Below are 56013 nucleotides of genomic sequence, written 5' to 3'. Positions count from 1 at the left end.
CGACGAGCTCATGGCGGTGGCGGCGTGGTTGAAAACTCAATCGTTCGTCGACAAGAGCCGCATCACTGCTATGGGCTGGTCATATGGTGGCAGCGCGGTGTTGCAAACATTAGCGTCGCACACCGACCAGCAACTGGATTTTTCGCGCGCCGTGGTATTTTTCCCAGGCTGTAATCCGCAGCAACCGTGGAAATCGGCAATGCCGACGCTGATGTTGCTCGCCGGCGATGATGACGTCACACCGGCGTCGTTGTGCCAAGAGGCGGCGAAGCACAGCGCGGCGCCGGCGGCGGTAAAGGTGGTCGTATATCGCGGAGCGTTGCATGCGTTCGATACCGAAGGGATGGAGGAAATGCGCATGGGCACGCACAGCATGGGTTATCACCCGCAGGCGGCTGCGGCTGCCTGGGAAGAAGTGCGGCAATTCTTGAAGGCCAGCCGCGAGCAATTGCTACAAGACGATTCGCCGGCGGTCCCCACTAAGGCTGAGCAGTTGGCGTTAGTGAAGCAATCGACGCACAATTTTGTTGTGTCGATGACCAAGAAAGACATGGCACACTTTCGCGCTACGGTCTCGACGCTTTGGCAAAACCAATTTACCACCGAGCAATTTAATCAAGGTTATAAAGCCGCCTTCGAGTCAGGCGGAGATTGGTCGGTGCTGGATAAGATCGAGCCGGTTTTATCGACCGCAACCAAGATTGGTGACGACGGCGTGTTGTCGCTAGCCGGCCACTATCCGGCAAAGCCCAAGCCGCTGCACTTCGAGCAAAAGTACATTTACGAAGAAAGCGCTTGGAAGCTAGTCGGTCTCGATTTTCAAACAAAGTAGAGTCGCTAATGAAAACTAAAACTACAGCAATCGTCGATATACGTTTGTTCACCGCTGACGACCACGACATCTGGTTGCCGCTATGGCGCGGTTATCAAGAGTTCTACAAGGTGGAGCTATCCGCCCAAGTAACGCGCACCACTTGGAACCGATTCCTCGATCGCTCCGAGCCGATGTTCGGCGCGCTCGCGCTCGTCGATGGAAGGGCAGTAGGTATGGTGCACTGGATTCTGCATCGCTCCTGTTGGACCGTCGGCAATTATTGTTACTTGCAGGATCTCTATGTCGCGACCGATCGACGTGGATGCGGTATTGGCCGCAAGCTCATTGAGCACGTTTATACGGCGGCCCGCGAGGCGGGAGCGGCGCGTGTTTATTGGCTGACGCATGAAACGAATACCGATGCGATGCAGCTGTACGACCGCATCGCCGATCGCTCAGGTTTCCTGCAGTATCGAAAAATATTATAGGAGGTAACCATGGCAGCGGTAGCAACGTCACGTCAGCAAATCGATAACGATCGGATCATCGTCACTGAATGGTGCTTCGCTCCCGGTGCCGATACTGGACACCATGTGCATGCGCACGACTATGTGGTCGTGCCGTTGACGACCGGCAAGTTGCGATTGGAGGAGCCGACCGGTACACGCGAGGTTCAGCTGCAGGCCGGCGTTTCCTACACGCGACCGGCCGGCGTCGCTCACAACGTCATCAACGCGAACAATTACGAATTTCGGTTTCTGGAGATCGAGCTCAAGTGAATAGGACTCCCAATCAATCGTCGCAGGCCGATAAGGCGCGCGCGTTTAAGGCGCTGCACGAACGTCAAGGCTGCTTCGTTATTCCCAATCCGTGGGATGCGGGCACAACCCGATTGCTGACACAGCTCGGTTTTCAAGCGATCGCGACTACCAGTGCCGGTCTCGCCTTTGCGCTCGGACGCAGCGACGGCGAAGGTGCCATTACCCGCGATGAACTGCTCGACAATGCGCGCGCCATCGTCGACGCGACTCACCTTCCCGTTAGCGCCGACTTTGAAAACTGTTTCGGTGACGATCCTGAGATCGTTGCCGAAACGATTCAGCGTGCCGCTGCCGTCGGTCTCGTCGGCGGTTCCATCGAAGATGCGACCGGCAATACCGATCGACCGATCTACGGTTTCGAATTGGCGGTGGAGCGTGTACGCGCCGGTGTCGAATCGGCGCGGCGCTTGGATTTTCCTTTTATCGTTACCGCGCGCGCTGAGAATTTTCTCCATGGTCGCGCCGATTTGCACGACACCATAAAGCGGCTACAGGCCTATCAGGAAGCGGGTGCCGACGTGCTTTACGCGCCGGGGCTGAAATCTCGTGAGGATATCGCTAGCGTCATGCGCGCGATCGATCGGCCGTTGAACGTCGTCATGGGGTTAAAAGGCGTGACGCTCAGCGTCCCGGAATTGGCGCAATTGGGCGTGCGGCGCGTGAGTCTCGGTTCAACGCTCAGTCGCGTGGCCCTGGGTGCGTTTCTACGTGCCGCAACCGAGGTGAAGGAGCAGGGGACATTCTCCTTTGCTGAAACGGCAGTGCCGTTCGACACGTTGAATGGAATGTTCAGTGCTTCGTAGAAGCGCGAGCGTTACCTGAACAAGCAGGCGGGATCGAGTCGTCGGTCCCGCCTTATTGGTTACATCGTTATCGCGCCGTTGAGCGGCTCGTCGTGCAACCGGCTCATCGCTGCGCTCGTCATTTGTTGCATGGCGCCCTCGACCGCGCGGCCGATGTCTTCCGTTGTCGCGGTCCCGCCAAATTCATAAGGTCGCGGTCCCTTGCGCAGTGTGTTTTTGATCGCCTGCAAAACCGCGTCGGCAGCGTCAGTCTCGCCGATATGTTCGAGCATCATCGCGCCGGCCCAGATGTGGCTGATGGGATTGGCAATGCCTTTACCGGCGATGTCGGCGGTCGGTCCCTGTCCCGACTCGAACAGGGACGGATACCGATGTTCGGGGTTGAGGTGGGCCGACGGTGCAAGGGTAACGAGTCCGGCGCAGGCGGGCGCGAGGTCGGAAATGAAATGACCGTAGCGATCGGCAGTTACGACCACATCGAACCAGTGTGGATTGCGCACAAATTGTGTGGCGAGCGTGTGGGCATGATGTTTCGCGGTGCGCACGCTCGTGTACTGCGCCGCCATCGCCGCGAAGCGTTCGTCCCATTGCGGTAGTGTCGGCGTCAGCCCATTGGCGTTCGTCACCGCTGTTACGTGACTGCGTCGCACTTGCGCGAGTTCAAACGCGTAACGTAGCACGCGATCGGTATCAAGGCGGGTCGCGTCGTTGGTGTTGCTGTTGGTCGCCATCAGCTCGGCGTCGATGTTTTTGCGGACGATGACTAAATCAACCTCGTCGGGCCGACGTTTCGCCAGCGGTGATGGTGCGCCCGGCATCCAGCGAACCGGACGCACATGGACGTAATGGTCGAATTCACGCTGCAGCGGGAGCAGCAACCCACGCAGTGGCACATGATTCGGTACGCCCGAGTAGCCGATGGCTCCAAAATAAATTGCATCGCATTCGCGCAACCGTTCGATGCCGTCGGCCGGTACGAATTGCCCCTCCTTGGCGTATTGTTCGCACGACCAATCCTTATGATCCCACTGCAGCCGAAAACCAAAGCGCGCGGCCGCGGCGTCGAGCACGCGTATGCCCTCCGGCATCATTTCCCGACCGATGCCGTCCCCAGCAATAACAGCGATACGATAGCTTGCAACCATGCTTGCCTCTGGATTGTGCCAATGGGTTTGAACGTGCGAGAGACTATCTATATAGATTCTATTTGGATCGATTTGTAGGCCCAATATTTCTTATTTTGTAGATCCAATTAGACGAACTGACGTGTCTAAATGCGCCTACAATCGATCGCCGCGATCCATGATGGACGCGTATTACCAGCAAAAGGAGGGCTTATGCCGATGTCACTTGCGACACCCGAAGTACAGCGCATTTTCAATCAAGCGGCGATGCCGAGCACCAAGTCGGTAACGGTCGACGGTCGCTTGATAGAAGTTCCAACGCCGTTTCTATCGCCGGCTGACTGGCGCGATCACTGGATTTATTTCCTGTTGGTCGATCGCTTCAACAATCCCCAAGTGCCGCCGCGATTGCTGCCGTTCGATGGCTCCCATGGCGTGTTTCAGGGCGGCACGTTCGATGGCGTGCGTCGCCAGCTCGATTATCTGAAACAGCTCGGTGTCGGCGCCATTTGGTTGTCACCGGTGCTGAAGAACTGTCAGTACAACCCGTTCAGCTATCACGGTTACGGCATCCAAGATTTCCTGCAAGTCGATCCGCGCTTTGCGACCGATCCGCAAAGCGCCGACGTCGAGCTGCAGACGTTGATCGACGAAGCGCACGCGCGTGGGCTCTATGTCATCTTCGATATCGTGCTCAACCACACTGGCGACGTTTTCGAATACGTGTTCGACAACGGCGATCACGGCGCCGAAGCCGATTGGCGCAACACACCGTATTCAGTCGCATGGCGCGACGAGAGCGGCCGCGGGCGCTCGGAGTGGAGCGCACCCCCCGACGACGTTGCGCTCGACGCCACCGTTTGGCCGAGCGAGCTACGTCGCAACGAATTTTTTCGCCGAGAGGGACGCGGTGGTGAGGCCGGCGGCGACTTCGCGTCGCTGAAGGAATTGGTAACTGACTACCAGCGTGTCGATGCCTCGCAAGGCCGGCATTATCCGGTGCGCAATGTGTTGATTCGCGCTTATCAATACCTGATCGCAAAATTCGATATCGATGGCTTTCGTATCGACACGCTGAAATACATCGAGCCCGATTTCGCGCGTGCCTTCGGCAATGCCATGCGCGAGTACGCGCTTGGTATCGGCAAGAAAAATTTCTTCACCTTCGGCGAGGTGTACGACAACGACGAGCAGATCGCCCGTTTCATCGGCCGCAACGCCAGCGATACTAGCGAGCCGATCGGCGTCGACGCGGCGCTCGATTTTCCATTGTTCTTCAAGTTGCCGGCGATGGCGAAGGGATTGTTGCCGCCGTCGGAGTTGGTGGCGTTGTTCGAGCATCGCAAACAAATCGAACGCGGCATCTTGAGCTCGCACGGCGAGGCTAGCCGTTACTTCGTCACATTTCTCGACAACCACGATCAACGCAACCGTTTTTATTTTTCGCCGGCGGATGCGCCGCGTCGCTACGACGATCAGCTGACATTAGCGCTCGCTTGCCTGTTTACGCTGCAAGGCATTCCTTGTTTGTACTATGGCACCGAACAGGGACTGCACGGCACCGGCGACAGCGACTTGGCAGTACGCGAAGCGTTTTGGGGAAAACCGGACGCGTTCAATCGACAACAGCCGTTCTATCGAACGATCAAACAATTATCCGATCTGCGCCAGCGCCTGCCGGCGTTGCGTTACGGCCGGCAGTATTTTCGGTCGCTATCGGGCGATCAAACGCACTTTGGCCTATCGTCGTTCGCGGCCGGGGTATTGGCGTTTTCACGCATTTTGAACGACCAAGAGGTGCTAGTGGTCGCGAACTTGAACACAACGTCGGCATGGGACGGTGAAGTCGTCGTCGATTTTGCACTGAATGTCGGCGACACCTTCTTTGAGGTGCAGTTCAGTAACAAACCCGACGCCGGGCAAAGCCATTTACCCCCCCAAGTCATCCGTCGAGAGGAGAATAGGGTCGAGGTCCGCGAGGTAAACGATACCGTTACCCGTGGGCCGATACGTGTATTGCCGGTTGTGCTGGCGCCGATGGAGCTGCAGATCCTGAGCCGGCAAGCATAATGCCTTAGTCGGGCGACGGGATCGTTTCACCTAATAAGAAAGGCTCGGCAACGACGGCCTGCGGAGGGGTTCAATTTTCGAAGTATAGATCCAACGCCGCCGCCGTTACTTCGTCGATAGCGACGTCGGCGACGAATGAAGCGCGATGATTACACGGATCGGTTAACGTGTTTTGCTGGCACGATGGGCATAATAGTTGCCACGAGATAGAAGGGCGGTGGCGCCGACGAGTCAACGGCCCACCATTAAAAGGAATATTGCAATCGAGCGGTTCGGCGTCGGCCGTACGCAGGCCGACGGTCCAGCGCGCCTGCAGCCGGCGGGTAAACGGATTCGAATAGCGTCCGCCACCGTGTAGTTGAATCGCAATATCGAACCGTTCCGTCCGCAACGTCGTCGCGAAACGAAAGCCCCGACGGAAACGCACCGATAAAGCCGCAATGTTCTCGCGCCAGCAGTGTCAGCAACGTGCCGAGCACCCATGGCTCCATCAGCACGTCGTCGTCGAGAAACAAAACCGCATCGGCATTGCTGCGGTTGAGTAGAAAATCGCGTTGCTCGGCAATGCCATGCCGTTGTTGCCGGTGATGCCATTCGACCGTGGTCGCACTACGCGCTTCGATCACGCGTATAAGCGCCGCGATCGATGGCTGTGTCGATTGCACGGTCGCGCTTTGGTCGGCGACGATCAAACGCAAGTCGGTGAATTCCTGTAGAGCAACGCTCGCGAGCGTCAACGTCAGCGCCAGCGGTCGATTACAAGTCGGCAACAATACATCCACGGACGTCATCAATGGACACCTAGAACGTTCGGCGCATCGATGCGCCGGTCGACTCTTGCGAGAGAGGCCATATCAGTCGGCCGGGTTGTTCAAACAACGCCACGAATACGGGCGATGATCCCCGTGGTAGATCGCTCCTCCAGATACGGCAGGATGCAGACAGCGCCGCCGAGACTTTCAATCAGCGGCGCTTCCGGCAAAGTCTCGCGTGTGTAGTCGCCGCCTTTGACGTAGATATCCGGCTGCACGGCGCGGATCAGCTCGCGCGGCGAATCGGCGTCGACGGCAACGACGTAATCGACGTAACTCAAGGCGGCGAGCACCTTCAGGCGATCGTCGAGTGCATTGATCGATCGATTCCTGCCTTTGAAACGGTGCACGCTATCGTCGGAATTGACGCCGACGATCAGCACATCGCCCAGGGCTTTAGCGCGATTGAGCAGCGTCACATGGCCGCGATGCAGGATATCGAAGCAACCGTTAGTGAAAACTAGACGTTGTCCGCGGGCGCGGGTGGAACTTACACGCTCACGCAGCTCGTTCACATCGGCGATGCGTTTCTCGCTGTCGGCGATCGCTTCGTGCAATTCGTGCGCCGTACAGGCGGCGGTTCGGTCTTTGGTAGCGACCACTGCAGCTGCGGCCGCTGCCAACTCGGCAGCCTCGGGCGTATCGGTGCCGGCGGCGAGCGCCAGCGTAAACGCGGCGACGAAGGTGTCGCCGCCGCCGGTACGTTCTAGATCACGGCCATCGGCCATCAGCGGGATGGTTCGCTTCGGCGCACTCGCTGCCAGCATGGCGATGACGCCGGTGGTGATCGAACCGCAACCGTAGTCGGAGACGATGAGCGCATCCGATTCTGTCAGTACGTCACGCAGACGCTCGAGCAACAACGTCTCGGCGGTCGAGGCGGCGGCGTTACGCGTACCTTGATCGAAGCGCGCGAACCACCGGACTGGAAATGCGCAAAAGCAATCGCTCGAAGAAACCCTGAAGCGGTTACCGTTATGTCGCATGGAGTGAGTGCGGTGCTCAGTAGTATTGCTGATTGCGAGCGATGGTAGGGTCCGCGGCACAATGGCGCCTTCGCGCTGTGTAACCTCCAGTGCCACGTCGTACAACAACGAGGAATTTATTTTTATGGTCGCACGGATTGCGATACTCAGTGAGCATGCCTCGCCGCTCGCTACGCTCGGCGATGTCGACAGCGGCGGTCAGAACGTTTATGTCGCGCAGATTGCCAACCAACTAGCGAATCGCGGCTATTAAGGTGGACGTGTTTACGCGCCGCGACGAAGAGACGCTGCCCGAGGTAGTGGAGTTCATCAATCGCGTTCGTGTGATTCATATCGACGCCGGCCCGGCGCGCGCCTTGCCGAAGGAAGCATTGCTACCGTTCATGGGTGAGTTCGCCGATAACGTCGTCGCCTTTTGTAAACGCGAGCGTTGCCGGTATCAATTGGCACATGCCAATTTCTGGACCTCTGGTGTAGTGGCGATGTGGTTGAAGACCACGCTCGATTTGCCGTTCGTCATTACCTTTCATGCCCTCGGCCGCGTGCGGCGATTGCATCAAGGCGAGGCCGATCATTTTCCGCGGGAACGCGCCGTGTTCGAGGAGCAGATCATTGCCAACGCTCACTAATCTGCAAGATCCGCGGCACGTCGCCGACGTCGTTCGCTTCGTGCTGACGTGCCCGCGGGAAACGGTAATCCCCGAAATCATGGCGATGCCGATGACGGAGACATCATGGCCATAAAGGCAGCGTTTCTCGACAAGGACGGTACGTTGCTCGAGAACGTGCCATACAACGTGCGACCGGAACAGATGCGCCTGGCGCCGCGCGCCGGCGCCGGTTTGCGACGGTTGCACGCACTTGGTTACGCATTGATTGTCGTCTCCAATCAGCCGGGCATTGCTCTGGGTTACTTCGGTGCCGACGCGTTGCGTCGGGTGCAACAGCAATTGCAAGCGTTGTTCGAGGCTAACGGTGTGCCGCTCGAGGGCTTTTATTATTGCCCGCATCATCCGGACGGTCGCATCGCCCGTTACGCGACGGTTTGTCGTTGTCGCAAGCCGGCGCCGGGGCTATTGCTGGCGGCAGCGACGATACACGGCGTTGATCTTACGTGCTCGTGGATGATCGGCGACATTCTCGACGATGTCGAAGCGGGAAATCGCGCCGGTTGTCGCAGCGTGATGCTCGACGTCGGTAACGAGACCAAGTGGTATCACAATCCGTATCGTCACGCCGCCGGTATGGCGACCGACTTGCGCGCCGCCGCCGACGTTATTGCGCTCGCCGATATGTCGCATTCGCCGCCGCGAGCATTGCACCGTGGGATGGAATTATGAGTACTACCCCGTGGTGCCAGGCGGAAAATTTATTATGCATCCGGCTCGACGCCATCGGCGATTTGCTGATGACCGGGCCGGCGATTCGTGCGCTCAAGTGCGGCCGTCCGGGCCGACGTGTGACTGTGCTGACGTCGCCGGCTACGCTCGCGCCGTTTTTGCCGGGCGTCGATCAAGTGTTGACGTACGAGGCGCCGTGGATGAAGGCGGCGCGGTCGCGTACCGACGCCCATGACGATCGGGTGCTGCTGCGTCTGTTGCGCCGACAACGGTTCGATGCCGCCGTGATCTTCAAGGTCTATAGCCAGAATCCGTTGCCGGCGGCGCATCTGTGTTATCTCGCCGATATTCCGTTGCGGTTGGCGCACTGCCGCGAGAATCCTTATCACTTGTTGACCGACGCTTGTCTGGTTGCCGACGGCCGCGTTATCGCCGTCGCCGAGGAAGAACGCTTTACGCGCATTAAGCACGCCAAGCGCCCGATCCCGTTCAGCGCCTACGAGCTGCCGTATCACGCCATCGATTTCTGTTTACGGCAGGCCGGTATCGCGCTGGTCGATCTCCAGCACATCGCCTACGCCTACGATCCGCAACAACTGTTGCGCGAACGCGATTTGCACGGCATCACCTTGTCGTTCGAGCCGAGCGCCGAACCGGCGCCTGGCTGGGACTCGCCGTGGGACCCGCTGTTCTTCTCTTATATCTTGAATGCGCCGCGACATTTACTCGATGGTGTGCCGCATCATTAGCGCGCGCGTTTCCGTCGGCGCGATCCCATGCCGTATCGCTGGCATTTTATCGATCATCATTTGGCACACGAGGCCAGTGCATTTTTACCGGCGCCGTTTACCGAAGCGGCGGTACTTACCATGGACGGCCGGGGTGAACGCGTTACCACGAGTTACGCGATCGGTCGCGATAATCAGTTGCAGCGCCTCGGCGAAGTCGAATTGCCGCACTCGCTCGGCTTGTTATACGAAGCGATCACACGGCATCTCGGCTTTTTGCATTCGTCGGACGAATACAAAGTGATGGCATTGGCGTCGTTCGGGACGCCTAGGTACGCCGCCGAGTTCGCGCGCATTCTGACGATCGGCGATAACGGTCAGTACCGCGTCGACTTGCCACCGTTAATGGAAGTGTTTGGTCGTGCGCGCGCGCCGGGTGAGCCACTGACGCCGCATCACTACGATGTCGCTAGCTCATTGCAAAAATCGTTGGAAGAAACGGTATTGACGTTGGCGCATTGGCCGCAGCGCGAAATCGGCCTAAAGAATTTATGCATGGCTGGCGGCGTGGCGCTCAATTGCGTCATGAAACGAGAGCTGACTGTGGCGAAGCGGGCGATGTTTAGTTTCCCTCTCCCGGAGGGAGAGGGGGAGTTGGTGCGCTGATGCGACTCGATATCATCGTGCGCGTATCGATCGTCGTGCCGACGTACAAGCGACCGCACTTGCTTGATCGCTGTCTTGGCGCGTTACTGAGCCAGGAATATCCGGCGGGTACTTTCGAAATCGTCGTTGCCGACGACGGTGACGATGCTGCTACGCGCGACTTGGTGCAGTGGCGCCGCCAGCAACCGAGCGAGCGGCCGCTGTTGCGTTACGTGCGAGTGCAGGGCCGGCATGGCCCGGCGGCGGCGCGTAATGCCGGTTGGCGTGCTGCGAATGGTTCGATCATCGCCTTTACCGACGACGATTGCGTGCCGTTGCCCGATTGGTTGCGTGAAGGCGTCGCCGCGCTCGGTGGACGTTACGCCGCCGTTTGGGGACGCGTCGTCGTGCCGATTTCGGACGAGCCGACCGACTACGAGCGCGACGCGGCGCGGTTAGCCGGCGCCGGTTTTGCTACCGCCAATTGTTTTTGTCGGCGACAGGTGCTGACCGCCGTCGACGGATTCGACGAGGGTTTCACGGCGGCGTGGCGCGAGGACAGCGATTTTTATTTTTCGTTGATCGAACATTCGCTTGACGTCGCGCCGGCACCGCGGGCTACCGTTGTCCATCCGATACGGCCGGCGGGGTGGGGCGTCAGCTTGCAGCAGCAACGTAAGATCCAGTTCGATGCGCTGCTCTATAAGAAACATCCCACGCTATATCGCATGCGCGTACGTCGTGCGCCGCGCTGGGATTATTACTGCACATCGGCGTTGTTAGTTGGCGGCTTAATCGGGTGGGGTGTGGACTACGCGCCGCTCGCCTGGAGCGCCAGCGCGGCTTGGCTAACGATAACTGCGCGTTTGTGCAGCAGACGATTGCAGCGCACATCGCATCGGCTCTCGCATGTAATGGAGATGTTGCTGACGTCGGCATTAATTCCGCCGGTAGCGATATTTTGGCGAATGGTGGGCGCTGTTAAGTATCGCGTCATGTTCTTTTGAAATGTGGGAGCAGGAATGTCGGACATCAGCTTCGCCCAGATTGAGCCGGTCGGCCAATGTAACCTTCGCTGTCGCATGTGTCCGATTCAATTCCGCCAAGACGGGCCGCCGTATGGGCCGCTGGCGTTCATGGCGTTCGCAACTTATACGCGTCTCATCGACGAGTTGCCCGGACTGAAGACGTTGCACTTGCAAGGCATGGGCGAGCCGCTTATGCATCCGCAGTTTTTCGACATGGTGCGTTACGCCACTGATCGCGGCATACACGCGAGTACTAATACCAATCTGACGTTGCTGTCGACTCGGCGCGCGGGATTGTGTATCGACAGCGGCTTGGCAGAGTTGCATGCGTCGCTCGACGGCGCCACCGCCGAGACGTATGAACGTATTCGCCTGAAAGCGAGCTTCAGCCGTGTGCAGCGACACCTCCAACAGTTGCTGCAAGTACGCGCTGCGCGCGATGCACAGCAACCACGTGTGCGCATGGTAGTCGTGGTGATGCGCGAGAATTTGCACGAGCTGCCGGCGAATTACGGCATCGATAGCGTATTTGTGCAGCACTTGTGTCACGACTACGGCGAAGACAGCCTGCCGGAACATTATCGGCCGATGCGCGACTTCGTCGATGCGCAAACGTTGCTCAACGACGTACCGGCACGGATCGAAGAATACTTCGGCGCCGCCCGCGAGCGCGCGCATTAGGACTCGATTTGCGGTTGCCGCGACTGACGTCGGTGAAGCATTCGGCGCCGCGTTGCGATTGGCCGACGCGCGGACCGTATATCAGCTATCAAGGCCAGGCGATGCGGTGCTGTATGGCCGGCACCCCCGATCGCATCAGTCTTGGCAATATGGCCGAGCGTGGTGTCGATGCCGTGTGGAGTGATGCACCGTACAACGAGTTTCGGGCGGCGTTGGCGTCGGACACGCCGCCGGCGGTTTGTCGTTCGTGTGCGGTGTATCACGGGGTGTTCTAGATCGGCACGGAGAACTCCTTGTCGTTCCGAGCAGAACTTTGTCTGGCATACGATCTGTCAGTCGGCACTTGTTGAATTCGTCGCTGAAAAATAACACCGCGGTCCCTCTCCCCTTGCGGGAAGGGGTAGATAACAAGAAGGAAATCTATGATCACCCCTCTCCCGCAAGGGGAGAGGGGCTTAGTGCTTCGACGTAGCGGAAGCTAAGTGTATCGATGTTAATTTTGTTATCGAAAAATTGTTGGGGAATCTTCTGGACGGAGTGCTCATGGCGGAGTATGCAGCGATGCGATACGAACAGCGTTGGCGCGGTGGCGAGCCAAAACGTATCGCTGTCTTTCGCGCACTTCAGCTCGGTGACATGTTATGCGCGGTGCCGGCGTTGCGTGCATTGCGCGCGGCATGGCCGGGCGCCGAGATCGTGCTCATCGGCCTGCCGTGGGCCGCTCGAATTTCCCATTACCGACGACGAGCGGCGGCAAGCTTGCAAAGCGCGCAGGCATTGACGCCCGGTGGCTACGCCTGCGTGCATGTCGGCGCACAGAACGCTTTGCTGTGGTCGCCGACGCCTTGAGCGAGCGCGGCCTGCGCGTCGTGCTCACCGGTACTGAAACGGAGCGCGCGCTGACGGCGACGGTCGCGGCAGCGATGCACACCCCCTGTGTCGATCTCACCGGGCAAACGTCGGTCGGCGTTATGGCGGCGTTGGTCGCCGACGCGCGGTTGCTGGTCGGTAACGATACGGGGGTATCCCACATTGTTGCTGCGCTAAAAGTTCCGAGCATAGTGATTTACACTGGGTCATCGCCCGCGCGCTGGGCCCCGCCAAACGCCGACCGACATCGACGCGTGTTTCATTCGATAAATTGCCGGCCGTGCGATCATTGGAGCTGTCCAATAGGCCATCCGTGCGCGATTAGAGTAACGACAGCGGCAGTGATGCGGGAAATCGACGCGTTACTTATATAGAGGGAGAACAGGGAGCCGATGAATCGTCTTATTTTTAGAGAGGGAACGCCTCCATGCGACCGCTACGCGTCCTCACGTGGCATATCCACGGGAGTTATCTTTATTATTTAAGCCAAGCGCCCATCGAACTTTATGTGCTGTCGAAGCCCGACCGCGGACCGGGTTACGGTGGTAAGTCCGGGCATTTTCCGTGGGGATCGAACGTGCACGATATGCCGGTGGCCGAATTGCCCGGCCGGATGTTCGATTGCGTACTGTTCCAATCGCCCGAGCATTATCTCAAAAACCAGTACGAGATTTTGTCGAAGGCGCAGCGCGATATTCCGCAGGTTTACCTAGAGCACGATCCGCCGCGCGAATCGCCGACCGACACGCCGCATGTGGTCGACGATCCGAACGTGCTGTTAGTCCACGTCACCCATTTCAACCGGTTGATGTGGAACAGTGGTCGTACGCCGACGCGGGTCATTCCGCACGGTGTGAAGGTGCCGCCGAATGTTTCCTACACCGGCGAGCTCGACCGTGGCATTGTCGTCGTCAATCATCTGAATCGCCGCGGGCGTCGTCTTGGTAATGATGTGTACTGCAGCGCCCGGCGCTCAGTGCCGCTCGACTTAGTTGGCATGGGTGCCGACGAGAGTCCCGGGGGATTAGGCGAGGTGCGGCACGATCAGTTGCCCGAACTCCAAGCGCGCTATCGATTCTTTTTTAATCCGATCCGCTATACCAGTCTTGGCCTGGCGGTATGTGAAGCGATGATGCTCGGGTTACCGATCGTTGGGCTGGCGACCACCGAAATGACAAATACCGTCCAGAACGGCATCTCCGGTTATCTACATAATGATGTCGATCAGTTGGTCGATGTCATGCGCGCCTTGCTCGACGATAGTGCCGAAGCGGAACGCTTGGGCCAGGGTGCGCGCAAAGTGGCGCAAGACTATTTTCACATCCATCGCTTTAGCCGCGATTGGGAGCGGACTTTCGCCGATGTCGCCGGGCAACGAACGCAAACACGCTCGGCGTATGCGCCACCGTCGGTCGAACGGGTATCGCAGCCGCAACAAAGCCCGCCCTGAGGTTAACGACTAAATCCAACAATAAAGCTAGCGTTGCCCGGTAACGGGCAACGCTCGTACGATTTCCACAAATAACGATGTGGCAGGATGCCCATGCTTCGTTTCATGAGTCTCAATCTGAATTATCGCGTACCCAAGCACGGAAAATGGAAAGCCCGGCGGACATTAATCGCCGATGCCGTGCGTCAAGCCGATGTCGATGTCGTCGCATTGCAAGCGGTCGAGCGTGTCGACGGTTGTGGTCAAGCGGCTGAATTGGCGGCGTTGTTAGGTTATGAACACGTTACTTTCGTCGCCGCCATGAAGGGTAAGACCGCGACCCGCGGCTCGGCATTTATCGCGCGCCGACAGCTTGCCGATTTGGCGGTACATCGACTCAATCACCTCGGTAACCACGAGGACGGCGATCGCCGCATTGTTCTAAAGACCGGCATCGAAACCGCGGTCGGCCATGTTGACCTCTACAACGCACATTTTTCCTGGGTGCAGACGCAAGCGCTGAACAACGCCCGCGAGACAGTTGCCTTCCGCACGCCCGGACCGTCGCTGCTGTGTGGTGATTTAAATAGTGCGCCGGACAGCGCCGCGGTGGAAACGCTGCGTCGTGCCGGTTGGACCGATGTGTGGGCGAGCCTGCGTCCGAACGATCCCGGTTGGACGTTCGAGTCCGATCGGCCGACGCAACGCATCGACTACGTGCTCGCCAGTCCCGAGTTGTATCCGCGTATTCAGTCGATTGAACGCGTTGCTGCCGCTGGCGACGGCATACGGTTGTCCGATCACTTAGGATTGGTGGTAACGCTGAACGACCGCCCACCATGAACCATCCGATCGCCATCGATAAAGAGGCGCGCGCCATCTCGATGATGCTTGTGTCGGTTCGATCAGCGAAATCTTTGATGCGGAAGCGCCGTTCACTCCCCGCGGTTACGTGCCGCAAGCGTGGAGCGTGGCGGCGGTGGTGCGGTGTTGGCTGAAGACCGCGTAGCGTCGCCGGCACCGGCGCGCGCGCAGGCGCAGGTCACGGTCGCCTCGTATAACATTCATCGTTGCCGTGGCTTCGATGGCCGCAACGATCCGGAGCGCGTAGCGCGCGTAATCGAAGAAATCGAGCCGGACCTCATCGGCTTACAGGAAGTGGAATCGCATTTCGGTAACGGTCCCGATATTCATCAGTTGAACTACTTGGCCGAAGAGACCGGTTATCAAGCCGTAGCCGGTAGCACCATTCTGCGCGCCGATAGTCACTACGGTAATGCGCTGCTGACGCGCCATTTGGTGCTCGAGGTGCGCACGTATGACGTCAGCGTCGGCAATCACGAACCGCGCGGTATTCTCGACGTCGATCTTGAGGTGCATGGCCAACGATTGCGTGTGCTGGTAACGCACTTAGGATTGTTTTCACGCGAACGCCGCCGGCAAACGCGAATATTGCTCGATGCGGTACTCGCACATCCCGACGAGCCGGTCGTCATCTTGAGCGATTTTAACGAGTGGTTGCCGTGGCGCCGGCCGTTACGGTGGATGCATGCGCGTCTCGGCAAGCAACCAGCGTTGAATACGTTCCCATCAGTGTGGCCGGTGATCGCACTCGATCGCATCTGGGTGGCGCCAACCGTCAACCTGCTCAATATTCAGGTTCACGACTCGCCGCTGGCGCGCGCCGCTTCCGATCACTTGCCATTGCGTGCCGTGGTAAATCTGAATCTGTAAGTCGACGCTTTTCTGTTCGCATTAATAGCTCATCACCTGTAGCCCGGATGGAGCGAAGCGTAATCTGGGGTTACGTTGAAGGGGTTGCGCAACGATACGCGACGGTTTGCGGCGGGTTTGCACGCCGCCGCCGCACCGTTTTGGCAATCCTGGTTGAAGACGATCGGGCTTGCCGCTTGACGCAAGATCGCTACTGGGCGGACACCGCTGCCGTTATGTCGACGGCAGACGGTGCACTGGTAGTCAGTAAGTCTTCGAAATATCTAATGCTGTCGACCAATCCTTCTTCCAGCGCAATCCGGGGTGTCCAGTCGAGCAGCGCTTGAGCGCGCGTAATATCGGGCCGCCGGCGTCTGGGATCGTCGTGCGGCAGTGGCTTGAACACGATTCGTGAGCGCGATCCGGTCAGGTGCTTGATCATGCGCGCTAGTTCGCGCATAGAGTATTCCTGTGGATTGCCGAACAGCTCGAAGTTTGGGTTATCGAGCAATTCGAAAACGTTACGCCGACGACCGGTATAGAAATTGTCGACACACAGAACCTCGTGGCCCTGTGCTAACAACCGTGCGCATAAGTGCCGACCGATGAAGCCAGCACCGCCAGTGACTAAAACCCCTTTAGCCGTTGTTCCTTCCATGCGTGTTCCTCTGGTTTTTTGACTGCAATCAGACGGGGGTCAGCGCTTCGGGTCAATGCGGGGCAAGCAGTAGCGAATTCTCCCGTCTTTTTGATAATTACGCTGACCTTTTCCACTAGGGGTTAAGGGGTTTAGGATAGGTCTTTGAGAAAGCATCAATATAAAGTTGTAGCGCGGGGGTGATATGAGGGCCGTTTGCTGCAACCATGATTGCGCGACCTGAGATTGACCGACTCGCGCCGATAGCGGGCCTCTTAATAAGTCGCCGCTCGTACCGGCAACGGTTTTCTATTGTTCCTCGTTATTGTTTTCTGAAGAGTTGTGCCGCTTACCGACGCACCGATATTTCCTTGCGCGCGTCTTCTGTTCTTAGACTGAACAGCCCCGGGAGTTTGCCATGAACCGTGCTTGTCGCTGTTTGCTTGGGCTAGGGTTCTTGCTGGTCGGGAATGTGGCCGCCGCCGATATGACGGTCATCTATCCACGCTCCGTTTCCGCCAGTGACAGCCAGTATGTGTACGACTACGAATTGCTGCGGCTCGCGCTGAAAAAAACCCGATCGACTTACGGCGACTACGAGCTGCAGCGGTCGATGGTGCCGATGAATCAAGCGCGGGCGGCGGAAGAGATCATCGGCGGCAGTAAAGCGATCAATATCTTTGCGCGTTCGACGTCGATCGAGCACGAGCAGCGCATGTTGCCGATCCGCATACCGATCGATAAAGGCTTGATCAGCTATCGCGTGTTCCTGATTCGGGCCGAAGACCAACCGAAGTTCGCGGCGGTGCGTACGCTCGATGATCTGCGTCGATTCAGTGTCGGCTCGTTTACGACCTGGGCCGATACCAAAATCTTACGCGACGGCGGATTCGACGTCGTCGTCGGCGACAGCTACGAAGGTTTGTTTCAGATGTTGGCGGCCAAACGGTTCGATTTTTTTTCGCGCAGCGTCGATGAAGCTTACCGAGAGCACGACGAGCGCAAAGAACAGCTGCCGACGCTGGCGGTCGAACAAACCATTCTGCTGTATTTTCCGACAACGCGTTATTTTTTCGCCCAGCGCAGCCCGGAGGGTGAAAAACTCGCGCACCGGATCGAGGATGGTTTGAACCAAATGATTAAAGACGGAAGTTTCGATGCGTACTTCCGCAAGCACAAGGGCCCGCTGATCCAGCGGGCCAATCTGACAAAACGCAAAGTGTTTCGCATTCCCAACAATTATTTGTCGCCGGAGACACCGTTACAGCGCCGAGAACTTTGGTACGAAGCGCTGACCGATCGCTAACGCGAGTTATCGTCGCCGCACGCCACGGACGGCGTTGCGATTAAGCAACCTGGACCGATGCTTCACTTTTTAAGGCGGGCGTTGATGCAACTAAAGCTACGCGCTTCCATCATACTGGCTGTGATTGTGGGGCTTATGATCCCGGCGACGGTCAGCAGTATGTTGACCCTCGGCCAACGCGAGCGTGAGCTCGACCAGCGGTTGGCGTCGGACCATCAGCGTCTGACGGAAATCATGGCGCTCGGTATGCAAGAGCCGCTGTGGACTTTTAATGCGCAAACGGCGCGGCCGCTATTGGACTCCGTGCTCAGCGACCCCCGCGTGGTTGGGGCGGTTGTGCGCGATATGAGACTCGGTATCTTTCTGGCGCAGGAACATCCGGAGCGGCGCAGCGGTCGACAATTTACGCTCGAGCGGCAAGTGGTTTACGGTGGCAACAATGTCATCGGTTCGGTGGCGGTGGAAATGGACACCGGCTTGCTCGATGTCGCGGTCACGGCCGATCGCTGGAGCTTCGGGCTAACGGTCGTCGGCCAATTGTTGTTGAGCCTGTTGTTGATCGTCGCGTTGTTGCAGCTGCGATTGCTGGCGCCGATTCGACGATTGTTACAGGAATCCGATCGGCTCGCGCGGCGCGAGCTGGCGGCGCCGTTCGTTTGGCGGCGCAACGACGAAATCGGCAGCCTCGGCAGCAGTCTCGAGCGCACGCGCCAATCGTTGCGAACGCTGTTTGGCCAGCTGGAATCCAAAAACCGCGAGCTGCAAGACGACATCGAGCGGCGCGCATTGATCGAGCAAGAGTTACAGCGTCATCGCGATCATCTGGAAGAGCTAATTAAGGAGCGTACCGCCGAGCTGCAGGTAGCGAAGGAGCGGGCTGAGCTGGCAAGTAGCGCCAAGAGCCAGTTCCTCGCCAATATGAGCCACGAATTGCGCACGCCGTTGAACGCGATATTGGGCTACGCACAAATACTTAAACGTGAGCCGCGGCTGACGGAGCAACAAGCGGCCGGTATCAACACCATTCACCAAAGCGGCGATCACTTGTTGATGCTGATCAACGATGTTCTGGATCTGGCGCGGATCGAAGCCGGTAAATTCGAGCTCTGTCCGGCGCCATTGAATATCGCCACATTCCTGCGATTGCTGGTCGAAATCGTATATGTAAGGGCCGAGCAGAAGAGTTTGCTATTTCAATGCGATGCCGCGCCGGAGCTACCGGAGGCCGTGCTGGTCGACGAAAAGAGGTTGCGCCAAGTATTGCTAAACCTGCTGGCCAACGCGGTCAAATTTACCGATCGTGGTGAAGTGATGTTGCGCGTCAGAGCGTTGGCGAACGGCAATGCCCACGCCTACTTGCGCTTCGAGATTGAAGATACCGGCATCGGCGTCGCACCGGAAAAAGCGGATGCGATTTTCGAGCCGTTCGAGCAAGCCGGCGATGTGCACCATCGGCTCGGTGGCACCGGTCTAGGCTTAGCCATCAGTCGGCAGCTGGTGCGGTTGATGGGTAGCGAGATTTATCTGGAAAGTCGGCCGGGGAGCGGCAGTCGTTTTTGGTTCGATTTGCGTTTGCCGATTGCGTCGACCAAGTCGGTTGTTGTGCCGCTGACCGGCATGATCACCGGCTACCACGGCGTGCGTAAGCGTGTGCTCGTGGTCGATGATGTCGCTGAAAACCGTGCGGTGGCGGTCGACATGTTTGCAACGTTGGGTTTCTTGACGACTGAAGCTAAAAACGGACTGGAAGCACTGCCGCAAGTCGAAACATTCAATCCCGATTTGATTTTGATGGACGTTGTCATGCCGGAGTTGGACGGCCTGGAAACGACGCGGCGCTTGCGCCAACGTTATGACTGCGACCAGTTACCGATCGTTGCCGTCTCGGCACGGGCCTCGCGTGGCGATGAGACGCAAGCGCTCGCCGCCGGTGCCGATGCCTTCGTGCCGAAGCCGATCGATTTCGACAAGCTGTTATTGATGATCGGCGAGCTGTTGCAGTTAACATGGATTCGGCAACCGAACGTCGAGCCGGTACCGGAGGTTGAGCCGCGCGGGCCGTTAGTTCCGCCACCGCCGGCAGAATTGGACGTCCTGTATCAATTGGCCAAAGCCGGCAGTATGCGCGATGTTCGCCGGCGCGCTGCGCACGTCGCCGGGTTGGGCGATCAATACCGTCCATTCGCCGATAGGCTGCGCACGTTAGCGCAGCATTATCAATCCAGAGCTATCCTCGCATTCGTGGAGGAGTATCGAGATGTCAGCCAGTCACAGGAGTGACGCTCCGGAAATGCCACACGTCGACACGATTCTGATCATCGACGACACGCCAGCCAATTTGGCGGTGTTAGTGGAGCATTTGGAGGAACGCGGTCTTCGTGTCGTCATTGCGCAAGATGGCAGCGAAGGATTGGAACGCGCCGAGTATGTGCGGCCCGATTTGATTTTGCTCGACGTTATGATGCCAGGCATCGACGGCTTCGAGACCTGCCGTCAGCTGAAGGCGGCAGCGACGACACGCGACGTGCCGGTAATCTTTATGACGGCGCTCGAAGACGCCAGTCACAAAATCTTGGGCTTCGGCGCCGGCGCTGTCGATTATGTCACTAAGCCGCTGCATATCGCCGAAGTGTCGGCACGCGTCGGTGCGCATCTGGCGCTACGTGTTATGCAACGTCTATTGGCCGATCAGAATTCCTTACTACAACATGAAATTGTTGTGCGTGAGCAAACCGAGCGTTCGCTGCAAGCGGCGCGCGAGGAGCTCGAACAGCGGGTGGCGCACCGTACCGCCGATCTGGCGAAGGCGAATCTGGCGTTGATGGCGGAAGTCTCGGAGCGCGCATGCGCGGAAGAGGCGATACGCGAGCGCGAAGCGCGCATTCGCCGATTGGTCGAGTCCAATATCATCGGCGTATTTTTTTGGGACTTAAGCGGCGTCATCACTTACGCCAATGATGCTTTTTTACGCATCGTGGGTTACACGCGCGACGAGTTGCAGTCGGGCCAGATGGATTGGTCAAAATTGACGCCAGCGGAATATCGCGCGGCCGATACCCATGCTAGTGACGAGCTTGCCCGAACCGCGCGCTGCACACCGTATGAAAAGGAATACTTTCATAAGAATGGGCACCGCATACCGGCGCTGATCGGCAGAACGTTTTTTGAAGGCTCCAAGAATCAGGGGGTCGCCTTCGTCGTTGATTTGAGCGAGCGCAAGCGTGCGGAAAAGCGCATCCGTCACATGGCGCATCACGATGCACTCACCGGGTTGCCGAATCGGGTGCTATTCCGCGATCGGCTGAATCAGTCGATCGCGTTGGCACGACGCAATGATCAGCGGGTAGCGGTGTTGTTCGCCGATCTCGATCACTTCAAACATATTAACGACTCGCTCGGACATCACATCGGCGATCGTTTGTTGCGTGTCGCCGGTCGCCGACTGAAGCGTTGCCTGCGTGCCGGCGATACCGTCGCTCGGCTCGGCGGCGATGAATTCGTCATCGGCTTACCGGCGCTTACCGACAACGACGACGCCATGGTGATCGCGGATAAGGTGTTGCAGGCGTTGCGCGAGCCGTTTCGCATTGATGGACAGGAGCTGCATGTGACCGGCAGTATCGGCATTAGCTTGTATCCCGGCGATGCGCTCGATACCGAGGGTCTGATGCGAGCCGCCGATACGGCGATGTATCACGCTAAGGATCGCGGGCGCGACAACTATCAGTTCTTTTTGCCGAGACTGAACGAGGCGGTGCAACGACGGCTGACGATCGCCAATTTATTGCACCATGCGTTGCAACGCGGCGAGTTGCAGTTGCATTACCAACCGCAGGTACGGTTGCCGGACGGCAAGATATTCGCCGCCGAGGCGTTAGTACGTTGGCAACCACCGGAGCTCGGGCCGATTCCTGCAGCCGAGTTCATTAAGGTGGCGGAAGACACGGCGTTGGTGGTGCCGTTGGGCGAATGGGTGATACGCACCGCGTGTGCGCAATTGAGCCGCTGGCGTGCCGCCGGCTATCCGGATCTCTGTATCGCCGTCAATTTATCACCGTACCAATTTCGCCGGCCGGGAATGGCGGAGTTGATCGCGACAGTCCTTAAGGAAACCGGTTTGCCGCCGAGCGCATTGGAAATGGAGATTACCGAGGGTGTGTTGGTGATGCAGAATTTCGACAACATCAGCTTACTGAAACAACTCGCCGGCATGGGCGTGCGACTCGCGGTCGACGATTTCGGTACCGGTTATTCGAGTTTGGCGTATTTACAGCGTTTGCCGTTGCACGCACTCAAGGTCGATCAGTCGTTCGTCAGCGGCATCGGTGAGGATCCGAACGACACTGCGATCGTGACCGCCATCATTGCTATGGCGCAGAATCTACACTTACAAGTAATTGCTGAAGGCGTCGAGAATCGGGAGCAGATTGCGTTCCTGCAGAAGCACGGGTGTTTCGCCGCCCAGGGTTTTTACTACAGCAAGGCGGTAACGGCCGAGGCGTTTACGGCGTTATTACGCGGGGAGGTGCCCATTCCGCAAACCCGCGAAGGAGTGGCGTGAGGTACGCCTCCGTGGTGGATTTAGTGCACGACTCCGGTTAACGTTGGCCTTTTTCGGGTGGGGGTATTATGGCTATTTCAGAAAAATCGACCAAGGTCGAACAGTTCGATGCTGTGGAATTATTTGCATTTGCACGTCTCGCTGTCGATCGCGGCGATTTGGAAGATGCGTTGTTCAAGCTCAAGCAGGTACTGGCAACAGTCGATCCGCCGGCCGACGCAATCGCCTTAGCGGCAATGGTTTATGCGCGGTTGCGGTTGTTCGATCGCGCCGAAAAACTGTATGAGCGTTATTTGGAAAAACATCCGAATGCGGTATTAGAGCGGTTTCAACTAGGCATGACGTATTATGACGGCGGCAAGCCGGTGCCGGCGCTCGAGGCGTGGGAGAAGGTACTCAAGGATCAGCCGCGTCATCCGCCGGCGTTGTTTTATAAAGCGTTGTTGCTAGCGCAGACGGGAAAGACCGGCGACGCCAAGCAGATGTTGGATGTTTTGCTGAAGTCGGCACCCGCCGACAACCTCTATTTCGGCCGCGCCAAGGAGTTATTGCAAGCGCTGGAAGCCGGCAAGGCGCCGGAGTCGGCAACCGCTAACATCGGCGCTATGCTGCCGACCGATGCTTATCGTACGGATCACTAATGACCGACTTCGCACAAATTCGTAATCGTCTCGACCGTTACAAGCAATTTTTAGCGGCCGATCCGCGTAATACCAGCTTGCTGGCCGAAGTGGCGGAGTTGCGTATGCAGCTCGGCGATTTTGACGGCGCCCGGGCGGCGCTCGATACGGCGCTGGGATTATCGCCGACCCACCCGGGCTTGCGATCGCAGCGAGCGGTGTTGGCCATCGCCAGTAGCCGTCCCGAAGAGGCGGTCGAGTTATTGCAGGGTTTGATCGCCGATGGCGTCGATGCGCCGGCGGTTCGTTATAACTTCGGCTACGCGTTGATGTTTACCGGAAAACACCGGGAAGCGGCCGATCAATTCCTGGCCGTTAGCACTGTCGCCGATGCGCCGTCGGACACGTCGTTGATGTTAGCGCGCGCATTGCATCACCTCGGTGACCTCGACGGGGCGATGCAGCATGCCAAGACTCATCTTGAGAAGCACCCGAACGACGCGGCCGGTTTAGGTTATATGGCGTTGCTGTCGTTGGATTCGACCGAGATGACCGCTGCTAAAGAATATGCCGAGAAGGCGCTGGCGAGCGACGGCGACAATTCCGAGGCGCTCGTTGTTCTGGGCTCGTTCGCGCTGGAGCATCAAGACGAAGCGGTTGCTAAAGAGAATTTCGAGCAGGTGTTGGCACGGCGACCGAACAACGGTCGCGCCTGGAGTGGGTTGGCGTTGAGCGAAATGTTGGCGCTCAATATCGATCGTGCCAAGGAGTGCTTGGGACAGGCGTTGCAATACATGCCGGAACATATCGGCACGTGGCATGTATTGGGTTGGTGCCAAATCGTGACGGAAGATCTCGCCGGCGCGCAGGCGACTTTTGCCAAGGCGTTGGCGATGGATCGGAATTTCGGCGAGACCCACGGTGGTGTAGCGGTGGTGGCGGTCTTGCAGGGGCGGGTGAAAGAGGCCGAAGAGGCGATGCGCCGCGCCCTCAAGTTAGATCCGAAATCCTTTGCCGGACGGTTTGCGCAGAGCTTATTGCTGGCGCATGCCGGTAATCCGCAAGCGGCCCAAGCCCTGGTCCAGCGTATTTTGCGTTCGCGTGTTACGCCTGAGGGACAGCCGCTCGAAGAGACGCTGGCGAAATTTTTGCGAACCCGAAAAGTCTTGCCAATACCGCCGGCAAAAAAATAATAATAAGCTCAGAAGCTTACTGGGAAAAATTGACTCAAATTCTCAGCGCTTTTAGCTTTTAGTCAGCCTTGTGGTAACGGCGCGCGCTCCAGCGTGCGGCGATTCCCGAGCTCCGTGTTATTTCAGCGATTTGCCGTTTTTGGAAGGAAGAGACCAGCAGCGGATCTTCCTTAAGAGCTTGCAGTAACTCGTTGGTGCTCATGACATTCATCGACACTATCCCAAAGGGCAGTGTCGGAAAATTGACACCCCTACTTAGCTCATGGTGTAGTGCGCGTCGCTCAGGATCGGACAACCAGCGGAACAAAGAGATTATCCGCCACAATGGAATTTTGTTTAGGGAGGGAAGGCCGTTAACAGATAAAACTTAAAAAGTTGTCGTAGTAGCGAGTGCCTTCGTCATGGGGGATTTAAGTAGTGAATTAGCGCTCGCGCTGTCCGCAGAAATGCTGCGAACCGCGTTGTACGTCGCTGCACCCATCTTGGGTTTTAGCATGTTGATCGGGCTCCTCGTCAGCATGCTGCAAGTCGTCACCCAGATCCAAGAAGTCTCATTAACCTTCATTCCGAAAATCCTGACGGTCGGCCTGGTGCTGTTTTTGTTCGGCGCCTGGATGCTGAGCACTATCGTTCAGTTCGCCTCGACGGTTATCGGCAACATCCCGTCGTATTTCTAGCTATCGATGACGATCGCAATCGAAACGGCGTGGATTTTTGTCATTGCGCTGGTCGCTTTGCGCTTCGGCGCGGTGTTGGTGATGACGCCGCTTTTTAGTTTCGGCGGTGTGCCGGCCAATGTGCGCGTGCTATTGGTGCTGGCGTTGTCGGTGCTGATGGTGAGTGCGACCGGCATTGACGGTGCCGTGGTACCGACGTCGGTCGGTCAGATGGTCGCCGCCGGGCTGTCGGAACTGGCGCTTGGCGCCATGCTTGCCTTCGGCTTGTTCACCTCGTTCGCCGTGTTTCAACTCGCCGGACGCATCATCGACATTCAGCTCGGCTTCGGTATCGCCAGTATTATCGACCCGGCGACGCGTACGCAGTCGCCGCTCTTGGGTACGTTTCTCAATCTGCTCGCGATCGTCATGTTCTTCGCCATCGACGGCCATCATTTGCTGATTCGTGGCTTGGCGTTCTCGCTCGAGCAAATACCGCCGGGTACATTGTTGACCGATATCGATATCGGCGCCGTCGTTGCCCAGTTCGGCGGTATGTTCAGCTACGCGTTGGCGCTGGCGGCGCCGGTGCTGTTCGTTATTCTGCTGATCGATGTGGCGCTGTCGGTGATGGCGCGCAGCATGCCGCAAGTGAACATCCTCGTCGTCAGCTTGCCGCTGAAGATTTTTGTCGGCTTGATCATCCTGGCGATTTCGTTGCGATACATCGGACCGCTGATGACGCGCGTGTTCGAAAATCTGTTCGATTACTGGCACAACTTGATGACGAGCGTCGCCCATGGCTGAGCAAGATCATGACCGCTCGGAACAGGCAACGCCGTTTAAGCTGGAAGAGGCGAAGCGGCGCGGTCAAGTCAGCCGCAGCATGGACATCAACGCCTTCGTCGCTGTCGCTGGCGCGCTGGTGGTGATGTGGTTGTGGGGCTGGAAAATGATGACCAGCGGCTTGCGGCTGGAGCGGGCGATTTTCGATCGCGCTCACAATTTCGATTTTCACATTCCGGGGCTGATCGATTGGGCAACCGATATCGCCTTGGCGCTCGGTCAACTGTTGGCGCCGTTCGTCGTATTGATCATGGTCCTCGGCATTCTTTCGAACATGGCGCAGACCGGGCCGATCTTCAGTTTCTTCCCGCTCAAGCCCGATCCCAAGCGGCTCAATCCGGTCGAGGGCTTCAAGCGGGTGTTCTCGCTAAAAATGTTGTTCGAAGGTGTGAAAACGCTGATCAAGCTCAGTCTGTTCGCGACCGTCGCCTACTTCGTGATCAGGGCGCTGTTGCCACAAGTGCTGGGTCTGATCGCCGTCGACCCGCGTGCCTATCCGCTGGCGCTGTTCGATCAAATCTCATCGTTGCTGTTCAAGCTGGTACTGGTGTTGCTGGCGGTGGCGCTGGTCGATGTGCTGTACACCCGCTGGGACTACGGCAAGAAGATGCGCATGAGCCGGCGCGAGCTGAAGGAAGAAGTGAAGCGACGCGAAGGCGACCCGCAGGTGCGCGCCAAGATCAAAGAACTGCAACGCGAGGCCGCCAAGCGCAGCAAGTCGGTGAGCCGCGTGCCGGAAGCGGACGTGCTAATCACCAACCCGACGCATTATGCGGTGGCGCTCAAGTACGAACGCGGCACCGCCGGCGCGCCGCGCGTTATCGCCAAAGGCGTGAACGATATGGCGCTGACCATGCGTAAGGTTGCCGCTCGCAATGGTGTGCCGATGATGGAGCGGCGCAGTTTGGCGCAACAGTTGTTCCGCGAAGTCGACATCGATCAACCGATTCCGTCGGAGCTGTACGAGCCGATCGCACGCGTGTATGCCGATCTTTACGCTAATAAGGACGCGGTTGTGCGCGGCGGGATAGCGTCATGATGCAAGTCCTGCGCAAGGTACTCGGTAAGCAGGGCGACTTGGTGTTGGTGGTATTGATCACCTTCATCCTGATGCTGCTGTTCGTGCCAATCCCGTCGTGGATGCTCGACTTCCTGCTGATTACCAACTTCAGCTTCGCATTGTTGATCCTGTTGCTCACGTTCTACATGGGCAAGCCGCTGGAGTTCTCGACGTTCCCGTCGTTGTTGCTGATTGCGACCTTGTTCCGGCTTGGCCTCAACGTATCGGCGACGCGCTTGATCCTCGGCGCCGCCGACGCCGGTCACGTTATCGGCGCCATCGGTGAATTCGTCGTCTCCGGCAATTACGTCATCGGCTTGATCGTGTTTTTGGTGCTGATCGTCGTGCAATACGTGGTCGTGACCAACGGCGCGCAACGTGTCGCCGAGGTGGCGGCGCGATTCACGCTCGACAGCATGCCCGGCAAACAGATGGCGATCGACGCCGATCTGAACATGGGGCTGATCGATCAGAACGAAGCGCGCGAGCGCCGCAAGAACGTCGAGCGCGAAGCTAACTTCTACGGCGCGATGGACGGCGCCAGCCGTTTCGTTAAAGGCGACGCCATCGCCGGCATTCTCATTGTCCTGATCAACATCGTCGGCGGTCTCGCCATCGGTGTTTCGCAGATGGGCATGAGCTGGGGCGATGCGCTGCAGACCTATACGCTGCTAACCATTGGCGACGGTATCGTCACGCAGGTACCGGCACTGATCATCGCCACCGCCACCGGCATCATCGTCACCCGCGCTGCGACCGACGCGCAGTTGAGCGACGAGGTGGCAAAGCAAGTCACGGCCTATCCGAAAACTATCTTGCTGGTCGGCGCTGGCCTGGTGGCGTTGCTGTTCCTGCCGGGTATTCCGCTGTTGCCGGTGCTGGTATTGCTGACGATCACGTCGTTGCTGTTCTGGTTTGCATTCCGCGCTTGGGGTAAACGCGAGCTCGAGACTGCCGATGCCGGTAAGGCTGCCAGCGGCGACGCCGAGGATCTTTATGGCTTGCTGACGGTCGAGCCGATCGAAGTTTCGATTGGACAGAACCTGATCCCGCTGGTCGGCGGCGACAATAGTTTATTCATGGAGCGTATCGTTGCGTTCCGCAAGCAGTGCGCGCTCGACGCCGGCTTCGTCTTTCCGAAAGTGCGGGTCAAGGACAATAAGAAGCACGGGCCCAATCATTATCAAGTCGCGGTGTACGGCACTAAGGTGGCGGAAGGCGAGATCGTCGCCGATCGTTTGCTCGCCATCAGCCCGAACGGCGAACGCGGGGCGTTGGACGGCGTGCCGGCACGCGATCCGACGTATGGCTTGCCGGCGGTTTGGATTGTCGAAGATCAACGCAAGCGCGCCCGCGATGCCGGTTACACCGTGGTCGATCCGGCGACCGTCATGCTTACGCACTTGACCGAAGTCATCAAACAACAATCGCCGAATCTGCTCACGCGCGCCGAGACCGAACGCATTATCGGTCGCGTGCGTGAGCAACAGGCGAGCTTGATCGAAGAATTGATTCCGAAGGTGCTAGCGGTCGGCGAAGTGCAGAAGGTGTTGCAAAACCTGCTGCGCGAAAAAGTTTCGATTCGCAATATCGAAGCGATTCTCGAAGTGTTGTCCGATTTCGGCGGCCGCAGCCGCGATCCGGAACTGCTGACCGAGCACGTCCGTGAACGCTTGGGTGCTTCCATTTGCCAAAGTCTGACTAACACCGAAGGTGAGTTGTACGTGTTGACGCTCGATCCGTCGATCGAGCAGGCGATCAATGGATCGATTCGCGCGGTCGATGAGAAAGCGACGTTAGTGCTGGAACCGAAGTTAGCCGAGCAACTGTTACGTCGTATCGCCGGCGAAGTCGAGAAGATGATGTCGAACAACATGATGCCGGTGGTTCTGTGCTCGCCGGTTTTGCGGCGCCATTTGCGTCGTTTCACTGAGCGCGTTATGCCGCAGTTGTCGGTGCTATCGCTGTCGGAAATTCCGAATAACGTCAATCTGAAGGCCTATGGAATGGTGTCGGTATGACGATTCAAACCATCGGCGTTCCCTTACCGAATACATCGCGCGCCGACGCCGGCCGTTTCTTCTTGCCGGGCGCGAAGGAGTTCGCCAGCGAGTTGCGTCTGGGCGAAGTCATCAAAGGCAAGGTGCTGCGGCAGTACGACGGTAACCGTTACCTCGTTAATTTCGGCGGCCAAGAGCGCGTGGTCGACAGCGGTATTCCGCTGCAGACCGGCGATTTGATTCATGGCCGCGTCATCGGCCTGGGTGACCGCGTCGAATTACAGCGGTTGTATCCGAACGACGGCGAGGCGCCGGCGGCCGATGCGCGCGCCAATACCGTGCTCGATCCGCAAGCGCGCGGCTCGAACCGGTTGGACGATTTGCTGGCGCGGTACAACGTGCGCTTGAGCGCCGACGATCAAAACGCATTGGCGGCGGCGGTGCGCCGTGCCGCCGACGGCGGTGCGATGGCGTTGAGCGGTGCGCTGCTGGCGAAATTGGGATTGAAGCAGGCGTCGGAATTGTTGTGGCCGGTCTATAACGCGTTGCTGCGTAAGACCGACGGCGTTGGACTACCGGTCGCCGCTGATGCGGCGGTAAAGATCGAAACCGGCAATGGCGAAGCGCCGACGTTATCGCCGGCGGCATTGCGCCGGTTAGCCGATGCGATCGACAAGGCCATCAGTGACTCGCCGGAAGAAAGTGCCGACCAAAGCGCCGACAGCGTTATCGATCCGCAAGCCGTGCCGGTCGGTCTACCGCCGTTGAAGGCGATAACCGACAACGAGTCGAACGGCCAGCGCGATCAACAACAGCTTGCGTATTGGTTGCTCAACGCACAGGCGGACGGTGCGGTTGCGCATCGATTGGGGACTTTGCCGTTGCTGGTCGGCGGCCAGCTGGTCGAAGTGGAGATGTCGTTCTTCGAGCAGCGCCGCGACGCCGAACAGAAGCCCGACGCCAAGCACCGCAAGCTGATGTTCTCGCTCAAAACGCAAAACCTAGGTCGCGTCGAAGTCGTGGCGCACTTGTCCGGTGCGCATGCGCGCGTGCAGATTGCCACGCAAGATCCGGAGAAGACGGCGCTGGTATCTGGCTATGCCGAGCAGTTGAAAACGGCGCTTGCCGGCAGCGGTTGGGCGATCGACGAGATCGCCTACCAAACGCAGCAGGACGACGGCAAGAGCCGGGTCGTGCGCTCGGTCGTCGAGCACGTGGTTAGCCAGGATTCGTTGAGTCGATGGGTATGACGACCTCGGAGCATTCATCGCCGAAAAAAGTCGTCGGCCTGAAATATGAAATGGGGGAGGGCTTGCCGACCGTCGTGGTCAAGGCGAGCGGTAACGCCGTTGACGAGGTCTTGCGTGCGCGCAGCCTCGTCAACGGTCCGCCGGTGGTGCAGGACGCGCAGTTGGCGGATCAGTTGTATCGCTTACCGATGGACGGACATATCGGCCCGGAATTATTTCAACTGGTGGCGGCGCTGTTGGCGCATGTGTTCGCCATCGAAGAAGCAGAAAAGAGGAAGGGCAATGCGTGACGCACTTGCAGTAACCGAGTTGGGCATGTTGAACGACGTTCAGCGCCTGAATTCTATCAGCCATAACGTCGCTAACGCCGGCACCGTCGGCTTCAAGCGCGAGGTGGTGACGATCCAGCCGTTCGTCGAGCACTTGGCGCAAGCCAACGATGCCAACGACTCGACCATGCCGACGCAAACCTCGCCGTCGACCAGTATTCACATCGACCATAAGGCCGGCACGTTGAAGTACACCGGCAATCCGTTGGACGTGGCGCTGGAAGGCGATGGGCTGTTCGCGGTGTCGACGCCGATGGGTGAAGCGTACACGCGCCAAGGCAATTTCCATGTCGACGCCAACGGCCGGTTAGTGACCGCCGCCGGCTATGTCGTTATGGGTGAGGGCGGCGACATCAGCGTTACCGTGCCGGATCCGCGCATCGATGCGCAGGGTCGGGTGTGGGAAGGCGCAACGCAGGTCGGACAGCTGAAGATCGTCAGCACGAACGATATGACGACATTGACGCGTGCCGGCGAAGGTCTGTTTCTCGCCGGTGAAGGCACCAATATGAGCGACGCCAGCGGTGTCAATGCGCGCCAGGGTTTCGCCGAGATGTCGAACGTCGTGGCGATGAACGAAATGATCAAAATGATCGAAACGGTACGGCATTTCGAGGCGAGCCAGCGGTTGCTGCGCGGATACGACGCCATGATGGATCGTGCGATTAATGCCGGCGGTGAAGTTTAAATTTATATAAAAGTCGCACAGGGGAGTCACAACAATGATTGATTCGTTATACATCGGCGCCACCGGTATGCAGGCGCAGCAAATGAACATCGACACCGTTGCTAACAATCTGGCGAATGTGAACACCGCCGGCTTCAAGCGCAATCGGGTCGAATTCGAAGACTTGCTGTATCGGACCATGGACGCGTCCAAGTCGGACAACGCTAATGCCGCGCGTTCCGGTATGGGCACGGCGATCGCTTCGTCCGGCAAAGTCTTCACCGTCGGCGAACTGAAGAAGACCGAGCAACCGCTCGACCTCGCCATCCGCGGCCAAGGTTTCTTCGAAGTCACGTTGCCGGACGGTACGCTCGGTTACACCCGCTACGGCGCGTTGCAGTTGAACGCCGACGGCGCGTTGGTTACGCACGATGGTCATCCGTTGAGCAACTCGATCCAAGTGCCGAGCGATGCGACCGCTATCGTCGTCGAGGCCGATGGTCGCGTGCTCGCTAATGTACCCGGTCAAACCCAACCGATCGACATCGGCCAGATCGAATTGGCCAACTTCGTCAGCGCCAACAATCTGAAGCCGGTCGGCGACAACCTCTATCTCGCGACCGAAGGTTCGGGTGAAGCGTTGCGCAGTCAGCCGGGACAAAACGGCGTCGGTAACCTCGCCCAAGGTTTCATCGAATCGTCCAACGTCAAGTTGATCGACGAGATGATCAATCTGATCGTTGCCCAACGTGCTTACGAAATTAATTCGAAAGTGGTGCAGGCGTCGGACGAGTTACTGAGCATCAGCAACAACCTGTTTCGATGAAATCGTTCGTTAAATTCGCCGCCGCTGTCGGCCTGATCGCGTCGATGTCGGCACTCGCCGGCGGTGACATGCCGATTGTGATCGGGTTACGGTCGCAAGCGACCGTAACCGGCGCGCAAATTCGCTTGGCCGACATTGCCGATATCCAAGCGGATGCGGCCGTGCGGCAGCGGTTGGCGGTGGTGCAGATCGCATCGGCGCCGCCGATCGGTGGCCGGCGTGTGCTCGAGCGCGAGCAGGTCGCACGGGCGATGCGTCAATCCGGCGGCGAGTTGTCGTTCTCGATCGAAGGCAGCGACACGATCGCGATCGAACGGCCGGCGGCGGAATACGACGGCGCGCAATTGCTGGCGGCGGCGCAGGCGCATCTCGCCGAACATTTGCGCGGCCAAGTACCGACCAATGCACGTGTGCAAATCACGCCCGTTACCAACGTTCCGTCGTTCCGCGGACCGGCCGGGCAGTGGCGCGCGGCACCGCGGCCGCTGCGTGGAATCGGCGTCGCCAAGCGCATGTGCGTTTGGCTCGACATCGAAGTGAACGGCGCGATTTATCGCAGCTTGCCGGTATGGTTTGCGGTCAGTGTTTATCGGCCGGCGTTGGTAACGCGGCGCGCCTATGGATCGAAAGAGCCGATCACGACAAACGATATCGCCATCGAGGAGCGTGACGTTGCCGCGTTAGCGAGCCCGCCGATCGCGGCGGATACGGCATTGACTGGTTTGCGGACACGCCGCTTCGTCGCCGCCGGTAACGTGCTGCAGGCAAGCGATATCGAGTCGCTGCCATCGATCCTGGCCGACCAAGAGGTCGACGTACATGTCATCACCGGACCGATCGCGATCGACACCAAAGCGGTCGCACAAGAAGAAGGCAGCATCGGCAAGATCATTCGTGTGCGTAACCCGGCGAGCACGCTGACGTACACGGCGAAAGTCGTCGGCGATAGAAAAGTTTTAGTGACGGAATAAGAGGAATCGTATGCGCATATCGACACTAACGATGGCATTGATCGGCGCGCTGCTGACGGCGCCGGCGGGTGCTGACAGTTTGTTCGACGCGACTCAGTTTCGGCCGTTGTCCGGCGATCAGCGGGCGCTGCGGGTCGGCGACAACTTGACCGTTATCGTCACCGAGTTCGCGAGCCTGACTACCAGCGCGCGCACCGCGACCGACAAACAAGCGGATTTGGGCGTGAACATCACCGGCTCGACGTCGGGTACTAAGTTCGGCACCGGCAATGTGTCGGAAGATTTCAGCGGCGGCGGCAAGATCGAACGCTCCGGCAAGTTGGTGGCACAGCTGACCGTGGTCGTGCAATCGGTCGAGGCCAACGGCGATCTGCGGGTGAAAGGCGAGCAGGAAATCGAATTCAACGAAGAGAAGCAGATGCTGTACGTCGAAGGCCGGGTCCGGCCGCAAGACATTCAGTCGAACAACTCGGTGCTATCGACCCGGTTGAGCGACGCCAAGATTCGTTACACCGGCGACGGCTTGCTGGCCGAGAAGCAAAGCCCGGGCATTCTCACGCGGTTTCTGGGCTGGTTACACATTCTATGAGTCGGCAAAAGACGTTCATTGCATTTGTTTTCGGATTGGCTTGTGCGTTAGCCACGCACGGCGCGCTTGCGGGCGTCCGCATCAAGGACCTTGGCCGCATCGACGGTGTGCGCGACAACATGGTTGTCGGTTACGGCATCGTCACCGGTTTGGCCGGCACCGGCGATTCGGCGCGCAGCCAAGTGACGTTACAAACCATCAGTAACGCGCTGCGTGAATTCGGTGTGGTCGTCAATCTGTCGCAGCTAAACAGTCGCAACGTTGCCGGCGTCATGGTAACGGCGACGTTGCCGTCGTATGCCCGTGCCGGCGACAAAATCGATGTGAACGTATCGTCGATGGGCGACGCACGCAGTTTGTCCGGCGGTACGTTATTGATGATGCCGCTGTACGGCCCCGATCGAAAAATTTACGCGTTGGCGCAAGGTCCGTTGTCGATCGGCGGTTTCAAGTACGACCAGAACGGTAATGTCGTCCAGCGCAATCACCCGACCGCGGGCGTGATCTCCGAAGGCGCCACGATCGAAGTTGGCGTCGACACGCACATCGTCAAAGACGACGGTCAGATCGGCTTGCTGCTGTTCGATCCGGATCACACCACCGCCAGCCGTATCGCCGGCGCCATCAACGAGAACTACGGCAAGAACATCGCCAATGCGCTCGACGCCGGTCGTGTGGCCATACGCCTGCCGGATGAAGAATCGACCCACTTGGTAAATTTCGTCTCGCGGATCGAAAACATCAGTATCGAGCCGGATCAACGTGCGCGCGTGGTGGTGAACGAACGCACTGGCACGGTCGTATCCGGCGGCGATGTGCGGATCTCGGCGGTCACCGTCACCCACGGCAACCTGCGGGTGGCGATCGTCACCGACTATCAGGTATCGCAACCAGGCGGTGTGCTGGTCGAGCCGAGCGGCAATGTACGCACCGAGACGGTGCCGCAGACGCGCATCGATGTGCAAGAAGATTCACTGAGCAGCGTATCGCTGCCGGCCGGCACGCGGGTATCCGAACTGATCGGCGCACTCAATCGCATCAAGACCAATACGCGCGACGTGATCAATATTTTGCAGAGCATCAAGCGTGCCGGTGCGCTGCATGCGGAGCTGATTGTTCAATAACGTTTCCCTCTCCCCGAAGGGGGAGAGGGGGTAATGAATAGAGAATTCCCTCCGTGGCGACGGCGGTAGGGCGATAACGAACAACTAGGGAGGACCGTCGCACTTTTTTGAGGTGGTCAGAATGATGATTAATGAAATTAACGTAATGTCGACCACGCCGCCGAGCGCTAGCGCGGCACCGACGCAACCGACACAAGTCGTCGCCGAGTTTGATGCGATGGTGTGGGAGTTGTTGTTGCGCGAGAGCGGTTTGATGCAGGCGTTCGAGTCCGAGGAATCGGAATCGATGCCGCTCGGCGATTTTTTCTTACAAGACTTCGCGCATGAGCTGGCGACGCAAGTCGATTTGGGCTTTGGCCGCATGGCGCTAGCGCAAGCGACGGAAACTTCGGCAACAGAGGTGCAAAAGTGACAGAGATCAATTCGGTATCGAGCCAGGCGACGGCGCAGCTGGTGACATTTGCCCTCAACGCGTCGATGGCCAAGCACGCGGCGTTCGCGACCAACATTGCCAACGCCAATAGCGTCGGTTACCGGCCGCTGTACGTGAGCTTCGACGACCATCTCGCCATGGTGCAGGGTCGCTTACTCGATCGCCGCCAAGATGCGTCGATGGCGCAAACGCTTGAATCGCTACAGCCGTCGCTGCAACCGATCGCCGATCCGACCGCCGACAAAGTTCAGGTCGATTCTGAAGTGGCGCGTATGGTGCAGAACACGGTGCACTACCAAGCGCTGCTGCAGGCCTACAACAAGATGGCGTCCATCAATCGGTTAGCCGTCACCGGAGGGAGATAATCCATGAATACCTTTTCCGCCTTTGAGATTAGCGCCGCCGGCATGAACGTCGAGCGCACCCGGCTCGATGTATCGGCGCTGAATTTGGCCAATGCCAACAGCACGCGCGGTCCGGATGGCACGTTGTACAAGCCGATGCGCGTGACCGCCACGGTTTCGCCGCAATCGTTCGATGCGATGTTGAACGGCATGATGCCGAACCAGGGCGTCGTCAGCCAAGTGCAAGTGACGCCGATCGACACCGCGCCGCGCATGGTGTTCGACCCGGGTCATCCGGATGCCGACGAACGCGGCTTTGTCGCTTATCCGGCGGTAAATTCGGTGACCGAGATGGTGCAGTTGATCTCGACCACGCGCGCTTATGAAGCCAACGTGCGCGCGCTCAACGCCGCCAAGTCCATGGCCATGAAGGCGCTTGAAATCGGCAGCGATCGCTAATGATTGACGCTATCAATGCCGTCACCGCCGCCGACGAACTCAGCCTGCAACCGACGGCGGTCGTTGCGCCGGAGTCGGTACCGACCGATTTCTCCACGTTTCTTTCCCGCGAGCTGGGCTCGGTCAACGACAAATTGATCAACGCCGACACGCAGGTGCGCCGTCTCGCCGTCGGCGAAACGCAGAACCTGCACGAGACCATGATCGCCCTTGAACAGGCCAAGCTGTCGTTCGAGCTGGTCGTGCAAGTTCGTAACCGTATCCTGGAGGCGTACCAGGACATCATGCGCATGCAGGTATAGGCCGTCGTCATGAATGAGATTTGGAAAAATGTAGTAACGGCTTGGGAGAACGCGGGACGTAGCGCGCGTTTGACCCTGGTCACGTTGATCGGCGGCATCATCGTCGTCGCGTTGCTGTTGGCATGGTGGTCGATGCGGACGAATTATCAGGTGCTATTCGCCGAGCTCGAGCCGCGTGACGCTGCTGCCATTGTCGATGAGCTGCACCGCATGAAGGTGCCGTACAAGCTCGCCGACGGCGGTAACAAGATTTTGGTCGCCGAAGATCGCGTGTACGACACGCGCCTGAGTCTGATGGGTAAGGGTGTGCCACTGGCCGGCGGCATCGGTTTCGAGATCTTCGACAAGAACGATGTCGGCATGACCGAGTACACGCAGAAGATCAACTATCAGCGCGCCATGCAGGGCGAGCTGGCGCGCACGATCATGGCGATCGATCAGGTGAAGCAGGCGCGGGTGCATCTGGTAGTCGCCGAGAGCAGCATCTTCAAGCGGCAGAAGGTCAAACCGAAGGCGTCGGTAAGCTTGGTGTTGAAGCCGGGTGCGTCGTTGAGCAACGAGCAGATCGTCGGCATTCAACGATTAGTTGCAGCGGCGGTGCCGAGCCTCGAACCGGCGGCGGTAACGGTGCTGGATCAGCGCGGAGTGACGTTGTCGGCGGCGATCGATGGCGACGAAGGTTTCGCCGCCGCCAGCGGTCAGCTGAAGCTGAAAAAGAACGCCGAAGAGTATTTCGTCCGCAAGATTTCCGAGGTGCTCGATCGCACCTTTGGTCCGGGACAAGCGATCGTCAGCGTCGACGTCACGCTCAACTTCGATGAGATCAAGCGTACCCAGCAGAGCATCGTTCCGCTGCGTAGCGGCAGTGCCGAAGTCGGCGCGGTCGTACGTAAGCGCGAGTCGAACTATCGCCAAGGTTACAAAGCCGGCGGCGGCGACGGTGCCCAAGGGTTGACGTCGACCAGTGAAGTCGAATACGAAGTCGGCAAGAGCGTCGAGCAAGTGGTGACGGCACCGGGCGGCATTCGCCGCGTCAGTGTCGGCATCATCGTACCGAAGCTCAACCCGCAGCAGATCGACCGTATCCATTCCGTCGTCAGCATGATCGTCGGCTATAGCGATGCGCGCGGCGACGCGATCGCGATTCAGCCGATCGACCAGCTGTTGAGCCCGGTCGAGGAAGAAGTGGCGGCTCCGACGACACCAGTGGACGCGGCTAATACGAATGCCGGTAACGGTTGGAGTTTGTTGACGAGGTCGAGCGTCATCGGTGCTGTAGTAGCAGCGTTGATCGGTATCGCTTTGCTTATCGGCTGGCGGTTGTCGCAGTCGCGGGCGCAGGTGCTGGTTGGCAATGGCGGATTGAGCGACAGCGAGCGCGACGCGCGATTGGTCGATATCAAAGCGTGGCTGGCGGCGGAAAAAGCAAAAGAATCGAGGTAAGCGGGCGATGGATGGTTTTCAACAAGCGGCGCTCAGCCTTTACGAGCTGAGTGATGCAGAGCAGCAGTGGTTATTGGCGCAACTGCCGGCAGACGACCGCCAACGGTTACAGGCGGCGCTCGAGGCGTTGCGCCTGCAGATGGCGTCGACCCATGTCGCTGCCGCCGCCGTCGCGCGCACCATCGAGGATGACCTTAATAAGGTGAAGCGCTGGGATGCGGCGACATTGGTCGAGGTGCTCAACGACGAGCCGGATTGGGTCGTCGTCGCCGTGTTATCGGTGCTCGACACGTCAATGGTCGAGCCGTTTCTCGAACAGCTCGGACTTCCGCGCGCTGCAAAGATCCGCTCGGCGTTGCCGAGCACACGCGCTGCACTGAAGCCGCGGTTGCAGGAAGTGCTGTTGGAGACGCTGTTGCGCAAGGCCAAGCAACGTGACTTGCCGGCATCGGCGGTCGCCGATTTCGAGTCAGTGCTCAAGCGGGCCGCGAATGCTGCTTAGGAACGCCATATGACTCTCATTCGTTCTGCGGCGATCGCTGAACAATCGGTCGTGCTGACGCAAAAGCGGTCGGCATCGGAGGCGCCGACGCATTCGGCTTTTGCCGATGCGATGGAGATATCGGCGCCGGTAATAACGGCGGCGCCGGAACTGCGGTTCACTTATGAGGAATTCCTGGAGCGCTATCAAGAAGAGTTGGCGGCGCTGCGTCAACAAGCGGTCGACGACGGGTTCGCCCAAGGTAAGAACGAAGGGCGCGAGCAGGGCGAAGCCGAGTTCGAAGCGCAATTGGAAAAGCTGGCGGCGTTGCTGGCCTCGGCGCGGGCATCGTTGGATGCCGGCATCGACGGTGTCACCGATATCGCCGTCGAGATCGTCTACGAAGCCGTGGTGAAGATCATCGGCGAGCGTATGACGCAGCGCGATGCGGTGGTCGCGACCGTGCGCGAAGTCATTCGGCATGCGAAAGAACGCAATCGGTTGGTGGCGCGCGTTGCCCCGTATGACCTCGCCTGGATTGAGATGGAGCGGTTGCGATTGATCGATGGTTTAAATACTGGCGACGTCGAGTTGGTCGCCGACGAACGCGTACAAATGGGCGGCTGCCTGCTGGAAACCCCGGCGGGCAATTTGGACGGCCGCTTGGAAATCCAACTGGAACAATTACGCGATGCGTTGCTGAACGCACGGCAGCGATAAATAACCATGCATAACAAACTTATTGCCGATGTGAAGTGTCCGCGCGCGCAACGCGAGGGTTGGAGCAAGGGTGTCGTCGAACTCCCGGCGCGTTTCTCCACGGGCGAAAAAGCGCAGCGGCGTACGCGTTTGCGACGCGGCCGTTCAACGCAGGTGCGGTGCGCCCAGCGTGCCGGTTTTAAAGGTGTGACGCGCACGGCGCGTCCGACGGCGAGATAGCGACGGTGGAACGACTCCTCACAGCGGTCAAGACGACCGACTTTGTCCGACGTACCGGCAAGGTCTCGCAATTCGTCGGCTCCGTGATCGAGTCGGTCGGGCCGGACGTGTTCGTCGGCGAGCTGTGCGAGATCCACTCGCGCGCCGTCGGCCGGCCGGTGTATGCCGAGGTTATGGGCTTGCGTGAAGGTCGAGTACTGATGACGCCGTACGAAGAGCCGCGCGGTATCAGTCTCGGCGCCGAAGTCGTCGCCACCGGCCGCTCCGTTTATATGCCGGTCGGCGGGCAGCTGCTCGGTCGCGTAATCGACGCGTTCGGTACGCCGCTCGATGGTCAACCGGCGCCGCTGTTCACCGAACGTTATCCGATTTATCCCGAGCCGATTAATCCGTTGCGGCGCACGCGCATCTCGCAAGTGCTCGAGACCGGCGTGCGCACGATCGATTCGTTGCTCACGGTCGGCCGCGGCCAGCGCGTCGGTATTTTCTCCGGTAGCGGCGTCGGCAAGAGCACCTTGCTCGGCATGATCGCCCGCAGCATGAACGCCGACGTCAACGTCATTGCCTTGGTCGGTGAACGCGGTCGCGAAGTGCGAGATTTTATCGAAGACATCCTCGGCCCGGAAGGTTTGGCGCGCTCGGTAGTAATCGTTGCCACCTCCGACCAGCCGGCGTTGGTGCGTATGCGTGCAGCGCTGGCGGCGACTACCATCGCCGAATATTTTCGCAACCGCGGCAAGGACGTGGTGCTGACGATGGATTCGATCACGCGCTTCGCCATGGCCAGCCGCGAGATCGGTCTGTCGATCGGCGAGCCGCCGACCGCGCGCGGTTATACGCCGTCGGTGTTCGCGGCGTTACCGCGGCTGCTCGAACGCGGCGGCGCTTGCGACGGCGGCGGTTCGATAACCGCGTTCTATACGATTTTGGTCGAAGGCGACGACATGAACGACCCGATCGCCGACGCCGTGCGGTCGATTCTCGACGGCCACATCGTGTTATCGCGTGCGCTCGCTAACCGCGGTCACTATCCGGCGATCGAAGTGCTCACCAGCATCAGCCGGTTGTTTCCGGATTTGGCGAACGCTGACGAGAAAGCGCTGGCGAAGCAAACGATCAAGCTGCTCAGTGTTTACTACAACTCGAAAGATTTGATCGACGTCGGTGCTTATCGCTCCGGGCTCAATCCGGAAGTCGATAAGGCGATCCGGCTGATGCCGGCATTGGAAAAGTTTTTGACGCAGGAGCCGTCGGCGCCGGTGGCACGGGCACAGGCGTACAACGATTTACGCGGTCTATTGACGGGGGAACAGTGAGATGACTAAACGTTTTCGTTACTCGCTCGATCCATTGTTGAAAAAGCGGCAAATGGATTGGTCCATCGTCAAAGTCGAAGAGGCGAACGCCAAGTCGGTCGTCGCCAAGAAAGAAAACGAGCTCAAAGGCATCGAGGGCGTTATCGACGAGACCGAAACGTTGCTGCGGCAGTCGGGCGAGCAGGGCGCGACTATCGATCGCGAACGGCAGCAGAGCATTTTGAACTACCTTGCGTTTCGGCATCAGGACCTGAACGAGAAGCGCAAGCAGCTCGAGCAGGCGAATAAGGTGCATCAGCAGATCAGCCGTAACCTCGGCACGATCCGGCAGGGCATCAAGGCGTTGGAGAAGCATCAGTCGAAGAAGTTGGGCGAGTACACCGACGAGAATATCCGACGCGAGCACAAGCAACTCGATGAACTTTGGTTAATCGCTCAGGGCGGAAGCGCCGCACTGGCGTCACTTATTAAAAACGGAGGAGATAAAAATGGCAGTTGAAAGCATAGGCACCGTTACCGACAGCTCGAAGTCGTTACAACAAGCGGGCTTGGGCCAAGAAGACTTTTTGAAAGTGCTGCTGACGCAGCTGTCGTTTCAAGATCCGCTCAAGCCGATGGACAACCAGGAATTCATTGCGCAAATGGCGCAGTTCACCAACCTGGAACTGACGCGCCAGCAGAACGACAACGTTAATTCGCTGTTGACGATCCAGTCGGCAACGCAGGCGATCGGCTTGATCGGCAAGACTGTCGAAGTCCAGACCAGCACCGGCTCGCAGGTCGGCAGCGTTACGACGATTAACTTCCAGCGCGGCTCGCCGTCGTTGACGGTGAAAACCGATGCCGGCGAATTCTTGACCGACGTCAGCTTGTCGCAAGTAGTTATCGTTCGCTAATCGAGGATCGAACATGCTCAGCTCCTTATATTCCGGTCTATCCGGACTGCTGGCCTTCTCCAAAGGCTTGGATACGCTCAGCAACAACATCTCCAACATGAACACGCCCGGCTTCAAATCGAGTGAACTGACGTTTCGCGATTTGTTTTATCGCTTCAGCGGTGGTCAGGACAATAAGGAACAGATGGGCCAAGGCGTCGACGCCAGCGGCAGCAGTATCAATTATCAGCAAGGTGAGCTGCGCGATACCGGCAATGAGCTTGATATCGCCATCGATGGCGCCGGCTTTTTTGTGCTGCGCAAAGACGGGCAGACGTTCTACACCCGCGCCGGTCAGTTCGAATTCGACGACGAAGGTTTTCTGATCGAACGCAGCAGTAAGGGTCGAGTGGCAGCTCTGCAAGACGGTCAGCTACAAGACATCAGCATTACCGATCGGCGGACGATTGCACCGCAGCCGACGGCTAAAATTAGCTTTAGCAACATACTCGCCTATGGTTCCAGCGGTTCGACGCCGGCAGCGCACACGATTTCCGACGTCGCCGTTGTCGATGGCGCCGGTAGTACTCACAAGCTCAAAATCATCTTCGCCGATAATGGCAGTGTCGCCGTCGGCGATATCAGTCTGCATAGTTGGAAGGTCGAGGTGCGCGACGAGAACGACGTCAAGATCGCCGAAGGTGAAATCCGCTACAACGGCTCCGGCACGCCGGCGGCGGGGTTCAACACCATGGAATTTTCCTATGCGCCGACCGGCGTCACGCCGACCACCGTGACATTGGACTTCGGTGCCGCTGACAGCATTTCCGGTAGCCGCAGTCTTTCCGGCGCCTCATCCGATCTCAAGGTCAGCAAGCAGGACGGCTTCGCCGTCGGTTCGGCGACTGAAATCAGCTTCAACGAAAGCGGTGCCTTGCAGGTTAAGTATTCCAACGGCGAAACCAAGACGTATGACAGTTTGGCGTTGGCGCAATTTCGCAATTTGCAGGGCCTAACCGAGCGCGGCAGTGGTTTGTTCGCCAACGAGTCGAATCAAGAGGTGATCTTGGATAACCCGTCGAACAACGGCATGGGTAAGACCCAGGCTAAGCGCATCGAGCTGTCGAACGTCGAGCTGACCGAACAGTTCACCGACATGGTGGTTATCCAACGCGGTTATCAAGCGAGCTCGCAGGTTGTCAGCGTTACCAACGAAATGATTCAGCAGTTGATGGAAATGCGTGGTCATCGTTAACCCGAAGGTAAAAGCAAATGTCGTTTAACCGTTTTTGGTTGATCAATGAGAGCGAGCGCCAGCTGTTGCGCGAGCAACTGACGCGGGCGCTGCAGCAATGGCGCCGTCAGTGGCTCGATGACACCGATGAGGCACAGATTTCGTTGCTGACCAATGTCGCCGAGTTGCCGGTCGCGGACTGTCGCTGGTTAACCGGCGCAACGTCGCTCGGATTGACGGTGGCCGTCGGCACGTTGCCTAACGCCGGCACTGGCTTAGGCCACGTGCTGTCCGGTTTGCGCGAGTTGGGCACGAACGCCGGCGAAATCGCCGAGGCACTGGAAACCGCTGTGCGGCGCGCGCTCATCGAAACGGTGCTGTTGGAAGCTGGTCACACACTCAACGATTCGACGTCGTGGCGCGATGGTGTCGACGACAAGTCGGTGTTGACGGACAGCCGTGGATACGTTGCGGCCAGTGTCGACATCGGTGATGGACTGTCGTGGGTGTTGCTGCTTTATCCGAAAACGACGCAGGCGTTAACCAGCACGTTGAAGGTGCGGCAGGTTCCGGCCGTGCTAACGCCGACCCGGCGTGCGATCGAGTCGCAGACCGCGGCGATCGAAGTCACCGCCGGCGACGCCGAACTGACGCTGCAGGAAATGGCGACGCTTGCCGTCGGCGACGTCATTCGGCTCGACCATAAGCTCGAAGATCCGTTGCCGGTGCTGTTCGGCGACGACGGTCGGCTGGTGGCCGGCCATTTAGGCACGGCCGGTGAACACAAGGCTATTCAACTGACACTTGCACACAAGTAAACGAGGTAATGCTTTCATGGCCGACCATTCAGAAAACACCGCGCGCCGAATCGAGCTGGCCGATCTACCGTCGGCAGCGCCGAAAGGGCGTACGTTGCTCGACGAGAATCACGAGCTGATCAAGAACATCAAAGTCCGACTGAGCGTTTCTATCGGCCGGGGCACGTTGACCGTTAAAGAGTTACTGAACCTCAAAGAAGGCTCGGTTGTGACGCTCGACCGGGGCACGCAGGAACCGGTCGACCTGCTGCTCGATGGCAAATTAGTTGCACGCGGCGAGTTAATCGCCGTGGGAGATAATTTCGGTGTGCGGATCTCAGAAGTCCTTGGTGGTTAATCTCGCCAGCGGTACGCGCGCGTTGTTGGCGGCGGTGTTGCTGCTGCTGGCGGTGCCGTGTTTGGCCGCGGCGACCAGCGAAACGCCGCCACCGCCAACGGCCGTCGAAAAGATTCCGTTTAAGCGGACGCAAGAATCGACCGGCGGCATCGCTTTCCGGTTAGCGGGCGGTTTGGTGATTACCGTGCTGATCGGTATCGGCGCGATTTATGCCATGAAACGCTATCTGCCGTCGGTCTACGGGCAGACGCACGCGCCCGGCGGCACTAGCCGCATTCAAGTCGTCGAAACACGTCGACTGACGCCGAAGACGACGTTGTATTTAGTCGAAGTCGACGGCGCACGACTGCTGTTGGCGCAAACCGGCGATTCGATCGCCACGTTGCATCAGCAGCCGCCGCCGGGGTCAGGCAATGAACGCGCCTAGTCGTTGGCGCGCTCGCGCCATTTTTTACTCGATGCTGTGCAGTGCCGGCGTGTTGCTGTTGTGGCACTCGGTGGCCGATGCCGCGTCGGTAAATTTGCCGGGTGTTGCCGTTACGTTCAACGATGCGAACGGGTCGCGCCAAGAAGTATCGTCGGCGTTGCAGATCATGGTGATGCTGACGGTGCTGAGTCTGGCGCCGGCGATTCTGGTGGTTATGACCGGTTTTACCCGCATCATTATCGTCCTATCGATGTTGCGGCATGCGTTCGGCATGCAGGAAACGCCGCCGAACACCGTGCTGGTCAGTCTGGCATTGTTCCTGACGCTGTTCACGATGTTGCCGACCATTAGCCAAGTAAACGAGCAGGCGTACGAACCGTATATGACCGGCAAGCTCAGCATGGAGAAGGCGGTCGACCGCGGCATGAAACCGATGCGCGAGTTCATGATTCGGCAGACGCGCGAGCAGGATTTGCAATTGATGCTCGAAGTCGCCAAGGCCGAGCCGCCGGAGACGATCGACGACGTAAAAACGCTGCACTTGATTCCAGCCTTCATGCTGAGCGAGTTGAAGACAGCGTTTCAGATCGGCTTCGTCATCTTTCTGCCGTTTCTATTGATCGACATTGTCGTGTCCAGCGTGTTGATGTCGATGGGCATGATGATGGTGCCGCCGATGATGATTTCCATGCCGCTCAAGATTCTGATGTTCGTATTGATCGACGGCTGGAATCTAGTGACACGGTCGCTGCTGTACAGCTTCCAATAATACGTCGAGGTTGCAATGGCAGGCTGTCTGGACACGGCCAGCGACGGTGGCGGTGACGAAGCGGCGGTGTTGTGGCGCCACTATGTGTCGGGCCGCGATCCGGTTGTGCGCCATCGACTCATCGAGCACTATTTGCCGACGGCGAAGGGCATCGCCGCCGCGCTTTTCGCCAAGCGCATCAACGACATCATCGATTTCCGCGACTACCTGCAATACGCCCGCATTGGTCTGATCGAGGCGATCGATCGCTTCGATCCCGACCTGCAAGTCGCGTTCCCAACGTTCGCCACGTATCGCATTCGCGGTGCGATTCTGAATGGGATTGAAATGGCATCGGAGCAAGCGGCGCAGTACGCCCAGCGCAAGCGAGCGATGCGCGAGCGCACGAAGTCGATGCGTGCAGCCAGCGACTCGTCCGATGATCCGTTCGCGACGATGGTCGATCTCGCGATCGGCCTGGCACTCGGTTACATGCTCGAGGAATCGGGAATCTGGCGACCCGACAGCGAGGACCAAGCGGCCGATCCTTATCGGTCGTTGGAGATGAAGCGCTTGCAGCAGCGCATGGGCGCCATCGTGCAAGCGCTACCGGAGCGCGAGCGCCAAATCGTGCTGTCGCATTATTTCGAGCATCTGGAATTTAGCGAGATTGCCGACAAGCTCGGCGTTTCGAAGGGCAGAGTATCGCAACTGCACGCGCGCGCCCTGAAGCTGGTGCGCGACGCGTTGCGCTCGATCGAAAGCTTGAACTTGCAGATGTAACGATTACGGGCGCGACAGATCGGCGAGTAATGCCGTGAACTGACGATCGAACTCGGGATCGGTCTCGACCGCTTCTTGAATCTTATCGAGCAGCGACGTGTACTGTTGATCGAGTTGCAGTTTGTCGCCGAATTCCCAGGCGAGTACCGATTCGAGGAAGACGCGTTTCGCTTGGTGCTGTCCTTCCGGACCGCTCATGTCGACGGCGCGAAGCCGATCTTGAATGCGCAGTCGAAGATCCGGTAGCGCCGACCGAGCTTGAGCGGCGTTGCCGAAGGTAGCGGAGGTGCTTTGTCCTGCCGTCGATCCGGCGCGCCGGGCGGAATCGGCAATTTGCTGGCGGAGCGTTTCCACCAAGCGGTTCAGTCGATTGATCGGTTCCATGCGAGTGGTGGGAAACGGCTAATCCTTGTCTTTGTCGTCGTCGCGGTTCTGGCGATAGGCCGACAACAGCACGTGCTTCGGCGCCGCCGCCGCTTTAGCGGGGGTTGCCGGTTTTGCCGAAGTGGAATTGGCTTGCAGCTGCTTGTCGATGTCGCGCAGTACCTGCCGCATATCATTATTAAGTGCGGCGTTGGCCTGGTTCAGTGCGATACCTTTATTAAGGTGTTTGGCGCATTCGTCGAACTCGTCGCGCACCAGGTGTAGCAGGCCGGTCTTGAACAGGTAGAGCGGATGCTCGGCGCCGAGGCTTTCGAGCGGCTTCCAGGCATTGGTCGCTTGCTCGACGCGACCGGAGGTCAGGTGCAGCAGGCCGAGCTGGAAACGGGCGGTATCGAGCTTCGGATCGAGCTCGACGGCGCGCGCCATCTCCTCGGCGGCGCGGTCGTACATGCCGATCTGCGCGTGTTCGGCGCCGAGCATGTAGTGCAGTTTGCCTTCGTTGGGGGCGACGCCAATGGCGCGCTTTAGGGCGGTGATCGCTTGCTCGTGATTGCCTTGGGCGCTCGCTTGTATGGCGAGATGCAGCAACTCGTCGGCGTCCAACGATTCCGGGGTTTTAGACATTTCGATACTCCACTTGGACACGAGGCCTGCTCATAAGCGGGGGGGATTCTAGGGCAGCGACTACCTCGGGTAAATCTCGCACTTGCGTCGACCTCGCTGTTGCTTGGGACTACTTGTTTAGGTGTAGAACATTTAGCCGGTGCCGGCCGACATTTTTTTGTGGATGAAAGGCAATTGCGATAAACAATTTTCCGACGCGCTGGATAATCTAACCGTACGCGATATCCCGTTGACCGGGAAATATTTTATTAACTAGAAGAACAATAACTTACAAGTTGTCGGTGAGAAGTTAGTAGAAGAGTGCCTTCACCTTGCGGGGAGACCGCAGATAGCGAATTACCGATCGATAGCGGCTTGTGCCGAACGACGCTGGCGGTTCTTCGGCGTCTTTTTTCGTTGGCTGATTTTGTGCCACGAAGTGTGTCTGCTTATTCCTGCGCCGCCGCCCGTGCTCGCGCAATGCGCTCGGTGGTAACAGGGTGGGTCGAGATAAACGACAAGCGGCGTTCGTCCTCATCCTCGCGATCTTCGGTCATTCGCTCCATCATCGTCGCGAACGCTTCCGGCGATAGGTTATGTTGCTTGAGCAGCTTAAATCCGAATTCATCCGCCTCGGCTTCGAATTCACGCGAGTACTTCGCTTGCGCCAGCATCACCGGAAAGCCGCTGACGGCGAGTGTTAACGACGAAGCATCGTTAGTGATGGCCGTGGCGATGGTGGCGGTGGCGGAATCTTGCAATAGATGCCGCATGGCATGCCGGCGCTCAACGTGGCCGATTTCATGAGCGAGTACAGCTAATACTTCGTCCGGCGATTCGCTGAGTTCGATCAGCTCATCGGTGACGACGATGGTGCCACCGGGAAAGGCGAAGGCATTGGCACCGATGGCGGGGGCGTTGCGAAATTCCAGGTGGTAGTGCGCCGCCTGCGGCAAACCGGCCGACAGCTCGGCGAAGCCTTTGTTGATCTCTTCCTGCACGTCGGCGTCGACCTCGGACTCCTCGAACATCTCGTTATCGTCGAGCCAGGCCACCGCCTGCTCGCCGATTTTTTTCTCGTACTCGATCGGAATCTTTGCCGCCAACTGTTCCGCCGCCACCGGCAAACCGTAAATGTAACCGACCGTCAAACCGAAAATCGTCACGGCCAAGCAAACCAGCGCCACCCACCAGCGCTGTTCGAGCCAGGCCGCTAGGCCTTCCGATTTCACTTCCTGTGGGAGTCGATCCAGTAACGGATGATCGTTGCACTGCAATTGCGTGCCGTCGGGTAGGGCGATGAAGCGAGCGGTTCTGCCGGTACGCGGCGACACGCGCAATTCGTTGGTCATATAAGACTGCGCGATCTCGGCGCCGATCAGCTTTATCGTATTGCCGGACCAAATGAGCGTTACCGCGGCAGCGATGGGCGCGCGGCCGTCGTAAAAGTTGCCCTTCAGCAGATTGGGCGGCGTCGCGGCGGTTTTCATATCGACATATCGAAATCGAAGATTTCGCCGACCTCGGCGCCGGCGGCGGCGACCGCAGTGGCGCCGTTGCCTTCGAACATGTGCAGCTCGCCGTCGATCGTGAGCGTGAATTGCGTTACGCGGTACTTGAGCATACGGATCGTCGCCCACGGGATCAGCAGGCCGGCCGAGGCGAGAATGGCGACGGCATTGCTGGCGTAGAGCCAGATGAGCTCGCGGGCGCGCAGGCGCGAGCCAAAATGGATCGGCCCGAGCGTCGTATGGTTCCAGACCAGATTGCTGATGCGTGCTTGCGTGAAGGCATACATGATGACGTACGAGCCGTAACCGACGAGAGTGGTTGCCACTACCGCCGTCGATTTGCTCGGACCGGTTACGGCGAAAATGACGACCGATAGCGCGGTGATCAATACGCCGACGACTAAGCCACCGATGAAATAGGTTTTGAAGAATTGCGTGCCGGTGGCGGAAAATTCACCGTTGATACCGCCGTAGCCCATATGCTGGATCATGAAACCCTTCAGGTATTTCTGCCACCACGAAAATCCGAAACCCAATGTGATGATGGTAAATACCAGCCCGCCATATAACACTTTAACGGCGCCCCAATAGCTGCCGTTAAAATGGAAGGTCATGTTGCGGAATGCCGAGTAGCGCGCATTGAAGGCAGCGGCGCGGACCACAACCCATGGTGCCAGCACCAATGCGCCGATGAATACGATTGGAATCAAGGCGGCGACGAAATGCGTGGCGGTATACCATGCGCCGAACAGCACGGCGGCGATGATCCGACCTTTGAGGATGGGCAACGGTTGACCGAGGTATTGAAACGGCGTGTCGTCGAGTAGGGTGTGCGAATAGAAGTAGCGTTTCTTACGGACTTTGGCCCAGGCCGAATAAATGCCGAGCGTGAACAGCGTTAGACAGATATTGGTGATCCAGATACGGAAGTAGTCTTTGGTCGAACCGATAAATCGCAGCGACAGCGCGCGCGGGGCATAGGCAGAAGGTCGGGAAACCGCAGCCGTGGCCCCCATCGGATTCGAATTCATAAGTCTCAGTTTAAACGAGGAATTGTCAGGCGGACATGTCAAACTGCGTCATCGGCGCGCCTTTTCTGCGAGGCAAATCGCGCAGCGGTTATGCTAAGTAACAGAAGCTAATGACAAACAAGGACTAATGGATTTTTTACCGATTTTTATCAATCTTCGTGGCCGCTCGTGTCTGTTGGTGGGCGGCGGTGAAGTCGCGGGCCGGAAGGCGCGACTCTTATTAGAAGCGGGTGCCCGCTTGACGGTGGTTGCGCCCAAGCTCGGGCCGACGCTGACCCGCTACGTCGCCGACGGCAACATTGAGCACCAGCCGGGGCTGTTTATCGAGTCTCAGCTCGATGGTTGCACGCTGGTATTTGCCGCGACCGACGACGGTGCGGTCAACCGCCAGGTGCATGCGGCGGCATTGGCGCGCCGCATTCCGGTGAACGTGGTCGATCGTCCGGACCTGTGCACTTTCATCATGCCGTCGATCGTCGATCGCTCGCCGGTGGTGGCGGCGGTTTCTACCAGCGGATCTGCACCCGTGTTGGCGCGACTGATTCGCGCGCGTCTCGAAACCCTGATCCCGAGCGGCTATGGACGGCTCGGTAAGTTAGTTGCCGATTTTCGCCAACGGGTCAAACAGCAGATCAAACATCCGGCGCAGCGGCGTCGCTTCTGGGAAGTCGTACTGGATGGTCCGATCGCCGAGCAGGTGCTGTCGGGTCGTGAGTCGGCGGCACGTGCCGCACTCGAACATGCGCTCGAACATATCGACGGCGACGCAAAACCGCAGGGTGCGGTTTATCTCGTCGGCGCTGGTCCCGGCGATCCCGACTTGCTGACGTTCCGTGCACTGCGGCTCATGCAGCAAGCGGATGTCGTTGTCTACGACCGGCTAGTCTCGCGTGAGGTTTTGAATTTGGTGCGGCGCGAGGCCGAGCTGATATATGCCGGCAAAGAACGCGACAAGCACACGCTGCCACAAGAAGACATCAATCACTTATTAGTTCGATTGGCCAAGGCCGGTAAGCGGGTGGTGCGGTTGAAGGGCGGCGATCCTTTTATCTTCGGTCGCGGTGGCGAAGAGATCGACACGTTGGCCGCCGCCGGTGTGTTGTTCGAGGTCGTGCCGGGCATCACCGCTGCCGTCGGTTGCGCCGCCTACGCCGGGATTCCGTTGACGCATCGCGATTATGCGCATTCGGTAATTTTCGCCACCGGCCATCTCAAAGATGGGAGCCTCAGCCTCAACTGGGAGTCGCTGATACAGCCACAGCAGACGCTGGTGTTTTACATGGGACTGCATGGTGTGCGACCGATTTGCCGCGAGCTCATCGCGCGTGGGCTCAGCGATTCGACGCCGGCGGCGCTCGTGCAACAAGGTACGACACAACAGCAGCGCGTACTCACCGGCACGCTCGCGTCGTTACCGGACATCGTCGACAGCGGCGATGTCAAACCGCCGACACTGATCATCATCGGCGAGGTCGTACGTTTACGCGAGAAGTTGCACTGGTTCGAGTCGCCCCAGTGATAAACATAAGGGTTCCCCTCTCCCCTTGCGGGGGAGGGGAAGGGGGAGAGGGGTGATAATACGCCCCCTCTCTCCGGTCCTCTCTCCCGCAAGGGGAGAGAGGAACCCGTCGGATGTCGTTTGCTACCGTTAATTTCTCAAAGTACTCATCAGATACAGCCAGTAGGTTTCGGCAGGCCGGCGTAACGGCAAGCCTGCTTCGCCGGGCCGCTGGGGAAGAGTTGGTAGAGGTAACGACTGTTGCCTTTGTCAGGCCCGAGTTTCTGACCGATGGTTTTTACCAGCACACGTACCGCCGGTGCGATTTTGTATTCGTCGTAGTAGGCGCGTAGAAAATTAATCACTTCCCAGTGCGCCGACGTCAGCTCACAACCATCGGCTTGCGCCATCAGTCGGGCGACGTCTTCATTCCAATCGCTGCGATGACGCAAAAACCCTTCCTTGTCGGTCTCGAGCGTTTTGCCGTTGAAGCTAAGCGGCATAGCTCAAAGCCAGGACTGCACGGCGCTGTGCTGCGTCACCAGGTCGACGAAGCCGCCGTAGTCGATCAGTGTAATGCCGTCGATCAATCGTCCCTGTAACCCACGCGCCTCGATGTCGGCACGCAGCGCATAAATGGTGTAATCGCCGAGCGCCGCTTTAATCGTTGGCGTGAACATCGTGTCGCTGACGGCGGCATAAACGCCGTCTTCGATCAGCAGAATACTAGCGCCTCTCTGGGCATAACGCAGACACGACGCCAGCGTATTTCGTTCGAACGGTGATTTGTTGACGGTGTGCAACAGCATCAGAAGCTCAGCACCACGTCTTGCGCTTCCATCAACGCGGCGAGCTGATCGCGCGTCATTACGTCGACGGAAACGACCAAGTCATCGGTATTCAATCCGCGCGCCTGCAACGACTCGCGATCTACATAAATCTTGTCGATCTCATAATCGTGCAGCGCCCGGTAGGTCGGTGAAAAATTCTTCAAGTCAGTGTTGCGCGTGTCTTGTTGCTTCAACAGTTGATACACGCCGTCGTCGATGAAGGCAACGCTCACCTGCTGATCGAACGCTGCCGTGATCAATAGGACTTCGAGCGATTCGAGCGCGTGGATCGTGCCGTGCGGCGCACGCCGATTGACGAATAGAAACCGCTTCTTCATGGGGTTGTTATTTAGTGACCGAAGACGACGAGCCGATCGGCCAGGATGCCGGCCTCGACCAGCTGGCCTAAGCCGGAGATGCGGAATCCCGGGGCGATGTTGTGCGCGTCTTTGTCATGACGCCGCATCTCGCTTTCATCAAGCAGTCCGCGTCGTTGCGCCGCGGCGACGCACAGTACGAGGTCGAGTTGGTATTGTGTCGCAAGATTCGACCAGCGTTCCTGCACTTGGCGCTCGTCCTGCGGCGGTACACTCAAACGCGAGCCGTTATGCACGCCGTCGTGATAGAAGAACACGCGCACAATCTCGTGGCCCTTGGCGAGTGCGGCTTCGGTGAACTTGAACGCGGTGTCGGCGGCCTGGTGTGTGTACGGCGCGCCGTTGATCAATACGGCCAGCTTCATTTTTTCTTCAAATCCAGCGCGGCGGAATTGATGCAGTAGCGCATGCCGGTCGGCTCCGGCCCGTCGGGGAATACATGACCCAGGTGCGCGCCGCACTGACTACAGTGAACTTCCACGCGCCGCATGGCGAAGCTCGTATCTTGCGACTCGCCGACGTTCTGCCGATCCAGCGGCTGATAAAAACTCGGCCAGCCGGTACCGGAATCAAATTTTGTGTCGGCGCTGAACAGCTCGACACCGCAACAAACGCAGTGATACACGCCGTCGTCGTGGCAGTCCCAATAGATGCCCGAGAACGCGCGCTCGGTTCCGCACTCGCGCGTGACGCTGTACTGCTCGGGCGTCAATTGGGTTTGCCACTCGGCGTCAGATTTGGTGACTTTAAGGTTCATCGATAAGCTCCCGGGTTATAAACGGGCAGGGTAGTGTAGCCAATTGTTCGGCCGCCATTAATCCTTTATCGAAGGCCGCTGTTATCATTAGACCTCGCACTTCCGTGCGTTCAATCGAGCCTAAATTAAGCGGCGGACCACAAGCGGAGGTTGTGACTGGCGGGATACCCACCCTTATTATCCGTAAATGGTTCGGGAGTCCTCACAGGTTTCATGTAGAATCGCTTGAAATTAAACAGCTAAATTTTCGGATTTATCGTGGAAGATTTAAACCCGCTATACCAAAAACTGAAGGACTTGCAGCACCGCTCCCAGGTTTTAAGGGGGTATCTTTGACCTCGAAACCAAGCAACGTCGGTTAACCGAGATTTGCGCCGAACTGGAACGGCCCGACATCTGGACCAATCCTGCGCTGGCGCAAACGCTCGGCAAGGAACGGGCGCAACTGGAAAAAGAAGTCGGAACGCTCCAGCGGCTGGCGATTGAGCTGGTGGAGGCTCATGAGCTGTTGGATTTGGCGCAAGCCGAAACCGACGCCGCCGTCGCCGCGGCGGTCGCGAGTGATTTGGCGCAGCTCGAAAAACAGCTCGCCGACCTCGAGTTCGCCCGCATGTTCGCCGGCGAGATGGATGCTCATAACGCTTTCATGGACATCCAGGCCGGTGCCGGTGGCACCGAGGCCCAGGATTGGGCCAACATGTTGTTGCGCATGTACCTCATGTGGGGCGAGAAGCGCGGCTTCAAGACCGAGATTCTCGAAGTGTCCGAAGGCGAAGTCGCCGGCATCAAGAGCGCTACCGTGCGCTTCATCGGTGAATACGCCTACGGCTGGCTGCGGACCGAGTCGGGGGTGCACCGGTTGGTGCGCAAGTCACCGTTCGATTCCGGTAACCGCCGTCATACCTCGTTCGCGTCGGTGTTCATTTATCCGGAAGTCGACGACGATATCGACATCGAAATAAATCCGGCGGATCTGCGTGTCGATACTTATCGCGCCAGTGGCGCCGGTGGCCAGCACGTCAATCGTACCGATTCCGCGATTCGTATTACGCACGTGCCGACCAACCTCGTCGTCCAGTGCCAAAGCGATCGTTCGCAGCATCGCAACCGCGCCGAGGCCATGCGTATGCTGAAGGCCAAGTTGTTTGAACTGGAAATGCAGAAACGCAACGCCGAGAAGCAAAAGATCGAATCGTCCAAGACCGACGTCGAGTGGGGTCATCAGATCCGCTCGTACGTGCTCGACCAGTCGCGCGTGAAAGACCTGCGCACCGGCGTCGAGTCGGGCCGGCCGGACGCCGTGTTGAACGGCGATCTCGATCCGTTCATCGAGGCCAGTCTCAAGAGCGGTACGGCATAATCCTTTTTACTAAGAAATTTATCGACGACAAATCATGTCTGACAACGCTGACGACAACGAGCAAATCCTTACGCGCCGCGCCAAACTGGCAGAACTGAGACGGCAGGGCAACGCCTTCCCCAACGACTTCCGGCGCAACGTTGTCGCCGGCGCGCTGCAGACCGAGTATGGCGAGAAGGATGCGGCGGCGCTGGAATCGATCCCGGTACGCGTCAAGATCGCCGGTCGCGTCATGACCCGGCGGATCATGGGCAAGGCAAGCTTCTGCCACCTGCAGGACATGTCCGGTCAGATCCAGCTGTACGTGCAGCGCGACGCGCTCGGCGACAGCTACGAGGCGTTCAAGAAGTGGGACATCGGCGACATCATCGGCGCCGAAGGCGTGCTGTTCAAAACCAAGACCGGCGAATTGTCGATCAAGGTCGACGTCATTCGTTTATTGACTAAAGCGTTGCGGCCGCTGCCGGAAAAATTTCACGGACTGGTGGATCAAGAATCGCGCTATCGCCAGCGCTATCTCGATCTCATCATGAACGACGCGGCGCGCCGCACGTTCCGCATTCGCACGGCGATCGTCGCCCAGATCCGGCAGTTTCTGAACGACCGCGGTTTCCTCGAAGTCGAAACACCGATGATGCAAACGATCCCGGGCGGCGCGACGGCGCGGCCGTTCGTGACGCATCACAATGCGCTCGACATGCAACTGTTTCTGCGCATCGCCCCGGAGCTTTACCTGAAGCGCTTGGTCGTCGGCGGTTTTGAAAAGGTCTATGAGATCAACCGCAACTTCCGCAACGAAGGTCTGTCGACGCGTCACAACCCCGAGTTCACCATGCTCGAGTTTTATCAGGCGTACGCCGATTATCAGGACCTGATGAACCTCACCGAAGAGATGCTGCGGCGGTTAGCGCAGCAGGTGCTCGGCACGACGACACTTCATTGCCAAGGCGAGACCTACGATTTCGCCGCGCCGTTTCGGCGCATGACGATCCGCGAAGCGGTGCTGCATTTCAATCCCGAGCTCACCGCCGATGCCATCGACTCGCTCGAACGCGTACGCGCGACCGCGGCGCGCTTCGGCATCGAGGTGAAGCCGTCGTACGGTGTCGGCAAAATTCAATACGCGCTGTTCGAGAAGACCGCCGAACATCAATTAAAGGACCCGACGTTCATCACGCAATTCCCGACCGAGGTATCGCCGCTTGCGCGCCGCAGCGATCACGATCCGGCAGTGACCGATCGCTTTGAGCTCTTCATCGGCGGACGCGAGATTGCCAACGGCTTTTCCGAGCTCAACGACGCCGACGACCAAGCCGAGCGCTTCCGCCAGCAAGTCCAGGCGAAGGACGCCGGCGACGAAGAGGCGATGCACTTCGACGCCGATTACATTCGTGCGCTCGAGCACGGCATGCCGCCGACGGCAGGTGAGGGCATTGGCATCGATCGGTTGGTGATGTTGTTCACCGATTCGCCGTCGATACGCGACGTATTGCTATTCCCACATATGCGGCCCGAGGTTTGACGCAACTCCCGCTCGCCATTTGTCTGTTCGGTCCAACCGCCTCGGGCAAAACCGCGTGCGCTATCGCGTTGCGCGAGGTTTTACCGGTCGAGATCGTCAGCGTCGATTCGTCGCAGGTGTATCGTGGCATGGATATCGGTACGGCCAAGCCGACCGCCGACGAGCAAGCGCGCGCACCGCATCGATTGATCGACATTCGCGATCCGGCCGAGAGTTATTCGGCGGCCGACTTTTGCGACGATGCACGGCGCGAGATGCGCGCTATTACCGCTGCCGGCAAGATTCCGCTATTGGTCGGTGGTACGATGTTCTACTTCCGCGCGCTGGAGTACGGACTGTCCGAATTGCCGCCGGCCACACCTGAAGTTCGGCGCCAGTTGCATGAAGATGCAACCCGCCTGGGTTGGCCGGCAATGCATGCGCGCCTCGCTATGATCGACCCGGTGCGTGCCAACCAGCTCAAGCCGAACGACGCGCAACGTATTCAGCGGGCGCTCGAAATCCATGCGGTGACCGGTCGCCGGTCTAGCGAGTTGGTGGGCACTACTCACGGCGCGGGCTCTGAATTCCGTTTTTACAAAATCGGCTTATGGCCCAGTGAGCGCGCGGTTTTGCATGAGCGGATCGCAGCGCGTTTCGAAAAAATGTTGGAACGCGGACTGATCAGCGAGGTCGAACTCCTGTATCGACGGGGCGATCTGG

At 58.6% G+C, this 56013-nt stretch carries 60 protein-coding genes and 6 pseudogenes (2 of these 66 only partly in view); 52 read left to right on the top strand and 14 right to left on the bottom strand.

Annotated elements, in window-relative coordinates; genetic code table 11:
• From HY308_18805 to HY308_18795, 3 genes are all read left to right on the top strand, one after another.
• Positions 1–832 carry the 3' portion of a dienelactone hydrolase family protein gene (locus HY308_18805; GenBank protein MBI3900314.1) on the top strand. It extends 302 nt beyond the left edge of the window, so 832 of the gene's 1134 nt are visible here — the last part of the coding sequence; its start codon lies off the left edge, out of view; the stop codon is at positions 830–832.
• Between the two features lie 8 nt (positions 833–840).
• Positions 841–1302 (top strand): GNAT family N-acetyltransferase, encoded by a 462-nt coding sequence (locus HY308_18800; protein MBI3900313.1) that lies wholly within the window; start codon positions 841–843, stop codon positions 1300–1302.
• 68 nt (positions 1303–1370) lie between these two features.
• A complete protein-coding gene (locus HY308_18795) occupies positions 1371–2438 on the top strand; it encodes an isocitrate lyase/phosphoenolpyruvate mutase family protein (GenBank protein MBI3900312.1) in 1068 nt (355 codons plus the stop codon).
• A gap of 59 nt (positions 2439–2497) precedes the next feature.
• Here the strand turns inward: HY308_18795 and HY308_18790 are convergent, their stop codons facing one another.
• Complete coding sequence (locus HY308_18790; protein MBI3900311.1) at positions 2498–3583, bottom strand: tartrate dehydrogenase; 1086 nt, start codon at positions 3581–3583, stop codon at positions 2498–2500.
• 192 nt (positions 3584–3775) lie between these two features.
• On the opposite strand from HY308_18790, the gene HY308_18785 reads away from it, so the two are divergent.
• Positions 3776–5632 (top strand): alpha-amylase, encoded by a 1857-nt coding sequence (locus HY308_18785; GenBank protein ID MBI3900310.1) that lies wholly within the window; start codon positions 3776–3778, stop codon positions 5630–5632.
• Between the two features lie 389 nt (positions 5633–6021).
• Here HY308_18785 and HY308_18780 read toward each other — a convergent pair.
• Positions 6022–6423, bottom strand: a pseudogene (locus HY308_18780) (glycosyltransferase family 2 protein).
• Positions 6424–6503: 80 nt separating this feature from the next.
• A complete protein-coding gene (gene rfaE2 / locus HY308_18775; GenBank protein MBI3900309.1) occupies positions 6504–7430 on the bottom strand; it encodes a D-glycero-beta-D-manno-heptose 1-phosphate adenylyltransferase in 927 nt (308 codons plus the stop codon).
• 124 nt (positions 7431–7554) lie between these two features.
• Here rfaE2 and HY308_18770 point away from each other — a divergent pair.
• From HY308_18770 to HY308_18720, 11 genes and pseudogenes are all read left to right on the top strand, one after another.
• Positions 7555–8059 (top strand): annotated as a pseudogene (locus HY308_18770) (glycosyltransferase).
• Positions 8058–8174: pseudogene (locus tag HY308_18765) on the top strand (short-chain dehydrogenase). Before HY308_18770 ends, HY308_18765 begins: the two co-directional pseudogenes overlap by 2 nt.
• A complete protein-coding gene (locus HY308_18760; protein ID MBI3900308.1) occupies positions 8165–8770 on the top strand; it encodes an HAD family hydrolase in 606 nt (201 codons plus the stop codon). Before HY308_18765 ends, HY308_18760 begins: the two are co-directional and overlap by 10 nt.
• A gap of 200 nt (positions 8771–8970) precedes the next feature.
• Positions 8971–10164, top strand: a pseudogene (locus HY308_18755) (hypothetical protein).
• Positions 10164–11150, top strand: coding sequence for a glycosyltransferase (locus HY308_18750; protein ID MBI3900307.1), 987 nt, complete (start codon positions 10164–10166; stop codon positions 11148–11150). The pseudogene HY308_18755 and the gene HY308_18750 overlap by 1 nt, the downstream one beginning before the upstream one ends.
• A 15-nt stretch (positions 11151–11165) precedes the next feature.
• Positions 11166–12127 (top strand): annotated as a pseudogene (locus tag HY308_18745) (radical SAM protein).
• A gap of 286 nt (positions 12128–12413) precedes the next feature.
• A pseudogene (locus HY308_18740) lies at positions 12414–13096 on the top strand (glycosyltransferase family 9 protein).
• Between the two features lie 53 nt (positions 13097–13149).
• Positions 13150–14172, top strand: coding sequence for a glycosyltransferase family 4 protein (locus HY308_18735; protein ID MBI3900306.1), 1023 nt, complete (start codon positions 13150–13152; stop codon positions 14170–14172).
• A gap of 87 nt (positions 14173–14259) precedes the next feature.
• Positions 14260–14994: an endonuclease/exonuclease/phosphatase family protein gene (locus HY308_18730; GenBank protein MBI3900305.1), complete on the top strand. Its 735-nt coding sequence runs from the start codon at positions 14260–14262 to the stop codon at positions 14992–14994.
• Between the two features lie 61 nt (positions 14995–15055).
• Complete coding sequence (locus tag HY308_18725) at positions 15056–15160, top strand: hypothetical protein (GenBank protein MBI3900304.1); 105 nt, start codon at positions 15056–15058, stop codon at positions 15158–15160.
• The gene (locus tag HY308_18720) at positions 15115–15885 is read left to right on the top strand and encodes an endonuclease/exonuclease/phosphatase family protein (protein MBI3900303.1); all 771 of its coding nucleotides are present in this window, start codon (positions 15115–15117) and stop codon (positions 15883–15885) included. Before HY308_18725 ends, HY308_18720 begins: the two co-directional genes overlap by 46 nt.
• A gap of 190 nt (positions 15886–16075) precedes the next feature.
• Here HY308_18720 and HY308_18715 read toward each other — a convergent pair whose 3' ends face one another.
• Positions 16076–16522 carry a GDP-mannose 4,6-dehydratase gene (locus HY308_18715; protein ID MBI3900302.1) on the bottom strand — a complete coding sequence of 149 codons (447 nt, stop codon included), beginning with the start codon at positions 16520–16522 and terminating at the stop codon, positions 16076–16078.
• Between the two features lie 397 nt (positions 16523–16919).
• On the opposite strand from HY308_18715, the gene HY308_18710 reads away from it, so the two are divergent.
• The 5 genes from HY308_18710 to HY308_18690 all read left to right on the top strand — a co-directional run bounded on the left by HY308_18710 (position 16920) and on the right by HY308_18690 (position 24181).
• On the top strand, positions 16920–17807 hold the full coding sequence (locus HY308_18710) for a hypothetical protein (protein ID MBI3900301.1): 888 nt from the start codon (positions 16920–16922) through the stop codon (positions 17805–17807).
• Positions 17808–17891: 84 nt separating this feature from the next.
• Positions 17892–20087, top strand: a complete 2196-nt coding sequence (locus HY308_18705; protein ID MBI3900300.1) for a response regulator — start codon at positions 17892–17894, stop codon at positions 20085–20087.
• A 10-nt stretch (positions 20088–20097) separates the two neighbouring features.
• On the top strand, positions 20098–22368 hold the full coding sequence (locus tag HY308_18700; protein ID MBI3900299.1) for an EAL domain-containing protein: 2271 nt from the start codon (positions 20098–20100) through the stop codon (positions 22366–22368).
• Positions 22369–22436: 68 nt separating this feature from the next.
• Complete coding sequence (locus tag HY308_18695; GenBank protein MBI3900298.1) at positions 22437–23009, top strand: tetratricopeptide repeat protein; 573 nt, start codon at positions 22437–22439, stop codon at positions 23007–23009.
• Positions 23009–24181: a tetratricopeptide repeat protein gene (locus HY308_18690; GenBank protein ID MBI3900297.1), complete on the top strand. Its 1173-nt coding sequence runs from the start codon at positions 23009–23011 to the stop codon at positions 24179–24181. The genes HY308_18695 and HY308_18690 overlap by 1 nt, the downstream gene beginning before the upstream one ends.
• A 58-nt stretch (positions 24182–24239) precedes the next feature.
• On the opposite strand, the gene HY308_18685 is transcribed toward HY308_18690, so the two are convergent.
• The gene (locus HY308_18685; GenBank protein MBI3900296.1) at positions 24240–24383 is read right to left on the bottom strand and encodes a hypothetical protein; all 144 of its coding nucleotides are present in this window, start codon (positions 24381–24383) and stop codon (positions 24240–24242) included.
• Positions 24384–24582: 199 nt separating this feature from the next.
• Between HY308_18685 and HY308_18680 the strand changes: the two genes are divergently transcribed.
• From HY308_18680 to HY308_18545, 28 genes are all read left to right on the top strand, one after another.
• Positions 24583–24858 (top strand): flagellar biosynthetic protein FliQ, encoded by a 276-nt coding sequence (locus HY308_18680; GenBank protein ID MBI3900295.1) that lies wholly within the window; start codon positions 24583–24585, stop codon positions 24856–24858.
• A 6-nt stretch (positions 24859–24864) separates the two neighbouring features.
• Complete coding sequence (fliR, locus tag HY308_18675; protein MBI3900294.1) at positions 24865–25644, top strand: flagellar biosynthetic protein FliR; 780 nt, start codon at positions 24865–24867, stop codon at positions 25642–25644.
• Complete coding sequence (locus HY308_18670; protein MBI3900293.1) at positions 25637–26722, top strand: EscU/YscU/HrcU family type III secretion system export apparatus switch protein; 1086 nt, start codon at positions 25637–25639, stop codon at positions 26720–26722. The genes fliR and HY308_18670 overlap by 8 nt, the downstream gene beginning before the upstream one ends.
• Positions 26722–28764: a flagellar biosynthesis protein FlhA gene (flhA, locus tag HY308_18665; GenBank protein MBI3900292.1), complete on the top strand. Its 2043-nt coding sequence runs from the start codon at positions 26722–26724 to the stop codon at positions 28762–28764. Before HY308_18670 ends, flhA begins: the two co-directional genes overlap by 1 nt.
• A complete protein-coding gene (locus HY308_18660; protein MBI3900291.1) occupies positions 28761–29993 on the top strand; it encodes a flagellar hook-length control protein FliK in 1233 nt (410 codons plus the stop codon). The genes flhA and HY308_18660 overlap by 4 nt, the downstream gene beginning before the upstream one ends.
• Positions 29990–30283 (top strand): EscU/YscU/HrcU family type III secretion system export apparatus switch protein, encoded by a 294-nt coding sequence (locus tag HY308_18655; GenBank protein ID MBI3900290.1) that lies wholly within the window; start codon positions 29990–29992, stop codon positions 30281–30283. The genes HY308_18660 and HY308_18655 overlap by 4 nt, the downstream gene beginning before the upstream one ends.
• Positions 30276–31010, top strand: coding sequence for a flagellar basal-body rod protein FlgF (flgF, locus tag HY308_18650; protein MBI3900289.1), 735 nt, complete (start codon positions 30276–30278; stop codon positions 31008–31010). The genes HY308_18655 and flgF (HY308_18650) overlap by 8 nt, the downstream gene beginning before the upstream one ends.
• A 34-nt stretch (positions 31011–31044) precedes the next feature.
• Positions 31045–31815, top strand: a complete 771-nt coding sequence (gene flgG, locus HY308_18645; protein ID MBI3900288.1) for a flagellar basal-body rod protein FlgG — start codon at positions 31045–31047, stop codon at positions 31813–31815.
• A complete protein-coding gene (gene flgA, locus HY308_18640) occupies positions 31812–32786 on the top strand; it encodes a flagellar basal body P-ring formation protein FlgA (protein MBI3900287.1) in 975 nt (324 codons plus the stop codon). Before flgG ends, flgA begins: the two co-directional genes overlap by 4 nt.
• A gap of 10 nt (positions 32787–32796) precedes the next feature.
• Entirely contained in the window at positions 32797–33375 is a 579-nt protein-coding gene (locus HY308_18635) for a flagellar basal body L-ring protein FlgH (protein ID MBI3900286.1), read from the top strand.
• Positions 33372–34499 (top strand): flagellar basal body P-ring protein FlgI, encoded by a 1128-nt coding sequence (locus HY308_18630; protein MBI3900285.1) that lies wholly within the window; start codon positions 33372–33374, stop codon positions 34497–34499. Before HY308_18635 ends, HY308_18630 begins: the two co-directional genes overlap by 4 nt.
• A gap of 121 nt (positions 34500–34620) precedes the next feature.
• Positions 34621–34911: a hypothetical protein gene (locus HY308_18625; protein MBI3900284.1), complete on the top strand. Its 291-nt coding sequence runs from the start codon at positions 34621–34623 to the stop codon at positions 34909–34911.
• Complete coding sequence (locus HY308_18620; GenBank protein ID MBI3900283.1) at positions 34908–35297, top strand: flagellar basal body protein; 390 nt, start codon at positions 34908–34910, stop codon at positions 35295–35297. Before HY308_18625 ends, HY308_18620 begins: the two co-directional genes overlap by 4 nt.
• A 3-nt stretch (positions 35298–35300) precedes the next feature.
• The gene (gene flgC, locus HY308_18615) at positions 35301–35735 is read left to right on the top strand and encodes a flagellar basal body rod protein FlgC (GenBank protein ID MBI3900282.1); all 435 of its coding nucleotides are present in this window, start codon (positions 35301–35303) and stop codon (positions 35733–35735) included.
• Positions 35735–36037 carry a flagellar hook-basal body complex protein FliE gene (fliE, locus tag HY308_18610; protein ID MBI3900281.1) on the top strand — a complete coding sequence of 101 codons (303 nt, stop codon included), beginning with the start codon at positions 35735–35737 and terminating at the stop codon, positions 36035–36037. Before flgC ends, fliE begins: the two co-directional genes overlap by 1 nt.
• Before the next feature lie 9 nt (positions 36038–36046).
• Positions 36047–37480 (top strand): flagellar M-ring protein FliF, encoded by a 1434-nt coding sequence (fliF, locus tag HY308_18605; protein MBI3900280.1) that lies wholly within the window; start codon positions 36047–36049, stop codon positions 37478–37480.
• A 7-nt stretch (positions 37481–37487) separates the two neighbouring features.
• Complete coding sequence (locus HY308_18600; protein MBI3900279.1) at positions 37488–37982, top strand: hypothetical protein; 495 nt, start codon at positions 37488–37490, stop codon at positions 37980–37982.
• Positions 37983–37991: 9 nt separating this feature from the next.
• Entirely contained in the window at positions 37992–38681 is a 690-nt protein-coding gene (locus tag HY308_18595) for a hypothetical protein (protein ID MBI3900278.1), read from the top strand.
• 6 nt (positions 38682–38687) lie between these two features.
• Positions 38688–38900, top strand: coding sequence for a hypothetical protein (locus tag HY308_18590; protein MBI3900277.1), 213 nt, complete (start codon positions 38688–38690; stop codon positions 38898–38900).
• A 5-nt stretch (positions 38901–38905) separates the two neighbouring features.
• Positions 38906–40216 carry a FliI/YscN family ATPase gene (locus HY308_18585; GenBank protein MBI3900276.1) on the top strand — a complete coding sequence of 437 codons (1311 nt, stop codon included), beginning with the start codon at positions 38906–38908 and terminating at the stop codon, positions 40214–40216.
• A gap of 1 nt (position 40217) precedes the next feature.
• Entirely contained in the window at positions 40218–40715 is a 498-nt protein-coding gene (locus HY308_18580; protein ID MBI3900275.1) for a hypothetical protein, read from the top strand.
• Entirely contained in the window at positions 40705–41112 is a 408-nt protein-coding gene (locus tag HY308_18575; protein MBI3900274.1) for a flagellar hook capping protein, read from the top strand. Before HY308_18580 ends, HY308_18575 begins: the two co-directional genes overlap by 11 nt.
• A 13-nt stretch (positions 41113–41125) precedes the next feature.
• Entirely contained in the window at positions 41126–42346 is a 1221-nt protein-coding gene (gene flgF / locus HY308_18570) for a flagellar basal-body rod protein FlgF (GenBank protein MBI3900273.1), read from the top strand.
• A gap of 17 nt (positions 42347–42363) precedes the next feature.
• Entirely contained in the window at positions 42364–43143 is a 780-nt protein-coding gene (locus HY308_18565) for a FliM/FliN family flagellar motor switch protein (GenBank protein ID MBI3900272.1), read from the top strand.
• A 16-nt stretch (positions 43144–43159) separates the two neighbouring features.
• Positions 43160–43480: a flagellar motor switch protein FliN gene (gene fliN, locus HY308_18560; protein ID MBI3900271.1), complete on the top strand. Its 321-nt coding sequence runs from the start codon at positions 43160–43162 to the stop codon at positions 43478–43480.
• Positions 43449–43907 (top strand): flagellar biosynthetic protein FliO, encoded by a 459-nt coding sequence (locus HY308_18555; protein ID MBI3900270.1) that lies wholly within the window; start codon positions 43449–43451, stop codon positions 43905–43907. Before fliN ends, HY308_18555 begins: the two co-directional genes overlap by 32 nt.
• On the top strand, positions 43894–44676 hold the full coding sequence (fliP, locus tag HY308_18550) for a flagellar type III secretion system pore protein FliP (GenBank protein ID MBI3900269.1): 783 nt from the start codon (positions 43894–43896) through the stop codon (positions 44674–44676). Before HY308_18555 ends, fliP begins: the two co-directional genes overlap by 14 nt.
• A gap of 15 nt (positions 44677–44691) precedes the next feature.
• Positions 44692–45438 carry a sigma-70 family RNA polymerase sigma factor gene (locus tag HY308_18545; protein MBI3900268.1) on the top strand — a complete coding sequence of 249 codons (747 nt, stop codon included), beginning with the start codon at positions 44692–44694 and terminating at the stop codon, positions 45436–45438.
• A gap of 3 nt (positions 45439–45441) precedes the next feature.
• On the opposite strand, the gene HY308_18540 is transcribed toward HY308_18545, so the two are convergent.
• The 4 genes from HY308_18540 to HY308_18525 form a co-directional block, all read right to left on the bottom strand.
• Entirely contained in the window at positions 45442–45822 is a 381-nt protein-coding gene (locus tag HY308_18540; GenBank protein MBI3900267.1) for a hypothetical protein, read from the bottom strand.
• 18 nt (positions 45823–45840) lie between these two features.
• Positions 45841–46446, bottom strand: a complete 606-nt coding sequence (locus tag HY308_18535; GenBank protein ID MBI3900266.1) for a tetratricopeptide repeat protein — start codon at positions 46444–46446, stop codon at positions 45841–45843.
• 428 nt (positions 46447–46874) lie between these two features.
• Positions 46875–47915 carry a M48 family metallopeptidase gene (locus tag HY308_18530; protein MBI3900265.1) on the bottom strand — a complete coding sequence of 347 codons (1041 nt, stop codon included), beginning with the start codon at positions 47913–47915 and terminating at the stop codon, positions 46875–46877.
• The gene (locus HY308_18525) at positions 47912–48967 is read right to left on the bottom strand and encodes a DUF898 domain-containing protein (GenBank protein ID MBI3900264.1); all 1056 of its coding nucleotides are present in this window, start codon (positions 48965–48967) and stop codon (positions 47912–47914) included. The genes HY308_18530 and HY308_18525 overlap by 4 nt, the downstream gene beginning before the upstream one ends.
• 127 nt (positions 48968–49094) lie before the next feature.
• Between HY308_18525 and cobA the strand changes: the two genes are divergently transcribed.
• Entirely contained in the window at positions 49095–50486 is a 1392-nt protein-coding gene (gene cobA / locus HY308_18520) for a uroporphyrinogen-III C-methyltransferase (GenBank protein MBI3900263.1), read from the top strand.
• Between the two features lie 149 nt (positions 50487–50635).
• On the opposite strand, the gene HY308_18515 is transcribed toward cobA, so the two are convergent.
• Genes HY308_18515 through msrB form a run of 5 tightly spaced genes read right to left on the bottom strand, consistent with a single transcriptional unit; the run spans position 50636 to position 52429 of the window.
• A complete protein-coding gene (locus HY308_18515) occupies positions 50636–50968 on the bottom strand; it encodes a TusE/DsrC/DsvC family sulfur relay protein (GenBank protein ID MBI3900262.1) in 333 nt (110 codons plus the stop codon).
• A gap of 3 nt (positions 50969–50971) precedes the next feature.
• Complete coding sequence (gene dsrH / locus HY308_18510) at positions 50972–51277, bottom strand: sulfurtransferase complex subunit TusB (protein MBI3900261.1); 306 nt, start codon at positions 51275–51277, stop codon at positions 50972–50974.
• Positions 51274–51633, bottom strand: coding sequence for a sulfurtransferase complex subunit TusC (gene tusC / locus HY308_18505; GenBank protein MBI3900260.1), 360 nt, complete (start codon positions 51631–51633; stop codon positions 51274–51276). The genes dsrH and tusC overlap by 4 nt, the downstream gene beginning before the upstream one ends.
• Positions 51634–51644: 11 nt before the next feature.
• On the bottom strand, positions 51645–52037 hold the full coding sequence (tusD, locus tag HY308_18500) for a sulfurtransferase complex subunit TusD (protein MBI3900259.1): 393 nt from the start codon (positions 52035–52037) through the stop codon (positions 51645–51647).
• A complete protein-coding gene (gene msrB, locus HY308_18495) occupies positions 52034–52429 on the bottom strand; it encodes a peptide-methionine (R)-S-oxide reductase MsrB (GenBank protein MBI3900258.1) in 396 nt (131 codons plus the stop codon). The genes tusD and msrB overlap by 4 nt, the downstream gene beginning before the upstream one ends.
• Before the next feature lie 258 nt (positions 52430–52687).
• On the opposite strand from msrB, the gene prfB reads away from it, so the two are divergent.
• The 3 genes from prfB to miaA all read left to right on the top strand — a co-directional run.
• Positions 52688–53789 (top strand): peptide chain release factor 2 gene (gene prfB / locus HY308_18490; GenBank protein MBI3900257.1). Its coding sequence is split into 2 segments (ribosomal slippage): positions 52688–52762 and positions 52764–53789, totalling 1101 coding nucleotides; the frame shifts between segments, so codons are not numbered across the junction.
• Between the two features lie 34 nt (positions 53790–53823).
• Positions 53824–55311 carry a lysine--tRNA ligase gene (lysS, locus tag HY308_18485; GenBank protein MBI3900256.1) on the top strand — a complete coding sequence of 496 codons (1488 nt, stop codon included), beginning with the start codon at positions 53824–53826 and terminating at the stop codon, positions 55309–55311.
• A protein-coding gene (miaA, locus tag HY308_18480) for a tRNA (adenosine(37)-N6)-dimethylallyltransferase MiaA (protein ID MBI3900255.1) crosses the window boundary here: on the top strand, positions 55308–56013 show its 5' portion. The gene runs 248 nt beyond the window's last position; only the first 706 of its 954 coding nucleotides appear in the window; the start codon lies at positions 55308–55310; the stop codon falls past the right edge of the window. The genes lysS and miaA overlap by 4 nt, the downstream gene beginning before the upstream one ends.

This window comes from Gammaproteobacteria bacterium (assembly GCA_016199745.1).
Taxonomy (GTDB): Bacteria; Pseudomonadota; Gammaproteobacteria; order Acidiferrobacterales; family Sulfurifustaceae; genus JACQFZ01.
The sequence above is the reverse complement of the archived record's forward strand: the minus strand, read 5'-3'. Positions and strand labels throughout refer to the sequence as shown.

What these genes read in the sequence shown, in the direction of transcription:
- lysS (MBI3900256.1), top strand. Translation starts at nt 53,824, where the DNA reads ATGTCTGACAACGCTGACGACAACGAGCAAATCCTTACGCGCCGCGCC.
- flgG (MBI3900288.1), top strand. Translation starts at nt 31,045, where the DNA reads ATGATTGATTCGTTATACATCGGCGCCACCGGTATGCAGGCGCAGCAA.
- HY308_18590 (MBI3900277.1), top strand. Translation starts at nt 38,688, where the DNA reads ATGCATAACAAACTTATTGCCGATGTGAAGTGTCCGCGCGCGCAACGC.
- cobA (MBI3900263.1), top strand. Translation starts at nt 49,095, where the DNA reads ATGGATTTTTTACCGATTTTTATCAATCTTCGTGGCCGCTCGTGTCTG.
- HY308_18530 (MBI3900265.1), bottom strand. Translation starts at nt 47,915, where the DNA reads ATGAAAACCGCCGCGACGCCGCCCAATCTGCTGAAGGGCAACTTTTAC.
- HY308_18690 (MBI3900297.1), top strand. Translation starts at nt 23,009, where the DNA reads ATGACCGACTTCGCACAAATTCGTAATCGTCTCGACCGTTACAAGCAA.
- fliP (MBI3900269.1), top strand. Translation starts at nt 43,894, where the DNA reads ATGAACGCGCCTAGTCGTTGGCGCGCTCGCGCCATTTTTTACTCGATG.
- tusC (MBI3900260.1), bottom strand. Translation starts at nt 51,633, where the DNA reads ATGAAGAAGCGGTTTCTATTCGTCAATCGGCGTGCGCCGCACGGCACG.
- HY308_18750 (MBI3900307.1), top strand. Translation starts at nt 10,164, where the DNA reads ATGCGACTCGATATCATCGTGCGCGTATCGATCGTCGTGCCGACGTAC.
- tusD (MBI3900259.1), bottom strand. Translation starts at nt 52,037, where the DNA reads ATGAAGCTGGCCGTATTGATCAACGGCGCGCCGTACACACACCAGGCC.
- rfaE2 (MBI3900309.1), bottom strand. Translation starts at nt 7,430, where the DNA reads ATGCGACATAACGGTAACCGCTTCAGGGTTTCTTCGAGCGATTGCTTT.
- flgF (MBI3900273.1), top strand. Translation starts at nt 41,126, where the DNA reads ATGCTCAGCTCCTTATATTCCGGTCTATCCGGACTGCTGGCCTTCTCC.
- fliF (MBI3900280.1), top strand. Translation starts at nt 36,047, where the DNA reads ATGAATGAGATTTGGAAAAATGTAGTAACGGCTTGGGAGAACGCGGGA.
- fliE (MBI3900281.1), top strand. Translation starts at nt 35,735, where the DNA reads ATGATTGACGCTATCAATGCCGTCACCGCCGCCGACGAACTCAGCCTG.
- HY308_18630 (MBI3900285.1), top strand. Translation starts at nt 33,372, where the DNA reads ATGAGTCGGCAAAAGACGTTCATTGCATTTGTTTTCGGATTGGCTTGT.
- flgF (MBI3900289.1), top strand. Translation starts at nt 30,276, where the DNA reads ATGCGTGACGCACTTGCAGTAACCGAGTTGGGCATGTTGAACGACGTT.
- HY308_18540 (MBI3900267.1), bottom strand. Translation starts at nt 45,822, where the DNA reads ATGGAACCGATCAATCGACTGAACCGCTTGGTGGAAACGCTCCGCCAG.
- HY308_18790 (MBI3900311.1), bottom strand. Translation starts at nt 3,583, where the DNA reads ATGGTTGCAAGCTATCGTATCGCTGTTATTGCTGGGGACGGCATCGGT.
- HY308_18710 (MBI3900301.1), top strand. Translation starts at nt 16,920, where the DNA reads ATGAACCGTGCTTGTCGCTGTTTGCTTGGGCTAGGGTTCTTGCTGGTC.
- HY308_18660 (MBI3900291.1), top strand. Translation starts at nt 28,761, where the DNA reads ATGACGATTCAAACCATCGGCGTTCCCTTACCGAATACATCGCGCGCC.
- HY308_18800 (MBI3900313.1), top strand. Translation starts at nt 841, where the DNA reads ATGAAAACTAAAACTACAGCAATCGTCGATATACGTTTGTTCACCGCT.
- HY308_18525 (MBI3900264.1), bottom strand. Translation starts at nt 48,967, where the DNA reads ATGAATTCGAATCCGATGGGGGCCACGGCTGCGGTTTCCCGACCTTCT.
- HY308_18625 (MBI3900284.1), top strand. Translation starts at nt 34,621, where the DNA reads ATGATGATTAATGAAATTAACGTAATGTCGACCACGCCGCCGAGCGCT.
- HY308_18545 (MBI3900268.1), top strand. Translation starts at nt 44,692, where the DNA reads ATGGCAGGCTGTCTGGACACGGCCAGCGACGGTGGCGGTGACGAAGCG.
- HY308_18580 (MBI3900275.1), top strand. Translation starts at nt 40,218, where the DNA reads ATGACTAAACGTTTTCGTTACTCGCTCGATCCATTGTTGAAAAAGCGG.
- HY308_18680 (MBI3900295.1), top strand. Translation starts at nt 24,583, where the DNA reads ATGGGGGATTTAAGTAGTGAATTAGCGCTCGCGCTGTCCGCAGAAATG.
- fliN (MBI3900271.1), top strand. Translation starts at nt 43,160, where the DNA reads ATGGCCGACCATTCAGAAAACACCGCGCGCCGAATCGAGCTGGCCGAT.
- HY308_18635 (MBI3900286.1), top strand. Translation starts at nt 32,797, where the DNA reads ATGCGCATATCGACACTAACGATGGCATTGATCGGCGCGCTGCTGACG.
- HY308_18715 (MBI3900302.1), bottom strand. Translation starts at nt 16,522, where the DNA reads ATGGAAGGAACAACGGCTAAAGGGGTTTTAGTCACTGGCGGTGCTGGC.
- fliR (MBI3900294.1), top strand. Translation starts at nt 24,865, where the DNA reads ATGACGATCGCAATCGAAACGGCGTGGATTTTTGTCATTGCGCTGGTC.
- HY308_18685 (MBI3900296.1), bottom strand. Translation starts at nt 24,383, where the DNA reads ATGAGCACCAACGAGTTACTGCAAGCTCTTAAGGAAGATCCGCTGCTG.
- HY308_18785 (MBI3900310.1), top strand. Translation starts at nt 3,776, where the DNA reads ATGCCGATGTCACTTGCGACACCCGAAGTACAGCGCATTTTCAATCAA.
- flgC (MBI3900282.1), top strand. Translation starts at nt 35,301, where the DNA reads ATGAATACCTTTTCCGCCTTTGAGATTAGCGCCGCCGGCATGAACGTC.
- HY308_18760 (MBI3900308.1), top strand. Translation starts at nt 8,165, where the DNA reads ATGGCCATAAAGGCAGCGTTTCTCGACAAGGACGGTACGTTGCTCGAG.
- HY308_18595 (MBI3900278.1), top strand. Translation starts at nt 37,992, where the DNA reads ATGACTCTCATTCGTTCTGCGGCGATCGCTGAACAATCGGTCGTGCTG.
- HY308_18575 (MBI3900274.1), top strand. Translation starts at nt 40,705, where the DNA reads ATGGCAGTTGAAAGCATAGGCACCGTTACCGACAGCTCGAAGTCGTTA.
- HY308_18565 (MBI3900272.1), top strand. Translation starts at nt 42,364, where the DNA reads ATGTCGTTTAACCGTTTTTGGTTGATCAATGAGAGCGAGCGCCAGCTG.
- flhA (MBI3900292.1), top strand. Translation starts at nt 26,722, where the DNA reads ATGCAAGTCCTGCGCAAGGTACTCGGTAAGCAGGGCGACTTGGTGTTG.
- msrB (MBI3900258.1), bottom strand. Translation starts at nt 52,429, where the DNA reads ATGAACCTTAAAGTCACCAAATCTGACGCCGAGTGGCAAACCCAATTG.
- HY308_18655 (MBI3900290.1), top strand. Translation starts at nt 29,990, where the DNA reads ATGACGACCTCGGAGCATTCATCGCCGAAAAAAGTCGTCGGCCTGAAA.
- HY308_18700 (MBI3900299.1), top strand. Translation starts at nt 20,098, where the DNA reads ATGCCACACGTCGACACGATTCTGATCATCGACGACACGCCAGCCAAT.
- HY308_18515 (MBI3900262.1), bottom strand. Translation starts at nt 50,968, where the DNA reads ATGCCGCTTAGCTTCAACGGCAAAACGCTCGAGACCGACAAGGAAGGG.
- HY308_18705 (MBI3900300.1), top strand. Translation starts at nt 17,892, where the DNA reads ATGCAACTAAAGCTACGCGCTTCCATCATACTGGCTGTGATTGTGGGG.
- flgA (MBI3900287.1), top strand. Translation starts at nt 31,812, where the DNA reads ATGAAATCGTTCGTTAAATTCGCCGCCGCTGTCGGCCTGATCGCGTCG.
- HY308_18670 (MBI3900293.1), top strand. Translation starts at nt 25,637, where the DNA reads ATGGCTGAGCAAGATCATGACCGCTCGGAACAGGCAACGCCGTTTAAG.
- HY308_18600 (MBI3900279.1), top strand. Translation starts at nt 37,488, where the DNA reads ATGGATGGTTTTCAACAAGCGGCGCTCAGCCTTTACGAGCTGAGTGAT.
- HY308_18730 (MBI3900305.1), top strand. Translation starts at nt 14,260, where the DNA reads ATGCCCATGCTTCGTTTCATGAGTCTCAATCTGAATTATCGCGTACCC.
- HY308_18695 (MBI3900298.1), top strand. Translation starts at nt 22,437, where the DNA reads ATGGCTATTTCAGAAAAATCGACCAAGGTCGAACAGTTCGATGCTGTG.
- HY308_18735 (MBI3900306.1), top strand. Translation starts at nt 13,150, where the DNA reads ATGCGACCGCTACGCGTCCTCACGTGGCATATCCACGGGAGTTATCTT.
- HY308_18795 (MBI3900312.1), top strand. Translation starts at nt 1,371, where the DNA reads ATGGTGCTTCGCTCCCGGTGCCGATACTGGACACCATGTGCATGCGCA.
- HY308_18535 (MBI3900266.1), bottom strand. Translation starts at nt 46,446, where the DNA reads ATGTCTAAAACCCCGGAATCGTTGGACGCCGACGAGTTGCTGCATCTC.